58 protein-coding genes and 1 pseudogene (2 of these 59 running past the window's edge) are annotated in these 57,671 nt (G+C 35.2%); 17 read left to right on the forward strand and 42 right to left on the reverse strand.

The genetic code is table 11. The features are described 5' to 3' along the window. The 7 genes from C1N55_RS20950 to C1N55_RS11085 all read right to left on the reverse strand — a co-directional run. Positions 1-965 carry the 5' end (the start) of an ABC transporter ATP-binding protein gene (locus tag C1N55_RS20950; RefSeq protein WP_137728879.1) on the reverse strand. It extends 1,075 nt beyond the left edge of the window, so 965 of the gene's 2,040 nt are visible here — the first part of the coding sequence; its start codon is at positions 963-965; its stop codon lies beyond the left edge, outside the window. A 34-nt stretch (positions 966-999) separates the two neighbouring features. After that, positions 1,000-2,547 carry a class I adenylate-forming enzyme family protein gene (locus tag C1N55_RS11060; protein ID WP_137728880.1) on the reverse strand — a complete coding sequence of 516 codons (1,548 nt, stop codon included), beginning with the start codon at positions 2,545-2,547 and terminating at the stop codon, positions 1,000-1,002. Positions 2,548-2,789: 242 nt separating this feature from the next. Then, a complete protein-coding gene (locus C1N55_RS11065) occupies positions 2,790-4,010 on the reverse strand; it encodes an MFS transporter (protein ID WP_137728881.1) in 1,221 nt (406 codons plus the stop codon). A gap of 289 nt (positions 4,011-4,299) precedes the next feature. Continuing rightward, a complete protein-coding gene (locus C1N55_RS11070) occupies positions 4,300-4,704 on the reverse strand; it encodes a Zn-ribbon domain-containing OB-fold protein (RefSeq protein WP_137728882.1) in 405 nt (134 codons plus the stop codon). Between the two features lies 1 nt (position 4,705). After that, positions 4,706-5,845 carry an acetyl-CoA acetyltransferase gene (locus C1N55_RS11075; protein ID WP_137728883.1) on the reverse strand — a complete coding sequence of 380 codons (1,140 nt, stop codon included), beginning with the start codon at positions 5,843-5,845 and terminating at the stop codon, positions 4,706-4,708. A gap of 146 nt (positions 5,846-5,991) precedes the next feature. Continuing rightward, positions 5,992-7,158: an acyl-CoA dehydrogenase family protein gene (locus C1N55_RS11080; protein WP_137728884.1), complete on the reverse strand. Its 1,167-nt coding sequence runs from the start codon at positions 7,156-7,158 to the stop codon at positions 5,992-5,994. A gap of 253 nt (positions 7,159-7,411) precedes the next feature. Further along, on the reverse strand, positions 7,412-8,149 hold the full coding sequence (locus tag C1N55_RS11085) for an alpha/beta fold hydrolase (protein WP_137728885.1): 738 nt from the start codon (positions 8,147-8,149) through the stop codon (positions 7,412-7,414). A gap of 203 nt (positions 8,150-8,352) precedes the next feature. Between C1N55_RS11085 and C1N55_RS11090 the strand changes: the two genes are divergently transcribed. Further along, entirely contained in the window at positions 8,353-9,813 is a 1,461-nt protein-coding gene (locus C1N55_RS11090; RefSeq protein WP_137728886.1) for a M20 family peptidase, read from the forward strand. A gap of 251 nt (positions 9,814-10,064) precedes the next feature. Here the strand turns inward: C1N55_RS11090 and C1N55_RS11095 are convergent, their stop codons facing one another. Next, positions 10,065-10,583, reverse strand: coding sequence for a hypothetical protein (locus C1N55_RS11095; protein ID WP_137728887.1), 519 nt, complete (start codon positions 10,581-10,583; stop codon positions 10,065-10,067). Positions 10,584-11,251: 668 nt separating this feature from the next. On the opposite strand from C1N55_RS11095, the gene qoxA reads away from it, so the two are divergent. From qoxA to qoxD, 4 genes are read left to right on the forward strand one after another with little or no spacing between them, the layout of a single operon-like run. Next, the gene (gene qoxA / locus C1N55_RS11100; protein ID WP_137728888.1) at positions 11,252-12,172 is read left to right on the forward strand and encodes a cytochrome aa3 quinol oxidase subunit II; all 921 of its coding nucleotides are present in this window, start codon (positions 11,252-11,254) and stop codon (positions 12,170-12,172) included. A gap of 59 nt (positions 12,173-12,231) precedes the next feature. Beyond that, positions 12,232-14,178 (forward strand): cytochrome aa3 quinol oxidase subunit I, encoded by a 1,947-nt coding sequence (gene qoxB / locus C1N55_RS11105; protein ID WP_137728889.1) that lies wholly within the window; start codon positions 12,232-12,234, stop codon positions 14,176-14,178. Beyond that, the gene (qoxC, locus tag C1N55_RS11110; RefSeq protein WP_137728890.1) at positions 14,178-14,774 is read left to right on the forward strand and encodes a cytochrome aa3 quinol oxidase subunit III; all 597 of its coding nucleotides are present in this window, start codon (positions 14,178-14,180) and stop codon (positions 14,772-14,774) included. Before qoxB ends, qoxC begins: the two co-directional genes overlap by 1 nt. 1 nt (position 14,775) lies before the next feature. After that, positions 14,776-15,057, forward strand: coding sequence for a cytochrome aa3 quinol oxidase subunit IV (gene qoxD, locus C1N55_RS11115; RefSeq protein WP_137728891.1), 282 nt, complete (start codon positions 14,776-14,778; stop codon positions 15,055-15,057). A gap of 237 nt (positions 15,058-15,294) precedes the next feature. Here qoxD and C1N55_RS11120 read toward each other — a convergent pair whose 3' ends face one another. Beyond that, positions 15,295-15,498, reverse strand: coding sequence for a hypothetical protein (locus C1N55_RS11120; RefSeq protein WP_137728892.1), 204 nt, complete (start codon positions 15,496-15,498; stop codon positions 15,295-15,297). A 308-nt stretch (positions 15,499-15,806) separates the two neighbouring features. Here C1N55_RS11120 and C1N55_RS11125 point away from each other — a divergent pair, with 308 nt between their 5' ends. After that, entirely contained in the window at positions 15,807-16,712 is a 906-nt protein-coding gene (locus C1N55_RS11125; RefSeq protein WP_137728893.1) for an HD-GYP domain-containing protein, read from the forward strand. Positions 16,713-16,792: 80 nt separating this feature from the next. On the opposite strand, the gene C1N55_RS11130 is transcribed toward C1N55_RS11125, so the two are convergent. The 3 genes from C1N55_RS11130 to C1N55_RS11140 all read right to left on the reverse strand — a co-directional run bounded on the left by C1N55_RS11130 (position 16,793) and on the right by C1N55_RS11140 (position 19,068). Then, a complete protein-coding gene (locus C1N55_RS11130) occupies positions 16,793-17,722 on the reverse strand; it encodes a nucleoside hydrolase (RefSeq protein ID WP_137730625.1) in 930 nt (309 codons plus the stop codon). 261 nt (positions 17,723-17,983) lie between these two features. Beyond that, on the reverse strand, positions 17,984-18,610 hold the full coding sequence (locus C1N55_RS11135) for a nitroreductase family protein (RefSeq protein ID WP_137728894.1): 627 nt from the start codon (positions 18,608-18,610) through the stop codon (positions 17,984-17,986). A gap of 23 nt (positions 18,611-18,633) precedes the next feature. Then, a complete protein-coding gene (locus C1N55_RS11140) occupies positions 18,634-19,068 on the reverse strand; it encodes a MarR family winged helix-turn-helix transcriptional regulator (protein ID WP_137728895.1) in 435 nt (144 codons plus the stop codon). A gap of 207 nt (positions 19,069-19,275) precedes the next feature. On the opposite strand from C1N55_RS11140, the gene C1N55_RS11145 reads away from it, so the two are divergent. Continuing rightward, positions 19,276-21,018: a B12-binding domain-containing radical SAM protein gene (locus tag C1N55_RS11145; protein ID WP_137728896.1), complete on the forward strand. Its 1,743-nt coding sequence runs from the start codon at positions 19,276-19,278 to the stop codon at positions 21,016-21,018. 33 nt (positions 21,019-21,051) lie between these two features. Here C1N55_RS11145 and C1N55_RS11150 read toward each other — a convergent pair whose 3' ends face one another. The 7 genes from C1N55_RS11150 to nirB form a co-directional block, all read right to left on the reverse strand. Next, a complete protein-coding gene (locus C1N55_RS11150) occupies positions 21,052-21,459 on the reverse strand; it encodes a hypothetical protein (protein ID WP_137728897.1) in 408 nt (135 codons plus the stop codon). Between the two features lie 219 nt (positions 21,460-21,678). Beyond that, complete coding sequence (locus tag C1N55_RS11155; protein ID WP_137728898.1) at positions 21,679-23,244, reverse strand: alkaline phosphatase family protein; 1,566 nt, start codon at positions 23,242-23,244, stop codon at positions 21,679-21,681. A gap of 104 nt (positions 23,245-23,348) precedes the next feature. Then, entirely contained in the window at positions 23,349-24,164 is an 816-nt protein-coding gene (locus tag C1N55_RS11160; protein WP_137728899.1) for an N-acetylmuramoyl-L-alanine amidase, read from the reverse strand. Between the two features lie 266 nt (positions 24,165-24,430). Next, entirely contained in the window at positions 24,431-25,201 is a 771-nt protein-coding gene (gene cobA / locus C1N55_RS11165; RefSeq protein WP_137728900.1) for a uroporphyrinogen-III C-methyltransferase, read from the reverse strand. Position 25,202: 1 nt separating this feature from the next. Continuing rightward, positions 25,203-26,054 carry a formate/nitrite transporter family protein gene (locus tag C1N55_RS11170; RefSeq protein WP_137728901.1) on the reverse strand — a complete coding sequence of 284 codons (852 nt, stop codon included), beginning with the start codon at positions 26,052-26,054 and terminating at the stop codon, positions 25,203-25,205. A 48-nt stretch (positions 26,055-26,102) separates the two neighbouring features. Beyond that, a complete protein-coding gene (gene nirD / locus C1N55_RS11175) occupies positions 26,103-26,423 on the reverse strand; it encodes a nitrite reductase small subunit NirD (protein ID WP_137728902.1) in 321 nt (106 codons plus the stop codon). Positions 26,424-26,441: 18 nt separating this feature from the next. Continuing rightward, on the reverse strand, positions 26,442-28,859 hold the full coding sequence (nirB, locus tag C1N55_RS11180; RefSeq protein WP_137728903.1) for a nitrite reductase large subunit NirB: 2,418 nt from the start codon (positions 28,857-28,859) through the stop codon (positions 26,442-26,444). A 258-nt stretch (positions 28,860-29,117) separates the two neighbouring features. Here nirB and C1N55_RS11185 point away from each other — a divergent pair, with 258 nt between their 5' ends. Then, positions 29,118-29,933 (forward strand): uroporphyrinogen-III synthase, encoded by an 816-nt coding sequence (locus tag C1N55_RS11185; protein ID WP_137728904.1) that lies wholly within the window; start codon positions 29,118-29,120, stop codon positions 29,931-29,933. A 185-nt stretch (positions 29,934-30,118) separates the two neighbouring features. Beyond that, positions 30,119-30,337 (forward strand): hypothetical protein, encoded by a 219-nt coding sequence (locus C1N55_RS11190; RefSeq protein WP_137728905.1) that lies wholly within the window; start codon positions 30,119-30,121, stop codon positions 30,335-30,337. A gap of 48 nt (positions 30,338-30,385) precedes the next feature. Here the strand turns inward: C1N55_RS11190 and C1N55_RS11195 are convergent, their stop codons facing one another. After that, positions 30,386-30,919, reverse strand: coding sequence for a D-glycero-alpha-D-manno-heptose-1,7-bisphosphate 7-phosphatase (locus C1N55_RS11195; protein WP_137728906.1), 534 nt, complete (start codon positions 30,917-30,919; stop codon positions 30,386-30,388). A gap of 6 nt (positions 30,920-30,925) precedes the next feature. Then, positions 30,926-31,411 carry a hypothetical protein gene (locus C1N55_RS11200; RefSeq protein ID WP_137728907.1) on the reverse strand — a complete coding sequence of 162 codons (486 nt, stop codon included), beginning with the start codon at positions 31,409-31,411 and terminating at the stop codon, positions 30,926-30,928. A 280-nt stretch (positions 31,412-31,691) separates the two neighbouring features. On the opposite strand from C1N55_RS11200, the gene C1N55_RS11205 reads away from it, so the two are divergent. Beyond that, entirely contained in the window at positions 31,692-32,333 is a 642-nt protein-coding gene (locus tag C1N55_RS11205) for a hypothetical protein (protein WP_137728908.1), read from the forward strand. A 135-nt stretch (positions 32,334-32,468) separates the two neighbouring features. On the opposite strand, the gene C1N55_RS11210 is transcribed toward C1N55_RS11205, so the two are convergent. Next, positions 32,469-32,879, reverse strand: a complete 411-nt coding sequence (locus C1N55_RS11210) for a DUF378 domain-containing protein (protein ID WP_137728909.1) — start codon at positions 32,877-32,879, stop codon at positions 32,469-32,471. Between the two features lie 211 nt (positions 32,880-33,090). Between C1N55_RS11210 and cbpA the strand changes: the two genes are divergently transcribed. Next, positions 33,091-33,741 carry a cyclic di-AMP binding protein CbpA gene (gene cbpA / locus C1N55_RS11215; RefSeq protein WP_137728910.1) on the forward strand — a complete coding sequence of 217 codons (651 nt, stop codon included), beginning with the start codon at positions 33,091-33,093 and terminating at the stop codon, positions 33,739-33,741. A 68-nt stretch (positions 33,742-33,809) separates the two neighbouring features. Here cbpA and C1N55_RS11220 read toward each other — a convergent pair whose 3' ends face one another. The 3 genes from C1N55_RS11220 to C1N55_RS11230 all read right to left on the reverse strand — a co-directional run bounded on the left by C1N55_RS11220 (position 33,810) and on the right by C1N55_RS11230 (position 37,159). Continuing rightward, on the reverse strand, positions 33,810-34,646 hold the full coding sequence (locus C1N55_RS11220; protein WP_137728911.1) for a carbonic anhydrase: 837 nt from the start codon (positions 34,644-34,646) through the stop codon (positions 33,810-33,812). Between the two features lie 139 nt (positions 34,647-34,785). Beyond that, positions 34,786-35,565, reverse strand: a complete 780-nt coding sequence (locus C1N55_RS11225) for a YqhG family protein (RefSeq protein WP_137728912.1) — start codon at positions 35,563-35,565, stop codon at positions 34,786-34,788. A gap of 70 nt (positions 35,566-35,635) precedes the next feature. Beyond that, on the reverse strand, positions 35,636-37,159 hold the full coding sequence (locus tag C1N55_RS11230) for a DEAD/DEAH box helicase (RefSeq protein WP_137728913.1): 1,524 nt from the start codon (positions 37,157-37,159) through the stop codon (positions 35,636-35,638). A gap of 208 nt (positions 37,160-37,367) precedes the next feature. On the opposite strand from C1N55_RS11230, the gene C1N55_RS11235 reads away from it, so the two are divergent. Beyond that, on the forward strand, positions 37,368-37,895 hold the full coding sequence (locus C1N55_RS11235; protein ID WP_137728914.1) for a hypothetical protein: 528 nt from the start codon (positions 37,368-37,370) through the stop codon (positions 37,893-37,895). On the opposite strand, the gene C1N55_RS11240 is transcribed toward C1N55_RS11235, so the two are convergent. Next, positions 37,892-38,362 carry an SRPBCC family protein gene (locus tag C1N55_RS11240; protein ID WP_137728915.1) on the reverse strand — a complete coding sequence of 157 codons (471 nt, stop codon included), beginning with the start codon at positions 38,360-38,362 and terminating at the stop codon, positions 37,892-37,894. The two genes, C1N55_RS11235 and C1N55_RS11240, sit on opposite strands and share 4 nt — an antisense overlap. A 772-nt stretch (positions 38,363-39,134) precedes the next feature. On the opposite strand from C1N55_RS11240, the gene C1N55_RS11245 reads away from it, so the two are divergent. Continuing rightward, the gene (locus C1N55_RS11245) at positions 39,135-39,299 is read left to right on the forward strand and encodes an aspartyl-phosphate phosphatase Spo0E family protein (protein WP_107933236.1); all 165 of its coding nucleotides are present in this window, start codon (positions 39,135-39,137) and stop codon (positions 39,297-39,299) included. 142 nt (positions 39,300-39,441) lie between these two features. After that, the gene (locus C1N55_RS11250) at positions 39,442-40,611 is read left to right on the forward strand and encodes an MFS transporter (protein ID WP_137728916.1); all 1,170 of its coding nucleotides are present in this window, start codon (positions 39,442-39,444) and stop codon (positions 40,609-40,611) included. 70 nt (positions 40,612-40,681) lie between these two features. Here C1N55_RS11250 and C1N55_RS11255 read toward each other — a convergent pair whose 3' ends face one another. Continuing rightward, complete coding sequence (locus C1N55_RS11255; RefSeq protein WP_137728917.1) at positions 40,682-40,939, reverse strand: DUF2164 family protein; 258 nt, start codon at positions 40,937-40,939, stop codon at positions 40,682-40,684. 208 nt (positions 40,940-41,147) lie between these two features. Here C1N55_RS11255 and C1N55_RS11260 point away from each other — a divergent pair, with 208 nt between their 5' ends. Continuing rightward, entirely contained in the window at positions 41,148-41,540 is a 393-nt protein-coding gene (locus tag C1N55_RS11260; protein WP_137728918.1) for an RDD family protein, read from the forward strand. A 49-nt stretch (positions 41,541-41,589) separates the two neighbouring features. Here the strand turns inward: C1N55_RS11260 and C1N55_RS11265 are convergent, their stop codons facing one another. After that, on the reverse strand, positions 41,590-42,375 hold the full coding sequence (locus C1N55_RS11265; RefSeq protein WP_137728919.1) for a bis(5'-nucleosyl)-tetraphosphatase PrpE: 786 nt from the start codon (positions 42,373-42,375) through the stop codon (positions 41,590-41,592). Positions 42,376-42,500: 125 nt separating this feature from the next. Between C1N55_RS11265 and C1N55_RS11270 the strand changes: the two genes are divergently transcribed. Beyond that, positions 42,501-43,001 carry a GNAT family N-acetyltransferase gene (locus C1N55_RS11270; RefSeq protein WP_137728920.1) on the forward strand — a complete coding sequence of 167 codons (501 nt, stop codon included), beginning with the start codon at positions 42,501-42,503 and terminating at the stop codon, positions 42,999-43,001. 75 nt (positions 43,002-43,076) lie between these two features. On the opposite strand, the gene C1N55_RS11275 is transcribed toward C1N55_RS11270, so the two are convergent. The 12 genes and pseudogenes from C1N55_RS11275 to C1N55_RS11330 all read right to left on the reverse strand — a co-directional run bounded on the left by C1N55_RS11275 (position 43,077) and on the right by C1N55_RS11330 (position 53,278). Further along, positions 43,077-43,532: a helix-turn-helix transcriptional regulator gene (locus C1N55_RS11275; protein WP_137728921.1), complete on the reverse strand. Its 456-nt coding sequence runs from the start codon at positions 43,530-43,532 to the stop codon at positions 43,077-43,079. Between the two features lie 201 nt (positions 43,533-43,733). Beyond that, on the reverse strand, positions 43,734-44,399 hold the full coding sequence (locus tag C1N55_RS11280) for an MOSC domain-containing protein (protein ID WP_137728922.1): 666 nt from the start codon (positions 44,397-44,399) through the stop codon (positions 43,734-43,736). Between the two features lie 146 nt (positions 44,400-44,545). Continuing rightward, complete coding sequence (locus C1N55_RS11285; RefSeq protein ID WP_137728923.1) at positions 44,546-45,697, reverse strand: thiolase family protein; 1,152 nt, start codon at positions 45,695-45,697, stop codon at positions 44,546-44,548. A 91-nt stretch (positions 45,698-45,788) separates the two neighbouring features. Beyond that, positions 45,789-46,559, reverse strand: a complete 771-nt coding sequence (locus C1N55_RS11290; protein ID WP_137728924.1) for a 3-hydroxyacyl-CoA dehydrogenase — start codon at positions 46,557-46,559, stop codon at positions 45,789-45,791. A 240-nt stretch (positions 46,560-46,799) separates the two neighbouring features. Further along, the gene (locus C1N55_RS11295; protein ID WP_137728925.1) at positions 46,800-46,949 is read right to left on the reverse strand and encodes a YfhE family protein; all 150 of its coding nucleotides are present in this window, start codon (positions 46,947-46,949) and stop codon (positions 46,800-46,802) included. A 156-nt stretch (positions 46,950-47,105) separates the two neighbouring features. Then, on the reverse strand, positions 47,106-48,170 hold the full coding sequence (locus C1N55_RS11300; protein ID WP_205758465.1) for a branched-chain amino acid aminotransferase: 1,065 nt from the start codon (positions 48,168-48,170) through the stop codon (positions 47,106-47,108). Between the two features lie 339 nt (positions 48,171-48,509). Beyond that, positions 48,510-49,184: a GNAT family N-acetyltransferase gene (locus tag C1N55_RS11305; protein WP_137728927.1), complete on the reverse strand. Its 675-nt coding sequence runs from the start codon at positions 49,182-49,184 to the stop codon at positions 48,510-48,512. A gap of 109 nt (positions 49,185-49,293) precedes the next feature. Further along, positions 49,294-50,159, reverse strand: a pseudogene (locus tag C1N55_RS11310) (alpha/beta fold hydrolase). A gap of 42 nt (positions 50,160-50,201) precedes the next feature. Beyond that, the gene (locus C1N55_RS11315) at positions 50,202-50,588 is read right to left on the reverse strand and encodes a retropepsin-like aspartic protease (RefSeq protein WP_137728928.1); all 387 of its coding nucleotides are present in this window, start codon (positions 50,586-50,588) and stop codon (positions 50,202-50,204) included. 408 nt (positions 50,589-50,996) lie between these two features. Beyond that, on the reverse strand, positions 50,997-51,413 hold the full coding sequence (locus C1N55_RS11320; protein ID WP_137728929.1) for a hypothetical protein: 417 nt from the start codon (positions 51,411-51,413) through the stop codon (positions 50,997-50,999). 126 nt (positions 51,414-51,539) lie between these two features. Then, positions 51,540-52,850 (reverse strand): hemolysin family protein, encoded by a 1,311-nt coding sequence (locus C1N55_RS11325; protein WP_137728930.1) that lies wholly within the window; start codon positions 52,848-52,850, stop codon positions 51,540-51,542. Between the two features lie 35 nt (positions 52,851-52,885). Beyond that, positions 52,886-53,278, reverse strand: coding sequence for a MerR family transcriptional regulator (locus C1N55_RS11330; RefSeq protein WP_168193845.1), 393 nt, complete (start codon positions 53,276-53,278; stop codon positions 52,886-52,888). Between the two features lie 1,178 nt (positions 53,279-54,456). Here C1N55_RS11330 and hpaB point away from each other — a divergent pair. Beyond that, a complete protein-coding gene (gene hpaB, locus C1N55_RS11335; RefSeq protein ID WP_137728932.1) occupies positions 54,457-55,905 on the forward strand; it encodes a 4-hydroxyphenylacetate 3-monooxygenase, oxygenase component in 1,449 nt (482 codons plus the stop codon). A gap of 71 nt (positions 55,906-55,976) precedes the next feature. Here the strand turns inward: hpaB and C1N55_RS11340 are convergent, their stop codons facing one another. Both C1N55_RS11340 and hslO read right to left on the reverse strand, forming a co-directional pair. Continuing rightward, positions 55,977-57,056 carry a PQQ-dependent sugar dehydrogenase gene (locus C1N55_RS11340; protein ID WP_370452517.1) on the reverse strand — a complete coding sequence of 360 codons (1,080 nt, stop codon included), beginning with the start codon at positions 57,054-57,056 and terminating at the stop codon, positions 55,977-55,979. 113 nt (positions 57,057-57,169) lie between these two features. Continuing rightward, a protein-coding gene (gene hslO / locus C1N55_RS11345; protein ID WP_137728933.1) for an Hsp33 family molecular chaperone HslO crosses the window boundary here: on the reverse strand, positions 57,170-57,671 show its 3' portion. Its footprint extends 392 nt past the window's final position; 502 of the gene's 894 nt are visible here — the last part of the coding sequence; its start codon lies beyond the right edge, outside the window; it ends in the stop codon at positions 57,170-57,172.

The raw sequence follows: 57,671 nt of genomic DNA on the forward strand, positions 1-57,671 counted from the left end.
CAGCACTTACTCACTCGATTTTCCCCTAGTTCAAATAGTGGAGGCTCATCAATTTTACATTTCTCTGAAGCTAGGGGACATCTTGGGTGAAAACGGCAGCCTGATGGTATTTCTCTTAAGCTTGGTACATTCCCTTTAATTGTGAGTAGTCTACGATTTTTGTCCGTATCTATTTTGGGAATACTCCTCATGAGTGCCTCAGTATACGGATGTTGTGGTTTTTGGAATAACTCCTTCACATCAGATTGTTCAACAACCTGCCCAGCATAGACTACAACCACTTTGTCAGCCATTTCGGCTACAACTCCTAAATCGTGAGTTACTAAAATGATCGCCGTTCCAAATTGTGATTGTAAATCTTTTAATAACTCCATTATCTGGGCTTGAACGGTTACATCAAGAGCCGTAGTTGGTTCATCAGCGATAATTAAATTAGGTCTGCAGGCAAGCGCAATGGCAATCATTACCCTCTGTCTTTGCCCCCCGGAAAGCTGATGGGGATAAGCGTCGATTCTACTTTCTGGATCAGGCAAACCAACTAGTTTTAATAATTCAAGTGCTCGATCTCGCAGTTCTTGTTTGCTTAAGTCTTCATGAATCTTAATCGTCTCGATAATCTGATCGCCAATGGTGTAAACAGGGTCCAGACATGTCATTGGATCCTGAAAAATCATCGCAATCTCGTTTCCTCGAATCTTTCGAATCTCTTCTGTACTTAAATCCTTCAAATTCAAATCGTTAAATAAGATTTTTCCTGAAGTTACTTCGCCATTACTATCTAATAATCTTAGTATGGATAGCGCAGAAACACTTTTTCCAGATCCTGATTCTCCTACTATCGCAACTGTTTCTCCTTTTGATATACTAAAGGATACACCATCAACGGCCTCTAAATTGCCAGCCCTCGTTTTGAAAACAGTTTTCATCTCTTCCACTTTTAAAAGTGTATTAGAGTTTTCGGCCAATCAAATTCCCCCTTTCAAGTGTATTTCATCCCTCTTAGTCTAGAGTAAGGCTTGCAAATCTCTCTCTTAGCTTAGTTTTCAATATCTTTCCTACACCATTTCTAGGAAGTTCATCGATAAACTCGACATGTCGAGGTGTTTTATATTTGGCTAGATTCTTTTGACAATATTGAATTAGTTCTTGCTCGATTACATTTGCTTCAGGTTTCTTTACAATACAAGCAAGAATTTCTTCACCCATTCTTTCAGAAGGAATACCGATTACCGCTGCCTCAAGAACTGCCTCATGTTTGACTAATAATTCTTCTAAATCACGTGGATATACATTAAACCCACCTCGAATAATTAAATCCTTTTTACGATCCACTATATATAAATAACCATCTTCATCAACCTTTGCCATATCACCTGTATGAAGCCAACCATTAACTAAAGCCTTTTTTGTCGCTTCTTCATTTTTATAGTAACCAGGTGTGACATTATCACCTTGAACTAATAATTCACCAACCTCACCAACAGGTACTTCGTGCCCTTGTTCATTGACAATTTTAATAGCTACACCTGGCATTGGAATTCCTACAGAGCCTTCTTTGATTGGCATATTATTTCGTTGGGAAGCTACACCTGGGGATGCTTCAGAAAGTCCATAAGCATCTCGTACTTCAGCTCCAAATTTCTCTTTAAATTTTTGTCGTAAACTAATCGCAAGAGCTGCAGAACCAGAACCAACTGTTTCCAAGCTCGATAGATCATAGTTCTCAGCGCTTGTGTCGTATAGCATTGCGTGGACCATTGCTGGTACAGCTGCAAAAGATTTTACTTTATACTTCTCAATTACTTTAAATATTTCCTCTGCTTCAAATTTAGAGAAAATAACGACAGAATTTCCAAGTAGGAGCATCCCGTTCATAATTCCAAATCCATAGATATGTGCTAATGGAAGAACGCCGATTGTTGTGGCACTTGTCTCATCTTCTTCTCTTAGCGCTACTCCTGACATGGAATTTGCATATAGATTTTTATGAGTTAGCATAACACCCTTTGGTGCACCAGTTGTTCCAGACGTATATAATATAACTGCAACATCCGATTCTTCCATTTTCAATGATGAATTATCAAAGAGCGGCATATTAGAGAGAGCCTCATCCCACACAATCACCTCGAGTCCATCTGGAAGTACTGTTTCATTTGGTTGGTCAATAGAAATTACCTTTGGTTTAACATCTAACCCTTTTGTTGCTCCGTTAATTTTTTCTAAAAGAACGGAAGATGTAATAACCACTTTTGCTTCAGAATTTTTTAATATAAAGTTAATTTCATTTTCGTGTAGCAGGTACATTACTGGAACAATGATTCCACCAACTCCTAATACTCCTTGATAGGAGAAAATTACTTCTGGAGAATTCGGCATGCAAATAAGAACTCGATCCCCTTTCCCTACTCCAAGGGAATGGACTAAACTTGAAACTTTTTTACAAATAATTTCCGTTTCCTTATTTGTATAAGTTTTCTCGTTGTAGTAAAGAAGGTTATACTCACCAAACTTTTCAATATTTTCACCCAATAATTCAGTTAATAGCATGTTATCCTCCTAATTTCATTTACTATTTTCATAGTAAGGATTTTTAATCGATGTACCTTAGCGTATTTGTGCGACCAGGTTTCAAATCTCTTTGCATACGCCAAAGGCTTTAACCTCATTGGAGTCATGGTGATTACCTACTAGTTTTGAGTTACATTACAATCAACTCGCCACTTTCGAAGTGAGACTACTTCTGAACTGAGGTTAAACGTTTTCATTTTAAGGAGCCAACTTTTAGCTAATTATGAGTTACTAGTGTCTTTTCGATCTGGTAGAGGAATTTGTACTTTGTGTTGATAAGCAGTTAAATATGCTACGCCAACCAGCAGTGCAGTAATTATTGCGGAAGTTATAAATGGAGCTGACGCCAGGAATACGAACACCCATCCACCCCAAAGTGGTCCTAGTATTCTTCCCAGACTATCCATAGAGTTTTGTAATCCCATTGTGATGCCTTGCCCCATTTCGTTACGCTTTGATAGCATGGCGATTGTTGTTGGACGTACTAACGACTGACCTAAGCCTGTTAATACACAACCAAATATAGCGAACCAGATAAATGGTGCAAAACTGATAAAGCAATATCCAATTGCTGTAATGATTAAGCCTATTTTCGTAATGGTATCTTCATCCCATATCTCATTGCACTTCTTAAGTAAAAAGAATTGCACGACAACTGAAGTACCCGCCTGCGCACTAAAGGCTAAACTAACAAATACTGGGGTAGCCTCAAATCTTTCAATCATAAAGTAACCGAGTAATCCAAAGAAACTTGAGGCAGCAATGGATAATCCAAGAATAATTGTATAATGGTTCCAATAACCAGGCCTTGTAACCATTAATAGTGATTGCCAAAACGAAATGGTTTCTTTATTTTGAAGAGAGTCTTTCGTTTCTTCTGTGTCGTCTTCAATTTTCTTATCATGAATGTAAAAATGAGCAAATGGTAGAGTAATCAAAGCTAGCGATCCTGCGATGATGAAAGGAACAACTACACCTAGTGGTGAAAACAAACCACCTATAGCTGGACCACACAAAAAGCCAAGACCATTGACCGCTCCCATTTTTGCAATGGCTTCATTTCTATTCTCTTTTGTCGTTTGATCTGCTACCATGGAAAAAGCAGCAGGGTGAGCACCAGATGAGATGGCTGCCCCAATTAACCTTACTAATAATAATTGCCAATAGTTTTGAGCAAAAATTAACAGAAGGAAGGCTATACCAAAACCTAGAACTCCCATCATTAACACTGGTTTTCTTCCTATTTTATCAGCCAAACGACCCCATAATGGTGAAGTAATCATCTGTGCAATGGCCCAAGCAATGATTAATGATGACATTTGGACTGATGTTAAGTTTAAGTCGTCTGCTAAAAATGGCAATGTAGGAAGTACTATTCCATAACCTGTCATCGTTAAAAACATTATGAATCCTAGTAAAAAGAACGCCTTCCTATCCATCATAACTATTCATCTTCTTTCACTTTTTTTAGAAAAGCGAAAGGTGCTAGCTAGCTCCAAAAAACTGGCTCCCCTATTACCGGATTATTTTTCGCATTTACATTTCCTGAATAAATGAAAGAAGTATTGAAAAAACTTCCATGGATTTTGCAAAGGAATCCAGCAACCTTTTAGAGCTAGCACTTGCAGCTAGACACTTTTCTAATTCTAGAATTTTTTTAAATTCCATCTCTTTATTAAAGAAACGGAAGAAGATATTTCTTCCGTTTTGTGAATTTTGTTATTCTCGATGTCAGAGTTCTTTTACTTGAAAATATGGAAGAACTAAATCATTTTCTACCTCTTGAAATACAACAGAGACCTCCTGATCAATAGCAATCTGATCCTTGTCACCAAGTATTCTTGACATCATTCTTACACCCTCATCAAGTTCTATAATGCCTACAACAAAAGGTGCTTCACTTTTAAAGGGACCAAATGCTTGGTGCACAACAGTGTAACTATAGATCTTCCCATTTCCACAAGACTCCTGCCATCTAATTTTCTCTGAAAAACAGTGAGGGCAAATTGTTCGTGGATAAAAGATATATTGCTGACAATCATCACAATATTGAATGAATAGTTTTTCATTTTTTAATCCATCCCAATATGGTTTTGATTCTTCATCAATTGCAGATTGAACCAAATCTTTTATCATTTCAGTCCCCCCCTAAAATCACAGTTGATGTAGAGGAGAGAACTCCCCCTGTCCCGTGAACCAATGCAAGTTTGGCATTCTCTACTTGACGCGAGCTACACTCACCGCGCAACTGACGTACAGCTTCTATTAATAAGAAAATTCCATACATACCAGGGTGGCAATAGGATAAGCCTCCCCCATTGGTATTCATTGGGAAATCTCCACCCGGGGCTGTTCTTTGGCCGCTTACAAATGCTCCACCTTCACCAGGCTTACAGAAACCAAGTGCTTCAAGTGTCAGTAACACTGTGATGGTGAACGAATCATAAATTTCCGCCACATCAATCTCATCGTGAGAAATTCCAGCCATTTCAAATGCTCTTTTACCTGATTCTACGGCACTTGTAACCGTTAAATCTGGCATATTAGCAATTGTATTGTGAGAATGGGATTCTCCATGACCTAAAATCCACACTGGTTTTTTGTTTAGTTTGCTAGCAACATTACTGGAAGCTACAATTACTGCTCCACCCCCGTCTGTTACTAAACAACAATCCAATAAATGTAAAGGATCGGCTATTTTTCGCGAGTTTAACACATCTTCTATCGCAATGGGTTCTCTCATGTAAGCTTTTTCATTTAAAGCCGCCCATTTTCGAGTTGCCACTGCAATTTCTGCCAACTGCTCTGATGTTGTACCAAATTGATGCATATGACGCATGGCAGCTAATGCATAAGCGCCAACAGGTGTTGGCAATCCATAAGGCAATTCATACTGAGCTGTCAGTGGTGACTTAAACATTGAGTTGGAAGGATTGGTTTTGTTTGTACTTCCGTAAGTGATGAGAGCAACTTCAAATAAGCCTGCTTTAATGCCTGCAACAGCATGCCCAACGTGCGCTTCGAAAGATGAACCACCAATATTCGTAGAGTCTGTATATTTAGGTTGAATGCCTAGATATTCGGCCAACATAAGGTTTGGTGCCCACGCCCAATTTCCTGCTGTAAATACAGCATCAATATCATTTTTTGTTAACCCGGCATCCTCTAATGCTAATTTTGCAGCTTGAGCTTGGAGCTGTAAAACATTTTTGCCGGGGGTTTTACCAAGATCAGATTCCGCAACACCGACAATGGCCGCTATTCTATCTGATTTCATATTTGCCCCCCTTTTTTGTAGATTAACCAGCACTCCGGCTATCAGTAGGTTCATTCAAGAAAAGATTGTATAACTAAACGGTTAGTATTGTTACTTTAAAAAAACTGACCAGGTAGTATGTTTTAAAAAAATGAGTTAGTTACGTTTTATAACAATTCTCCAACCTTAGCATGGCCTTTTAATAGATTACGTGCAATTGTACGGCGTTGAATTTCATCTGTTCCCTCAAAGATTCGGACCAGTCTTAACTCTCTATACCAACGCTCGATTGGTAATTCTTTTGTATAGCCCATTCCTCCATGAATTTGAAGAACACGATCGACAACTTCATTTGCCATAATTCCACCATTCAACTTGGCCATAGATGACTGATGACGTGCATCCATTCCATTTTCAGTCATCCAAGCTGCTCTAAATACAATCCATTTAGCCGCTTCGATTTCAACCGCCGAATCGGCAATCATCCATTGAATAGCTTGACGTTCAGCAATAGGTTTTCCAAATGTATGACGCGTTTTTGAATAATCAATGGCCATTTGTAATAAACGTTCTGCCGTACCGATTGCTCCGGCTGGAATCATATAGCGACCTTGACCAATCCATTGCATTCCTAAGTTAAAGCCTTGCCCCAGTTCACCTAGAATGTTTTCCTCTGGAACACGGACATTATCGAATATGAGTGTAGCTGGTCCCCATTCGCCCATCGTATGAATAGGCTCAGATTCCCAACCCATATCTCTGTCCACAAGGAAGCATGTTACACCGCCGTTAGCACCTTTTTCTTTATCTGTAACCGCAAAAACCATTGCGAAGTCTGCTTCATTACCATTTGTAATAAATACCTTTTCACCATTTAAAACCCAATGGTCGCCATCTTTTACAGCCTGCATTGTAATACTTCTTGCATCTGACCCAGCACCTGGTTCAGTTAAAGCAAAGCACGAACGTCTATCCCCATTGATAGTTGGAATTAAATATTTCTCCTTCTGTTCCTCGTTGCATAAATAAAGAATATTGTCAGCTGAACCTCCAAAGTTAAAGGGAACAAAAGTTCGACCTAGCTCCATTGCGATTAATACTGACATAATCGGACCTAAATTAGCCCCTCCATATTCTTCCGGCGTATTAATACCCCAGAAACCAATTTCTTTTGCTTTTTCCCTTAATTCCTTTACTTTTTCACGGGAGATACCAGGTCTGCCTTCTCTTTCATTTTTTAATACCTCTTGCTCTAAAGGTTTCAGTTCTTTATTTACAAAGTCTCTAACTGTTTTTTGAATCATTTTTTGCTCATCTGTTAATGTAAAATCCATTTAAAACAACTCCCTAAAATCAAATTTTTTTGAGTACAAAATTGTTAAACATTGTTCACAATTTTTCGGAATACTCAGATATTACACGGTATGTAATTTACAGATTACTTATTCTAAAAAATAAAAGCGTTTTCATATTATTTTTTTCAAAGATATTTCTTCCTTAAAAAGCAACGTTTTGGATATTGATTTCTTTTGAGCAGAAAAAAGCCTCGTTCGTGTAAGTGAACAAGGCTTTCCATTATTTCTCTATTCAGTTTTCGGACATGAACTCTTGAATTCCTTTCAGGAAGCTATTTGGATCTTCTAACATTCCAAGGTGAGCTGTGTTTGTTTCTAATCTCTGGATGTTAGAATTCATCGTTTTAATTGGTTTAACAATTTTGTCCTGAGAGCCTTCAACAACTAATATAGGAATCGAAATGTTTTCAATTAAATTTTGTTGATTTGGCCGGTTTTTCATCGACTCTAAAGCTAGAATTAGTCCTTCTTCTGAAGCTCGATAAGCTATTTTTCGAGCGAAGTTAATTGTCTCTTTATTCGCTTGATCACTAAAAAACGCTTCAATTAACTGATCGACAAATTTTTCAACACCAATTTCAGGAATCTCAAGTTGTTGATTCGTCCGTTTTTCCTTTTGTTCCTCTGTATCAGATCCATCTGTTGTATACGCTAAGATTGCGTTAGAAATAGGTGCTATCTTTTTTTCTAGTGCAGCTAAAACAATATACCCTCCTAATGAATGGCCAAGCCAGGTCGCATTTGTGATATTTTCATGACGGAGAACTTCGGATACTTCCCTTGCATAATCGTAAACTGAATAGCTTTCTCTTTCTACTTTGCTTTGTCCATGACCAGGTAAATCCACTGCAACTACATCATAAGATTTTGTCAGTTCTTCCAAAATAGGACTGAAAATCTCTGCATCACCTAAAAAACCATGCACTAACACAAGCTTTTCACCTGTACCTTTTCTAGTGTAATGTAACATTTTTATTCCCCTCTCCAATTTCTCTACATTACTATTACCCAAAACTAAATAGAAATAACAAATACGTGTCTATTTAGAATTGTTTTCACTTATTTACTCTTATTAGACATGAAATGTGGTTTTAATTCTACGAGGTTAATCATATATGAAAATATTTAGCGTAAAATTAATAGTATAATGATCCAATAATTGGGGGAATTGTGATGAAAAAAAAGAAATTTCTATTAATCGTGTTATCGCTTTTAGTTTTATTTGCCGGCTTTACTCTTACTAAGTCTTTTCTAGTATCATCTAAGCAACCAGCCCCGGTTCCAACCTCTGTTGTAATTAATGAAGAGAAAGCTATACAAAATTTTTCGAAAGCGCTTACGTATAAAACGATTTCATTTCAAGAAAGAGAGAAATTCGATTTAAAGGAATTTGACAAATTTATTGCTTTCTTAAAGGATAGCTACCCAAATGTACACGAAAAACTAGATTTAGAAATGGTAAATGATTATGGGCTTGTTTTTAAATGGATAGGATCACAATCAAATAAAAAACCGATTGGCTTAACAAGTCATTATGATGTAGTTCCTGTACTTAGTGGAACTGAATCAAATTGGGAAAATGACCCATTTAGTGGTGCGATTAAAGATGGATTCATTTGGGGACGTGGAACATTAGACGATAAAATTGGTGTCATAGGCATATTGGAAGCTGCTGAATACTTGCTAACAGAGGGATTTACTCCCTCAAGAGATATCTATTTTATGTTTGGATTTGATGAAGAAATCGGTGGAGATTTAGGCGCAAAAGCAATTGCAGAAAAATTAAAGCAACGTGGCATCCAGTTCGATTTTGTTCTTGATGAAGGTGGGGCCATTGTTGAGAACATGGTACCCGGTGTAGAGCAACCCGTTGGAGTTGTTGGGATTTCAGAAAAAGGCTCTGCAACAGCAACGCTTTCTATTATAGGCAGCGGAGGACATTCCTCCCAGCCTAAAGATCGAACAAATATTGGACGCATTGCAAGCGCAATTTCTAAATTAGAAGAAACTCAATTTGATGGTAAACTACGAGGTCCTGGCAATGATTTATTTGAATTTGTTGCTCCTGAAATGAATTTTGGTATGAAGTATGTATTTGCTAATAAACTTCTATTTAAACCTATTATTGAACAAATTTTACTTAAAGAACCTGCTACAGCTGCACTCATACGCACAACTATTGCCCCTACGATTTTTCAAGCTGGTGAACAATACAATGCATTGCCAGAGGAAGCGTCTGCAATTATTAATTTACGACTAATGCCAGGAGACTCGCTTGAAGATGTTAAAGAATTTATTGTCAATACAATAGATGATGGAGAAATCACAGTTACTGTAACAGGTACCGAAGCTTCTAGTATTTCTTCAACAGAAGGTCCACAATTTGAGGCAATACAGCAAGCAGCACGAAATGTTTATAATGATAGCATTATTGCACCGTATTTGATGTTTGCAGGTTCAGATGCCAAACATTACGACAGTATTTCCGATAATACTTACCGCTTCCTACCAGTTCAAATTAGCTCCGATGATTTAAACCGGATGCACGGAACAAATGAACACATAAGTATTAAAAACTACATTAATGCCATTAAATTTTATATAGAAATTATGAAAGTAACAAATCAACAATAATCCAAATCATGGGCATTCGTTAAGTTAACGTTTGCCTTTTTTTTATTTAATAACATAAGAAATAAAAGGTTAGATTTTTCTCCAACCTTTTGCTATCTAAATTATCATATACAATTTATTCATAAGGATTATTGAGAATTTTTATTCAATGACCTTCTAAAGGTATGTAGAAGATAATTTTACGGCTTTAGATATAAACCCTGAATATATTGAGAACTAATTATTTGAGTACGAAGATCCACTATTTCTAACTAATACGGATTAGTTGGATGATATACGCTTATAAAAAACTGTACCTGACTTGTGGCAAGAGCGAGTGCTCTTATAAACAAAGCATTTTGAGCAGTTAATGCTAATTCTGAATTTGCTGGAACAATTTCTTCAACTAGCACTTCGTCATCATCTTCAATACTTATTAGCACATCATTATCAGACATATTACGTGCAATGACGGTTAAAAGAAGTGGTGCTCGCATGGGTGATGCTGGGGCTGCATATATGAGTGTGTAATCTTGATTCTTTGGTGCTTCTTCAACCATCTCAGTTTCAAGGAGAAAAGTGGAGGAATCATCAAAATTGATATCCTCTTCAGTAGTATTAGCTATCGTATTTTCTTCTATTATTAGCTTCTGTTCTCCACCTATTGACGCATTCACACAAAAATTTTGAGCGATGATGAGCGAATTCCTCTCAAAAATCACTTCACTTTCAATTCGATTACTTCCACGATTATCATTTGTATCTTTATTGGAATTCCAGTCTAAACTCACTCTCAGCCCTCCTTCTATTTACTAATTAATGCTGTACCTAGTTAATTGTTAGGGCTAATGAATTAATAAAAAGAAAAAATGTAATAAATTTAACTACTCCCAAAAAAACTATGAAGGGATTGCAAATAAAAATAAGCACAAAATATATAGTGGAGGTGAAAAAGATATGGCGAAAAAGTCGAGAACTACTTTTAGAAAGATGAGAAAACCGCACAAACAAAACAGCAGTGAGGAAATCTCGCAGGAACAAAATTTCGAAAAAGCATTAAAAAAAATTGAATTTCAGAATAATAAGATTAACGATTAGACTTTAAGTTTTTCCGCTATAACAATAAATAATCTTTCTAACCCTCACTAAAAGGTCTCTTTTATCAAGAGACCTTTTTATCTCGAAATAATATCTCCTTAAAGACATCATTCACCAAAACCCAATTTTTATACAGAATAAGGAAAATGAACGCGCTTTCATACCATTTCATTCCATTTTTAAATAGATATTGATAATTCGTGAACTTTATGTGAATAACTTTTGAATAGACAGTGAACCTTTTGTGAATTCGATTTTAAATCGAAGTTTTTACTATTCCAAAGCTTAAAATAGAGTTATAGTGTTGGAGGAAGTCAATGGGTGATTTTCTTTTGACTAATAAGGGAAGGTGAATATTTTTATGATAAAAAAATGGACATTATTAACGTCCATGATGGCACTTGTCTTTGTACTAGCTGGGTGTGAACCTCTTTTAGTATTAGATCCAAAGGGTCCACAGGCCGAAAGACAAGCGAATGATATTATATTATCAATCGGCATCATGTCTATTATTGTAGTCGTTGTCATGGCTATCTTAGTATTTATTCTATTTAAATACAGAGCTTCAAATCTACCGGACGATTACGAGCCACCACACATCCATGGGAATAAATGGGTCGAAATAGTTTGTGTTGGTGTTCCAATATTAATAGTAGCTTATCTATCATTTGTCTCTGTAAAAAGTAACTATATTGTTGAATCAACACCAGAAGGTTATGAAAATCAAGAACCCTTAGTTATATATGCTTCCTCTTCTGATTGGAAATGGCACTTTAGTTATCCAGAAGAAGGTATAGAAACAGTGAACTACCTTTATATTCCGACAGATCGTCCAATAGAATTTAAACTGTATTCTTATGGTCCAATTACAAGCTTCTGGATTCCACAACTTGGTGGTCAGAAATATGCAATGTCTGATATGGTGACAACTCTACACTTAGCAGCAGATGAAGCTGGGGAGTATATGGGTCGAAATGCAAACTTCAGTGGTAAAGGATTTGCTGAAAATACGTTTAATGTAACAGCAATGCCACAAGCCGATTTTAATGATTGGATTGAAGAAGTTTACCAAACTGCGGAACCAATTACTGAAAGTCAATTTGAAGAATTACTTGAACCTGGTCATCTTGGACAAATGACATTCACAGGAACACATTTAGAATTTAGTCCTGCTCCAGAACATGCTCATAATGAAGTTTCTGATGAAGACAATAACGAAAGTCACGAACATTCAAATCATGAAAATCATACTGAAGATGAAACAGACCACAGTGGTCATTAATTTGAAAAGATAGAGACTAGTTTTATAGACTCGTTTTTATCTTGAAAGGAGAAACAAGGATGGAATTCTTTGAACGATTTGCCATACCTCATCCAAGTCCAGCAATTTATGCCTCAATGGTTGCCATTGTTTTAGTTAGTATTGGAATTGTTGCAGGCTTAACATACTTCAAAAAATGGGGTTATTTATGGCGCGAATGGCTAACAACTGTCGACCATAAAAAAATTGGGATTATGTACTTAGTCTCTGCCCTTCTAATGTTATTCCGCGGTGGTGCTGATGCAATTATGATGCGTGCTCAGCTCTCTGCGCCAGATATGAAATTATTAGATGCTCAACACTATAACGAGATCTTTACTACTCATGGTGTTGTTATGATTATCTTTATGGCCATGCCATTTATCTTTGCCTTTATGAACTTAATCGTGCCCCTGCAAATTGGTGCACGTGACGTGGCATTCCCACGCTTAAATGCTTTAAGCTTCTGGCTATTCTTTGCCGGAGCAATGTTATTTAACATTTCATTTGTAATTGGTGGTTCACCAGATGCAGGATGGACTTCTTACTTCCCTCTTGCAGGAAATGATTTCAGTGAATCCGTTGGTACAAACTATTATATGTTAGCAATTCAAATCTCAGGTATTGGTTCCTTAATGACAGGTATTAACATGTGTACGACAATTTTAAAAATGCGTGCACCTGGCATGACTCTCATGAAAATGCCTATGTTTACATGGTCTGCTTTTATTGCTAACGTTATTATTGTTTTCGCATTCCCTGTTTTAACAGTTGCATTAATTATGGGTACAACAGACCGTTTATTTGCAACAAACTTCTTTACTACTAGTAACGGTGGTATGGATATGCTTTGGGCCAACTTCTTCTGGATCTGGGGACACCCTGAAGTATATATCTTGATCTTACCAGCATTTGGTCTTTACAGTGAGATTATTTCAACATTCTCAAGACGTAACCTTTATGGCTATTCTTCTATGGTATGGTCTATGGTACTGATCTCCCTTCTATCGTTCTTAGTTTGGACTCACCACTTCTTTACGATGGGGCAAGGAGCACTAACAAACAGTATCTTCTCCATTACAACAATGGCGATTGCTGTACCAACAGGGGTTAAGATCTTTAACTGGTTATTTACGATGTGGAAAGGGAAAATCCGCTTTACAGTGCCAATGCTTTATTCCATCGGTTTCATTCCATTATTTACAATCGGTGGGGTTACAGGAGTAATGCTTGCAATGTCAGCGGCAGACTATCAATATCATAATACAATGTTCTTAGTTGCCCATTTCCATAACACGATTATTCCTGGTGTTGTATTCGCTATGCTAGCTGGTTTAACTTTCTACTGGCCAAAATTCTTTGGTTTCATGTTAAACGAAAAAATTGGGAAAGTAACTTTCTGGTTATTAACAGTTGGTTTTGTACTTGCCTTCTTCCCTATGTATATTACTGGTTTAGACGGTCAAGCACGTCGTATGTACACTTATTCTGAAGCTACTGGCTTTGGTGCATTAAATATGTTGTCATTTGTCGGTGCTGCTCTTATGGCTATCGGATTTGTGACAATTGTTTATAACGTTTACTATAGCTTTAAAAACTCATCAAGAGATATCGGAAGTGACCCATGGGATGCTCGCTCATTAGAATGGGCTACTCACACGCCAGTACCAGAATACAATTTTGCTAGAACACCACAGATCAGTTCAAGCGAAACATTCTGGGATTCAAAGAAAAATGGTCATGTATTGTTCAAAGGCGAAATCGAAGAAATTCATATGCCAAACAATAGTGGTGTACCATTTGTGATGGGGATTATCTTCTTCATCGCAGGATTCTCATTTATCTTTGCACTTTGGGTTCCAGCTGTGATTGGACTAATCGGTATCTTCATTTGTATGGCGATGCGTTCATTTGAAAAGGATCATGGACGACATATTTCTGTGAAAGAAATTAAAGAAACTGAAGAAAAGCTTGGAGGTGCAAAATAATGCATATCGATAATTCGCAGCCTCTTGAGTATAGTACTCAACAAAATCAGCTAAACATTTTAGGATTTTGGATTTTCTTAGGTGCTGAAATTATGCTGTTTGCTACCCTATTTACTGCCTACTTCACACTTGAAGGCCGTACAGGTTCAGGTCCAGCTCCTGCAGAGATTTTTGAAATCACGCCAGTTCTTATTGAAACGCTTGTATTATTAACAAGTAGTTTCACAATTGGACTCGGTATTCATGCAATGAGACTTGGTCGCAAAAATGCAATGCTTACATTCTTTGCCATTACCCTATTACTTGGACTTTGTTTCTTAGGAGTAGAGATTTATGAATTTATGCATTACTACCATGTTGGGGCAACATATCAAACAAGTGCCTTTACTGCAGCACTATTAACAACATTAGGAACACACGGTGGCCACGTAACATTAGGGTTATTCTGGGGAACGTTTATTATCCTTCAGGTTAAAAAACGTGGTTTAACACCTGAAACAGCAAATAAATCATTTATCTTCTCTCTTTACTGGCATTTCTTAGATGTAGTTTGGATTTTCATCTTCAGCTTCATCTATCTGAAAGGAATGATGTAATATGAAAGAATTATTCCCTGCTAAACAGGTTGCAGGTTTTGTTGCATCATTAGTCCTGACTGCTGTCGCGTTATTGGTTTACTTCACCGATATGACCTATACAGTAGGCATGACGATTTTATTAGCAACAGCCTTTATCCAAGCGTTCCTACAAATCGTAGTGTTTATGCACGCTGGTGAATCGAAAGATGGTAAAGCGATCTATACAAATATTGTCTATGCTGTAACCATTGCACTCGTTTCGGTATTTGGTACACTCCTTATTCTGTTATGGGATATGTAAAACAATAACCAATAAAGCAAGGGCTTCCATGTGAGAGGCCCTTGCTTTTATTTTTTGAATTTAATTTGAAGAAATAATCTAAAGTTTATGGAATTGGTTCGAACTTTACTTGCCAATCCTGTCTTCATTAATCACCAGAAATAAAAGGCATGATACATTCTTTTTTGAATGATCATGCCTTTAATTGGTCTGCTCATGAATAGACTAATCGATTCTTTCGTTATTAAGTCCGTTCGATTATTTTGCTATACTTCGATTGGATTTTTCAGAACTCTGCTCTGATAATAATTGCAAAAATAAAAACATAATAAATAATGCGCCGCCACATTTAGCAATTTCAATGCCGTACCAAATTGAGAAGTTTATATAAAAACTAGCAATGACAAGAATTATACCTAGAATCACAAGCATCCCAGAAAGTTTTGTGTATAGATTAAACATTTAAGTCACTCCTTCTTGGACTATTTATATTTAGTATACACCCTATTTCACAATTTAGCCACATTTTATTAACAATTTCGTCACATTTAATTCACTAATTATCCATTTTTGTTAATTGACCTTGATTTTCATCTATATATTACACTCAATTATTCCCTATAAGACAACATCTCAAGTTAATGCGACCATTTGTATCAATTGTCATTAAAAATGCTACGAAAAGGTTGACGTGTATGCAGAAATAAAGTTGGGACATAATTAACTAAGAAACTCATTTAACTTGAAGTTACGATTATTATGGAGGGTATATGAATAATAAAATTTTATATAGACCGTTATATAATCCAATTTACTTTCGTTATAGTTTCTGCTTCGTATTTGCCCTAGCTGTGATCATAAACTGTATGAATTTAAATGGAGAAAGTAGTTTATATATATTATTCATTTTTTCCGTAATTTTCTTGGGTATCGGTTTTTATAGTAAGCCCATTTGGTTTTTACTATTAGCTACCCTAATCATTGTAACTTGTAGGTATTTTCTAATATCTGACTCTGCCTCTAACATTGGAGTATTTTTAATTCATTTTCTAACCTACCTTCTAATAACCCTCATCTCGTCTGGATTAATGAAATATGTTCAAAAAGTACAGGAGGATAATTTAGAATTAACTATAGCACTTGCCAATGCTTTAAATTCAAGAGATCAATATACTTCACATCATTCTGAAAACGTAGCAAGATACTCTGTTCAAATTGCCGAAAAAATGAACTTATCTAAAGAAAGTTGCGAAATTATTCGCAAAGGAGCATTGCTGCACGATATTGGGAAAATCGGAATCCCAGAGGATATACTAGGGAAAAAAGGAAAACTGACGGATGAAGAATATGAAATAATTAAAAGTCATCCAACACTTGGACATAACATGATTAAACATATTGGAGACTTCCATAAAAATGGCCTATTAGATATTGTATTGTACCATCATGAAAGATACGATGGCAAAGGTTATCCTATTGGTCTAAAAGGAAATCAAATTCCTTTATTTGCACGTATTGTGGCCATTGCCGACACTTTTGATGCAATCACTACAAAACGTGTATATAGAGAGGAATATGATATCGAGTATGCTCTGGATGAGATTCAAAAAAATAAAGGAAAACAATTTGATTCAGAAATCGTCGATATATTTTTAAGTTTATTCGATCAAAGTTAAAGGGAGAACGCATCGGTAATCTTGAACTATGCTTTCTCCTTTTAACTTTTATTTAAACGCTACACTTAACAGTCCTTTTATTATTCCTGTGACATCACCCCGCTCAATTCTTCTATAAATGCATCATAATGTAGTTTGACTGCTATACGTGTTTTTCCTTTTTTACTTGTCGGACGATAATCAATATAGGACATTCCCTTTGCTTCTGTACTCTCAATTACTGAGGCATCATAGAATATGTAATCGACGATACTGGGATTTTTTACAACCATAATTGTAAGAAGATCATGAATAGGAGCCCCTTGAATACCTGGTACAGATTTCTTATAAAATTCATAGTAATATTTGAAAATTGGTTCCAACATAAAGGAATAAAAATTTTTCTCATTTTTTGAGATAGCTTCTACCATTTCCTCAGTAAGTACAGCATATTGCGTAACATTTAATGGGGTTATTGTAAGGTTGTGTGCGTACTTTAGAACAAAATTAGACGAATTCGGATCCCCATAGAAATTTGCTTCCGCCAAAGCTGTTGCATTTCCTGGAACAAAAAATGCACCACCCATCACATAGAAGGACTGGACCATTTTTATATATTCAGGAAATAGAATAAATACATTTGCCAGTGTAGTAGAACGGCCAGTATCAACTATAATAAGTTCATTTTTATATTTTTCAATAATAAAACGAATGGTATCAAAAGGATATATTTGATATTGAAAATTACTTGGTGGTTGAATCGGACCGATGCCATTCCCACCATGAATTTCAGGATAAAATCTCATAGCTTCCTCTGTAACTGGCATTGAAGCACCAGGAATCACTGGAATGTCGCTTCTACCCGCTAATTCTAGCAAATAGGCAGCATTTGCGGTTGCTTGTTCTTTTGTTACGTTCCCATAACTCGCAACAATTCCAATCAATTCAATTTCAGGGTCTAGTATGGCATACATAATAGCAAGGGAATCATCAATGCCAGGGTCACAGAATAAAAGAATTTTCTTAGTGATTGTAAGCACCCCTTTCTATCTCATATATATTCCTCTTTTTAAGAACCATACCAAAAAACGGTATTAAAACCACATCTTAAGCAAGTTGGTGTAATACTTATATATTCTCAACTAGTAAACATGCTGATTAATCCGGCAAATGTTACTCTCAATAGGTAAGCTGCTAAATGACAATAAAAGCCACAAATCCTTTAGTTAAAGGTCTGTGGCTTTGTCATACATATTAAAATTAAGATTGGATTATTTATATTGCTGTGATTCCTATATATATCTTACTATTTGTTCAAGAGGTAATCGTGATGATCCATAGGCAGGAGCATCTGCCTCCCCAATAGCGATTAATAAAATCGGCATTTCATTTTTTGGTAAACTAAACTTTTCTGCAAATTTTACCTTATCAAAACCACCCATTGGCACTGTATCATATCCCATATCTTTAGCCAACAACATAATTTGCATAGAGATCAGGCCAGCATCAAAATGAATAAGGCTTGTTAGTTTATCTTCTGGTAAGTTTCCATACAACGCTAGTGAATTTTTAATCATTAAATCAGCAATTTCTCTTGACATAAAACCTTGCTCATAATTGGCATCATAGATTTGTTCTGCTTTTTTGTACATATCAAGATCACCCAGCACTGCGATAATTGCTGAAGAAGTTTCAACTTGTTCCTGATTATTTGCAATCGGACGTAATTCTTTTTTTACCTTTTGATCCTCAATAACTATAAATCGCCAGGGTTGCATGTTGCTTGATGAAGGTGCTGTTATTGCATTTTGTAAAATAGCTTGTATTTTTTCCTGTGCAATTACAACACCTTCTTTATATTTACGGACAGATTTTCTTTCATGCATTAATTGTTCAATTGCTTTTACTGTAGTTGTCATTCTTAAAACCTCTTTCAATTATTTTATATAAAGTGTTTTTCAGTGTTATCCAACAATCTCCTTACGAATAGTTGAAATTGCTGTATGTCTTGATCGGTAAATTTATTAAACAATTCATCGAAAAATTGTTTTCTATCCAAATCGCAATGCTCCAGTTCGCCTTTACCATTATCTGTAATTTGTACAATCACTTCCCGATTATTTTGCTTATTTCGTGTACGAATTACAAAACTCTTCTCTTCAAGTATTTTTAAGTGCCTTGTAATTGCAGCTTGATCAATTTTTAACGACTGCTGCAGCTCTATTTGGGAAAGCTGCCCTTTCGTTAATAGCGTGTGCAGCATTTCATATCTAGTTAAACTTATCCCAGTTCGCTTTTCGAAGTTTTGAGTGACTTGACGATCTATCGTTTTAAGCATTAGAAAGATGTGTTTAATTTCTTCACACGATTGTTGCATTGCTTTCCTCCTCACCAATGACTAATCAATAGTTGACTAGTCAATCATACTATAATTATAGAAATAATCAAGCATCTAGCTCAGAATGACGTATTTTTTTTTTGAAAGGACTCCTCCATCCCTTCTGATAACACATAAACCCTAGACGTTACTCTTTAAAAATCGTATAGTTATATCTTGATAAGTGTCGATAAAGGAGATTCATTCATGAATATAGTTTTAACAACCTTAAACGCCAAATATATCCATACAAACTTGGCGTTGCGTTATTTAAAGGGTGCCGCACAGCCTGAATTTAACCCGAAAATAATTGAATATACAATCAAAGACCCTGCCTTTAATATTGTTTCTGACCTCTATCAACATAAACCAGATGTTGTTGGATTCAGTTGTTATATTTGGAATATAGAAGAGACAATCGGTGTTATTCGAATGCTCAAAACTGTGTCGTCAAACACGAAGATTGTTTTAGGTGGACCAGAGGTTTCTTATGATGTGCATGATTGGTTACGTCGATTACCAGAAGTAGACTTTATTGTTATGGGCGAGGGGGAACATTCCTTTAAAGGATTACTTCACCATTTTAATGGAGAGATACCATTAGAGGATGTTCCCGGCATTTGTTATTTACAAGACGGCAAAATGAAAATCCATGCTCAGCCTAAGAAAATCGATTTACGTGAGCTTCCAAGTCCCTATCGTTTTGAAGAGGACCGTGATTCCTTAGGTAAACGAATCCAATATATCGAAACGAGTCGCGGTTGCCCATTCTCTTGCCAATTCTGTCTTTCCTCTATCGAAGTCGGCGTACGTTATTTTAACCGTGACAAAATAAAAGAAGAAATTCGCTATTTAATGGACAATGGGGCTAAGACGATTAAATTTGTCGATCGTACCTTTAATATTAGCCGTAGCTATGCTATGGAGATGTTCCAATTTTTAATCGATGAACACAAGCCAGGCGTTGTGTTCCAATTTGAAATTACTGCCGACATTATGCGACCTGAAGTAATTCAGTTCCTAAATGACAACGCTCCAGCAGGATTATTCCGCTTCGAGATAGGGGTTCAGTCAACAAATGACTTAACGAATGAACTTGTTATGCGTCGTCAAAATTTTGAAAAGCTGAAACGTACTGTTACGATGGTAAAAGAAGGTGGCAAAATCGATCAGCATCTTGATTTGATTGCCGGCCTACCTGAAGAGGATTATGATAGTTTCCGTCAAACTTTTAATGATGTTTTTGCTATGCGACCTGAAGAACTGCAACTAGGGTTCTTAAAACTTTTACGTGGTACCGGCCTTCGTGTCCAAGCTGAGCAATATGGTTATACTTATGTAGATTTAGCTCCTTATGAGATTTTTTCAAATAACGTGCTAACATTTGATGAGATTATTCGCATTAAGCATGCGGAAGATGTTTTAGAAAAATATTGGAATGATCATCGTATGGACAATACCATTGAGTATCTGGTGACAGATGTGTTTGAAACACCTTTTGATTTCTTCCAAAGCTTTGGTACTTATTGGGAACTTAAAGGTTGGTCACGAATCGGTCATCAGCTTGAGGATTTATTTAAACGGCTAGAAGAGTTCTTGGCTACTCAACCGAACGTTAACATTGAAATCGTTCGTAGTCTAATGCAGCTAGATTATCTATCGAAGCAGCAATTCCAACCACGCAAGCTTTGGTGGGAAGAACGAGTTACTCGCGAAGATCAAAAAGTGATCTATAACCAATTAAAAGTTGACCCTACTTTAGCTGGTGAAGAATTCGCCAATTTTGACATAAGCGAAAAGGAATTCTTTAAGCATTCTCTTATCATTCCATTCTCTATTGATTATAATGCTTTGCAAAATGGACGAGTGTTAGCAAAGAGCGGCTATTTACTCACTTATTTCCGTATTGGTGATACGCCTTATTTTGCAACATTATCAAAAGATATGTAATACAAAAGGAGCCTTTCTCAATGGAGAAAGGCTCTAATTGTCTTTTCTTTCAGTCAAGATATCCTGTATGATTTCAATATGAGAAGCTGCCCATGCCTTCTCACGAAAATGCAAAAATAAACTGAAGGTAATCCCACCGATATAAATCACTATAAAAATTAACCAATATTTACTCCCCTGTGCAAATAAATGTTTTTGTAAACTATTGGAGAAAATTAGAAATAAAAAAGGGATTGATGATACATATACAGGGATCATTCCCGACCCATTTTTCTCTTTAATCAATCTGTAGAAAATCAACTTTAATAGATCGCTGTCAATGGATAAATAAAAATCTCTTACTTCTTTCATTTCCTTCAAATACTTTGAGTTAGGTATGTTAGCAGGATTCTTTTTCAAATGACAATAAATCTTGTGCGCATCGCCCCGAAACAAATTCAAAAAATAACTTCCTTTCGAAATGCAGGTGAGCTCCAATACATTTTTCTCTTGCTTATACTGTGAGATAACAAGAGAATTATACAATGATTTAATAATTGTTCAAAAAAAACTCCTGCAAATAAATTTCCAGAAGCATAATAAAACCATTTATATCTTACTCAGGAATAGACGGTGCAATACTCAAGAAAAATAACATAACCTACTCAAAATAATGTGCGCTTATTGGACGATTTCTACCAACCAATCTTTAAAGTCTACAAGACGATTGTATTTCGGTTTTACATCTGTTCCAACTATTATAAGCGGAACAACCGAATCAATTTTATGAAGAGATCCATGTGCCCCTCCCCCGGCGTGATCATGACTATGCTCTTCAATAAATTCATAGGAAGGTTTAGCATCCACGATAATAAATCTTCCTCCATGTGAATGGAGGGCACCATTTAGTCTCGCGAGTCCATCAGGATAATCACCGTATTGAATAGTTTCATTATCCGAGATTGAAATATCTAAAAGTGATAGATCCCCAACTAAATTCCAGCTCTGATTATATACGTCTCTATATTCCCCTATACTCGAAAACGAAAGAATCGTTTCCTTTTCCGGACTTACTATATAATTGAGATTCTCGTCCTTCCAGGCAATAAAACCTATTCGATTGTCCTCTTTTAATGTATTTATTATTGAATTTATTTCGATCTCGTTGTCATTCAAATTGATATAGGCCATACGTTCATTTATCGCGATAGCTAATTGCCCATCTTGATTATCACCACTCCAAAATGTAAAGCCCTTTAGTAATTGGTTTAGATCAATTAATCCTTTTTCTTTATCCTTTTTAACGAGGGATTGGGCACTATCTCCCATAACTATCCAGGTTACTTCTTCAATAGCCTCTTCCCACGACGGAAAAAGATTTAGTAGTTTTTGAATGGATTGATCAACTTCAATTATCGCTTTTACCTCCTCTTCTGGTCCTTTACGATGTACCTTAGCATCAAGATTCGGTAAATAGGCAAGTGTAAATGGAGGCAATTTATTTTGTTCTATTAAATACTTTAATTCACTAACAGTAAAATCATCATTAACGCCCATTCGATTCCATAAAAATTTATGCTTATCATTATCAGGATTATATTGAGAAAGGGCACCGAGAGAAAGTAGAGTTGGTCCCTTAATTTCAATTTCCTTGGGGAGCAGATGCATGAACGAGAGCATTTTTGGGACATTCAATTTGTGAGAAATATCTCCTTTAAAAATTAATCCATTGATGGAAGCGGACTGTATTTTAGTATCTGCAAGCTCTTCATAAATAGTTCTGACTTCAGAGTTCAAATGTTCATTATTTAAACGGATAATACTATCCTTTGCAACATTCTTGACACCATTATTCCAAATCTCCCTTATTCCACTACCATAGCTGATTATTCGATTATCCTTTTCGTCAAACCATATTAATCCGGGAATTTGGTGCTGATCTGCATAGGCTCCTGTTACAGTTGTGCTATCAATCGTAACTGACATGGTTGGATAAGAACTAACAACATCAGGTATATAAGTCCCTTTATTCATTAAAAATGAAAATGCTGGTGCATTGCCCTCCAGCACTGCTTTTTGGAGCGACTCACTCATCAGGGAATCTATTGTAAGTAAAATAACTGGCTTTTTTGATATTTGAATATCCATTTCACTCAAACTTTTTGTAGGTGTCATAGAAATCGTGACTCCAACAATTGATAGTAATAGTACTATAACGAATAAAAAACTGATAATTTTTCTTTTCATAAATCCACCTAATATAAAATAATATATTTATTATGTATTTTTATTGGAAATACATGCACAAATAATAAGACCGTACACAAAATGTGACGGTCATCTTTTTTATATTAGTTATTTCCTTGAGTTGCTTTTCTGTATTCAATTGAAGCAAACTGTTCTCGTGTTAATGGTCTGTTTGGAAATGCTCCATTTACTAAACCTTGCGACGTTGCCCATTCCCACGCTTCTCTATGATCAGCTAATACCTCGCGCTCTTTAACTCCTGCTAAACTCTCCAAAACGTTTATTCGATTAGCCTGAGCGTTGATTAATCGCTTTAATTCCTCATATTGCGCCATAGTCAACTCCTCCTCTGGACTTGTAACCCTTGATAAACCTGCAAATTCAGCAAAGCTTTGAGCCACAGCCTTTCCCACATTTGAAAGAACGGTATCGTTACGAAGTTTACTAACATCAATTAAACTGTCCATAAAGCCGCCTTCAATCAATATCGCTGGCATCGCTGTTTCACGAACTATGTGAAGATTTCCACGTTTTATACCACGATCACTTAGTCCATAAGCTTTCACAATTGCAGGATGGATCGCATTTGCTAACTCAACACTTCGAGGCTGTGGATTTGTATTTACAAATGTTTCAACACCAGTATGATTCCCCCATCTACCACCAAGAGCATTGTGGTGAAATGAAATATAATAATTGGCAGCCCAATTATTAGCCCCATCCGTACGTTCCCTTAAAGGGACATCTCTCTGACCAGTTGGATCATCGTATCTTCTCGTCATTACGCCTTTATAAAGGGCTAATTCATTTGCAAAAGCACGGGCTACTTTGTCGTTAAATGACCACTCTCTTTCTCCATCTGGTGTTCGTTTACCCGCTGTATGATAACCGTGACCAGCATCATATCCAACTTTAATCATTTTCCATCACCCTTGAAAATAGTATATGCTAAATATTTGAAACGGTTAGAAGTCTTAAATTAGGGTTGAGAATCCTTATCTTATTAGATAAATATGATCAGATTGGAAAAAGAGAGACAAATTTTCATCTAAAACAAAATGACAAATAAGTGCTTATTTTAAGGCAATTAAATTACTATTTATACGGTCCCATCAAACAGTTCACAATAGAAAATAGGAAATAAACTCTTCACTGCTTCATTACTAAACAAATAGCTCCGTTTCCTTCACAAAGCACCCACTTTAAAACATTCTTTGTTTTCTTCAAACCAATTTAACTTCTCTCTCAAATTAACTACCTCTCCAACAATGATCATACTTGGGTTTTTCACTTGTCCTTGAACCGCTTTTTCAAATATCGTTCCAAGAGTTCCAATGACCGTAAGCTGTTGATTAGTTGTTCCTTGATGAATTAAGGCTACCGGCGTTTCTTTGCTTTTTCCATGAGCAATCAATTGTTTTGAGATATAGTTTAAATTTTTCATCCCCATATAAATGGCTAACGTATCAACGCTTTTGGATAAGGAATCCCATTGAATATTGTCAGGTTCACCTTCTTTTTTATGCCCTGTGATAACTGCAAATGAAGAACTATAATCACGATGCGTTACCGGGATTCCAGCATAAGCTGCAGCAGCAATTCCAGAGGTGATACCTGGTACAATTTCGAACTTTATACCCCCTTCCTGACAAGCAGCCGCTTCTTCAGCTCCACGTCCAAATATAAATGGGTCTCCTCCTTTGAGGCGTGTTACAATTTTACCTTCCTTTGCATACTTTACTAATTCATAATTAATCGTGTGTTGTTGCATTGTATGACAATTTGGTAGCTTCCCACACGAGATGAGCCTAGCCTCCCTTTTTGCATAGTTCAACAAATCTATATTAATTAATCGATCATATAGAATGACATCTGCTTTCTCGATGCATTTTAAACCCTTTACAGTAATTAATTCTTCATCTCCTGGCCCAGCTCCAACAATATAGACCATTCCCATTTTAGACACCCTCCGCTTCACTAAACGGATTCTGTTTATTGACTTGAGAAAGTTCCAGCTGATTTTTTGGTAACGTTTGATAGGTTACATAAAGTGCTAACCCTGTAAAAACAAAACCACCTATAGCATTTCCGAATAATACAGGAATTTGATTCCAAATCCACCAATCAGAAAACGTTATATTTGCTCCTAATAACATACCTGCCGGAATGACAAACATATTGACAACTGCATGTTCGAATCCTTGAGCAAAGAAAATAAGGATTGGTAACCACATGGCCATAATTTTTCCCCCCGTGGATTTTGATGTCATGGCCATAACCGCACCAAGTGAAACCATCCAGTTACAAAGAATTGCTTTAACAACGACAACGATTATCCCAGTTACTCCTAAAGCCTGATAAGCAAGGGTTTTACTTTCTGCAACATTTATAATCTTTTGAATTACAAGATTGTCTGTAGCTGTACCAAAATTCGTAATTGCAATAACAATGAATATAGCGTAAACAAAACCGCCAATTAGATGTCCAACAATAACCCAAAACCAATTGTTAAGCATTTCTTTTACAGAAGCTTTTTTATCCATGACTGCTAACGGAATTAATGCAAAATTCCCAGTTACTAATTCGAGCCCTAATAAAATTATGATTACAAATGCAGCTGGAAATAGAACTGCTCCTACAATTCCTAATTTCGTTTGCATTTCAGCCGTAAATGCCAAAGTTGTTCCAAACCCGAGTAGTGCTCCTGATAAAATGCCGCGAATAATCATATCTTTAATAGGCATTTTCGCTTTATCTAAACCTGCTTGAATCATATTTTCAACAACGAGCTTTGGTTTAATATAAGACATTTGCTTCCTCCTCATCTAGATAACTCATTTTGGAATAATTTCGTTTTCTTATAGAAAAAGAATATAGACATCCTCTCCTATAACCTCGACTTCGAAGGTTCTAACACACCCGCGGTCTGGCTCTTGTACTTTGCCTGTTGTAATATCAATTTTCCAATCGTGCATAGGACAGAATACGTGTTGCCCACTTACTATTCCTTCAACTAATACGCCACCTCTATGTGGACAGCGGTTTTCAATCGCATGAAAGTGATCATTGTTTAAACGGAATAGCGCAATTTCTAGTTCTCCAATACGAATTGTTTTCCCAAAACCCTTTGCAACTTCTTCAACCTTTACCACCTTTACACGTTCTGCAATTTTTTTCATTGCTTTCCCTCCAGTTTGTTATTGTTCTACTGTTACTTTTTCGAATAATTCATTTTTTAGCTTTTCACTTCCAATAATTTTCTTCCAAGGATCTTCTAGTACTGTAGCAGCAATATTAAGGCGTTCATTTAGCTCTTGACGCTGCTTAGGATCTTCCATAACCACCTTGATATTTTCCAAGCCCATTCTTTCTACCCATTTAGAAGTACGCTCTAAGTAAATACCTGTTTCCCGGTAATACTGGAAGTATGCTGATGCATATTCAATGACTTCTTCAGCCGTTTTTACCTTACCTAGAAGATCGGCTGAGCGAAGATGTGTTCCACCATTTCCTCCGACATACATCTCAAATCCACCTTCAACTCCAACAACTCCAAAATCCTTAATACCCGACTCCGCACAATTGCGCGGACACGCTGATACGGCCATTTTAAATTTATGTGGTGAACCGATACGTTCTAACCGTTTCTCTAAAGCAATTCCCAGACTCATAGAATCTTGGGTACCAAACCGGCAGAATGTTTCGCCTACACATGTTTTAACGGTACGAAGGGTTTTCCCATATGCATATCCTGAAGGCATATCAAGCTCCTCCCACACCTTAGGTAAATCTTCTTTCTCTATCCCGAAGATATCGATTCGTTGACCACCTGTAACTTTTAATAACTTCGCTTTATATTTATCTGCAACATCTGCGATTTTTCTTAATTGATCAGAGTTTGTTACCCCTCCATACATTCTAGGCACAACACCGAAAGAACCATCTTTTTGAATGTTGGCATGTAAACGTTCGTTAACAAAGCGCGATTCATTCTCATCTTCATACTCAACCGGATGAATCATACCTAAATAATAATTCAAGGATGGTCTACATTTTGAACAACCTTCTAAAGTAGTCCAGCCTAAAACGTTCATTACTTCACGTGTATGCATCAATTTTTTGTTACGAATTTCCTCTATTACCTCGTCTCGAGAAAGACTAGTGCAACCGCATAATGTCTCCTTCTGAAATTCAGGTTTGAAGCTTTCTCCTAATGTGATTTCGAGCAGCTCGGATATCATTGATTTACACCCACCACATGATCTTGATGCACTTGTACATGCTTTTATACCATCAACTGAGATGCAGCCTTGTTCGTGGATAGCCTGTACGATAGATCCTTTAGAAACTCCATTACATCCACAGATTATTTCTTCAGCATCCATTGTAGCAACAACACTTTCTTCTGCTTCACCACCTATTGGTTGCAGCAAACTTACTTTAACAGTATCTGAAATATCCGCCTGTTTTTTTATCATCGAAAAAAGGCGTGTACCTTCTCTACTATCACCAAACAACACCGCACCAACTATTTTTTTGCCATTAAATACTAACTTCTTATAAAGTGCATCCTGTTCATCAAAAATCCGTAATGCTTTTTTCTCGCCACCTTCGATAAACTCACCAGCCGAGAATACCTCTACGCCAGAAACTTTTAGTTGAGTTGATACTATTGAACCTTGATAGGGAGTAACATCTAACTCACAAATTGCTTGAGCAAGTACTTTTGATTGTTCGAAAAGTGGTGCAACTAGGCCATATGCAATTCCATTATGTTCTGCACACTCACCAACGGCATAGATATGTGGGATGCTGGTTTGTAAATAATCATTAACAATAATTCCACGGTTCGTTGTCAGGCCAGCTTGTTGAGCTAGCTCGATATTCGGCTTAATTCCGGCTGCCATAACAACTAAATCACAATCGATCTCCTCCCCATCAGAGAACTTTAATCGTTCGACTCTTTTTCCACCAGTGATTGCTGTAGTGTTTTTTTCTAACAAAAACCGCATTCCTTGCCCCTCTAAGTCTGCTTTTAACAGAGAAGCCGCGGTGGCGTCCAATTGTCTATCCATTAAATTGTTGCCAAGATGTACAACAGTAACATCCATACCTAAATTCAATAAACCCCTTGCTGCCTCTAAACCTAATAATCCCCCACCGATTACCGCTGCCCTGTGATATTTTTTTGAAGCGTTCACCATTTCAACTGTATCTCTAATATCTCTAAATGTCGTAACCCCTTCTTTATCGTTCCCTGGAATTGGCAAAATAAAGGGTTTTGAGCCTGTTGCTATGATTAGTTCATCATAAGGAATTGTTGTCCCGTTATTGGTAATTACATTTTTTTCTACTGTTTCAATGTGAATAGCTTTTTCACTTGTAAATAATTGAATATCATTTTGTGCGTACCAAGACCAATCATTTAATGTAATATCTTCTACCGTCGTATCACCTTGTAACACTTTGGATAAAAGAATTCGGTTGTAATTTGGATATGGTTCTTCACCAATTATCGCAATCTCGAATCTTTCTTTCGAAATTTTAAGTATTTCCTCAACAGTCTTTACACCCGCCATACCATTTCCTATAAGAACTAATCGTTTTTTGTTCATAAATAATCCTCCTTGAAAACGAATTTGATTTGACAGAAAATTCTAAAACCTATATGTCAGATAATATCACATAAGATGTATTTGTAAAGCATCTTTTGGATATTTTTTTTAGTATACGCTTACATAAATTCACATCCCTCACTAAAATATAAAATAATAACGAGGTTTCTGTAATTTTGTGTTAGTTTTTTTAACACAAGTTCTTTTCTTTGCAATTTCTGTTAATATAGAATTATTAAATAGTGAGGAGAATGTAAGATGGGTGGATTAGATCACAAGTGCATAGCTTTATTAGGAACAAGAAAAATAGATGAACAAACGAATATTATTAATCAGCTTGGCGGAACTGCCGTACACCGCCCAGCTCAAGGAACGGTATTTTTTGATTCTAGTTTTATAGGAACAGAAATTAAAGAGATTGTAAGTGGTAAATTCGAATGGATAATTTTCACAACAGGAATTGGAATTGAGAAATTATTTGAGGTCGCTAAAGAAATGGACTATGAAGAGGATCTTCAAGCAGCCCTTGAAAAGATGAAGATTGCTATTCGAGGATATAAGTCAGCTAATTCATTGAAAAAAAGAGGCTTAGTACCCATTGTCAGGGATGATGATGGAAGTATTTCAGGGTTAATCCGTCAAATGCAGACTTATCATTTAAAAGATAAGACTGTTGCAGTGCAACTTTACGGCGATCCCGCTGTCGAACTCATGAACTGGTTAAAAGAACAACAGGCAAATTATCAAGAAATAATTCCTTATCAACATATTCCCCCTAAAAAGGAAATATTGGAGCAATTAATGCATGAAATACTAACAAATGAAGTCCATGCGGTTAGTTTCACAAGCATTCAACAGGTCCGCTTTCTTTTCAAACTTGCAGTTGAACGCAATCAAAAATTTGAACTTCTGAACGCTTTCGAAAATCATGTATTAGCCCTTCCTGTTGGAAAAGTTACTGGAAAGGCATTACAAGACCGAGGGGTAAAAAGAATGATTATTCCTCAAGATGAAAGAATTGGTAGTGCCCTAATGACATTAAATAAATATTATAAGGATTCTGTTATAGATTAGAAAAACAAGTTTTAAAGTTCCAGGCTATTTCGTATAGGTATTACGAAATAGCCTTCTCTTATTTTGATACTAAAAATATAAGGTTTTGGTATATTTATTTTATTTATCTATTTACAATTTTCTGTCTTCTACAATTAAATTAGCTTCATAGAATGTAAGTATATTTAGTTGAAGGGAGATAAGTTATGTTCGCAGTTCATTTCTATGAAAGAAACTCACTATTTATCAGCAAATTATTAAATGAGGTTCCTGTAATTGGTTCTGAAATCAAATTAAAGGGTCGTAAAGGAATCATTACAGGTGTATCTGAAATCGAGGAGAACAAATACCACGTTCAAATTGAACTAGAAGCTATTAAGAAAATTCCTTTAGTTAGTGCTGTTGACAAAAAGAAAAGAAAATAATGCAATGCCATTACAGCCACTTTTGCATAATTCAAAAGTGGTTATTTTTTATTTATTATTACTCGCATCTTCAATGATCCAATCAGCAGCTGAAGAAAGATCCGGAAAGATAGCATCTGCAAGCGGATCACTTTCCCCTAGAAATACCGTTTTGGTTCCAGCTTTTTTCCCAGCTTGGATGTCTGTATCCGTATCCCCAACCATATATGAGTTTGATAAATTTATCTCATACTTTCCCCCTAAATCTTCAATCATTTTACTACCAGGCTTTCGACATGCACACCCAGCTTTTGGCTTGTGTGGACAAAAAGCAACGTCATGAATTGTTGCACCTGTTTTCTTCAATTCATTGATCATATGTTCATGGATTTTGATAAGTTGAGCTTCTCTCATAAAACCAAGACCTACTCCACCTTGATTGGTTACAACAAATACATAGTCAAAATAACCGTTTAACTTATTTATGGCTTCAGGTACTCCTGGCAAAAAATAAAAGTCATTTGGCTTATTAACAAATTTTACACGATTTGTTAAAACCTCATTAATTACACCATCACGATCTAAAAACACAGCCTTCTTCAAAAGTAGTCACACCCTTTTATTTAGTTCTCTATTTTTACTAAGTTCGCCAACTAATTTTTGAACTTTAACGGTAAGCTTATTTTTCAACAAATATGATTTCGCTTTATTGGAAGTACTATTTATTCTTCTTGCGATTTGGGATGGAATTGATTTAATTTCTATCGTTTTTATCTTTTTCGCTAAATATATAATATTCCCTTTTATTTCACGGCCATTTTCCATTATTTCTACTGTCAATGTCTCTACAAGAGTAACAAGCCAAACTGTTATAAGGAGCATCACGATAACTAGATCAAGTAGTTGTTCGATTAGCCCGGTATGATCGATTGTAAAAATAATTTTAAATAAGAAGAAAACCACCCCAGACCCAATACTGACAGAAGCATTATAAAGAATGTAGTTGTAAGAGATTTTTGTCCCCAAATAATACATAACAAGGGCGATTGATATCATCATCAACAAGCATATTAGCAATAAATATGGATAACTCATTACTTCACCTCATTTTTCCATTTACTTAAACTATTGACTAAAAAATGGATTTTAATTCAAAAGATGGTAAAGGCATAAAGCAATTCTGGTAAAAAATTTTCAATTTAGTTACATTATTCTTGCTGTTCTTACACAAAATACGAATTGTGATGAGTGAATCCTTATGTCACTTTTTCTATTGGGAAATGTAACAGATAGAAAAGATAATAAGGTGGTGAATTTTTTATTCTTTTCACTTCCCTATCCACTACAAAAAATCAAATACTTAGGAGTGTGTACATTGAAAAAACAAAATAAACTATGGCTTTATTTCCTTGCAGGTGTTCTTTCTTTAGGTGTATTCGGTACAAGCCTTTCTCCAGCCTCTGCACATGGAGATATGCACAAATTTCACGAAGAGTACGATCAATTAGATGACGAGACAAAAGCAAAAGTAGATGAAGTTTTAACTTCGCTAAAAGGCGATTTAAAAGGAATGGGGATAGAAATCCCACAAAATAAATTCCATGAACAAATGGAAAACTTAGATGAAGAGACAAAAGCAAAAGTAAAAGAAATCTTTAACCAATTAAAAGAAAACAAAATCTCAAAAGAAGACGCTGATAAAAAGCTGGCAGAACTTGGGGTAGACCCCCCAGAGCATAAGGAATGCAAAATTTTCGAAAACCTAGATGATGCAACAAAGGAAAAAGCTAAAGCAATTTATAAAGATAAAAAAGAAGGTAAAATTACCAAAGAAGAAGCACATAAAAAACTTGCTAAACTCGGAATTGAAATACCAAAACATCCAATGCATGAAAGCTTTGATAAGTTGGACAATGCAACTAAAATAAAAGTAAAAGAACGTGTAGAACAGGCGAAGGCCGACCTTGAACAACTAGGTGTAAGTCTCCCTAAAAAATTCGAATTCTCAACTGAGTAGTTAATCCGCGGTATTCTCTTTATGAGGATACCGTCTTATTTTACTTATGAAACACAAATTCACCAGGGTAGTTCGAACGGGTGTCTATTGACCACAAAAAAAGCGGGTATTTAATACCCACTCAGATTAAAAGCTTTACACTAGGTTATTCTTATCGCCTTTTCCATCATTATCATATAATTCTGTAGCTCGATTGTTTTGAACTTCTGGATAACTGCCTGTTTGCTCGATGTCTGTAGTACGAGTTTTCTGTACTTCATCGAAATCAGCTTCTTCACCAAATTCAGTTTGATAATTCATATTTGTATAGGCATTGCTATGGTTGTTATTAGCAATTTCTACATCATCTTCGTCATATGCCTTAAAAAGTAATGGGATGCTGAGTAATCCAGCTAGCCCAACTAAACTATATACAATTCTTGATAAAGCTGAGTCCTGGCCTCCGAATAGGACTGCAACAAGATCAAATTGGAAGAGTCCGATTAACCCCCAATTAATAGCACCTACTATGACAAGAACTAATGCAATTCGATATACTATTCCCATATTACCCTCCTACAGTGTTTTATTTTGGGTACACAACCTTCTTACTATTGTGTTTCATTATCTTTTGCATTTTATTTGAATTTATACATTGAGCATGTATATTTCCAAATTCACGTTCATATCATAAAATATAATGAAACTCATTTGCCCAAAATCTTGTCTCTAGCTTGTAAGTATGTAAAGGGTTTTGTATTAGAAGGGACGATAAATAATGATTATCAAACAAAGGTTATTAAAGAAAAATGATGTAGTATGGTGTAAAGCATCCGATAGTACGACACAGGTACTATCAAAGCTGAAGGAATCTGGATATCGTTGTATCCCCATTTTAGATAATAACGGTCAAAAGTTTGTCGGAAATGCATATAAAGTTTCGATTCTCGAGCATATGTTAGATCATGAAAAAGAAGAAGTATCTATTCAAGAATTGGCACGAGATCAAGACGGAACAATTTACGAAGAAAGTTCATTTTTTGAAAGCTTTTTTTCTATCAAACGCTTGCCCTATCTCGCTGTTCTTGATGAAGAGCAAAATTTTGTAGGAATACTGACTCATTCCAAGGTATTTGAATTACTTGAAGAAGCTTGGGGATACAAAACTGGAAGCTGTGCATTAACGATTGCTTTACCTGATACAGAAGGAATATTGGCAAAAGTCTTAACATTAGTAAAGAAAAAAACTTCTGTGCATAGCGTTTTTACAATCGATGATGATAACTGGTATTTAAGAAGAGTCATCCTTACTTTAGGAAAAGATGCACACCAAACGACAATCAAAGAAATTGAAGAATTACTTCATAAAGTCGGTGCTCGGTTAATCGATGTTGAGGTTTTTAACAAAGATAGATTTTCAAAAGAATAAACAATTCCATTTAACCCAGAATAAAAAAACGCGATTTGGACCATCTAGCTCCAATCGCGTTTTTAAACTTAATTTAAACTAAATTTATATACATCTCGACCATTTAGTTCTTGAATTGGACGATTATTTTGTAAGAAAATCGAACTGAATCGGTTAATTTGTTCATTTGACATTTCAATAGGCTGCTCTAAAATAAACCAGTTCACACCTTCTGTGCATGGTGGTGCTGTTAAAGAGCCCATATATTGATAAACACTTTTTTGCTCGGGTAACAGTAATTGCAAGTCAACCGGATTTTTCAATACTTTTGCTGCTTCAGTACCATTAGTAGGAATCTCATCCCACATTTCTGCAAGGACTTGATTTTCTTCTCCACTTTCGATGAACAATCCAATTATAGCTAATTCTCCCTCTTCCGATTTGTGATATATGTGAGCTTCCATATCAAAATATTGCCCATTTAACTGATGCTCACTTGGAGAATGGAAATGGATTCCTGTTAAATTATACTTTTTGTCATTTATCAATAAAGAATTTTCAGGTGTTGTTGAATTTGCTTCAATTGTATGCCCTTTATTTTCAACTGTAAAAATGGCCTGATCATAGTTAAGTGATATCTGTTCAGCTAGTTTTACTGCTTCCTGTTGATCTGCAGTATCTTTAATTTCTATGTTAATTGGCGATTGTAGTTCACCTTTCCCACACGCTTCATAATCTGAATTCACATTCATCCATTGTTCAGGTCCGGTTTCACCTGTATACGACCAATAGACACCCGTTGCTGTTAATTGTTCTTTGTCTTCCACAGGTGCTTGTTCTGTCGTATCAATTGCAAAGTATCCGATAATACCTACTCCTGCTACAACAGCAATTGATAAAATGGCATAGATGTAATTTTTACGCATGATAATTTATCTCCTTTTATAATCTCTTTTCTATAAAGTTAGCCAATTATCACATATTTCTATTCACTTTCAAGGAATTAATCCATTTGTTTTTGACAAATAAAACGCCCAACTTTGTATTGAGCGTTAAAGATTAGATTTATTTCAAATAAAACAATCCACCGTTAATTATTTCTACTTTTATACGTGGGTTAAACCGTTCTTTCAAACCCTTTTTCTCTATTTCATAGCTTCCTGGCTTATCTTCCACACCTTCATAGAAAAAGTTGAGTACTTCCAATTCCTTTTCCCATCTTTTTTTTGCTTCTTCCGCCCACGAATGATCATCATTTTGTATAATATTTTGAATCATAGAGTCCAGGCGTTCGAGTGCTCTTGTTGGCTTAATAATATATTGCAAACAGAATGTATTCTCAGGAAGACTTGACTTAAGATCAAGCTGATTAATATAATCGTGGAAATTATCTTCGATCTCGCCATTAATTAAATTTATTCCTAAAGAATAAAGAACTTCCTTCGTTCGATCGCAATAATAAGATACCTTGTAATTCACACTAAAATAAGGTGTAAGCATTCCATTTTGTTTATTTCCATTATCTTGCTGATACATCTTCACAAATGAGCCAAGTTCTTTCGTTGTTTTAAAAATTTGATGTAATCTGCCTGACCCAAAATGAATAGTTTCACCCATAAATTGATTTTGGATTTTTGTACGATCGGTTATTAAATTTAAACGAGCTGGATTCGCAGGACTATTCGTCGCTTCGATATATTGCCAATAAAACGGCCGATTCATAATCCTTTTATCCATATCAGTAGTTAATTGTACTGACAACATATGTCCTTCATCAAGAAGAACTTCACAATTAGTTTCTTTAAAAAATGTCTTTAAATAGTCATGAACTTGTTCTGCATACATTTTTATGCTTCCTCCTTTTGTTCATTACACTATCATTCATTCCTTTTTAGATTTAACTATAAATTTTTAACTATGCTTTCCTAGTTAAAATATCATCTAAATCCCCTACCACTTTTTCAAAGACATCAATTTTACTGCCAAGTAAATCTAATATCTTTTGCTCAATGGTATTCTCAATAGCTAAATTATAGATATGCACATCTTCTTCTTGGCCCAGTCGATGTACACGTCCAATTCGCTGTTCGAGTTTCATGGGATTCCACGGTAAATCATAATTGATTACGTGATGACAAAATTGAAGGTTAATCCCCTCGCCACCTGATTCTGTAGCAATTAATACCTGATCTCTTTCACGGAATAATTGCTTGACCCAGTCACGTTTACTTTTACTAAATTTCCCGTTAAACAATACACTTGTGATACCTTTTGTATAGAGGTACCACTGCAGATATGCTTGTGTAGCACGGTACTCTGTAAAAATAATAACCTTATTGTTTGCTTTTTCAATAATTTCAAGTACTTTTTCAGCTTTTGAGTTAATTTCGAGCTTCATAAGCTTTTCAATAATGGCTTCAATATAATCACTTTCTTCTTTTGTAATGCATTTTTGAATCATTTTATTAAGCGTTAAAAAGGTTGCTTCTTTACTACTACACATTTCCTTGAGTAAAGTGACCATCGTAAAGGAACTAGAAAAGACAGATGACACAGTTTTTAATTCACTAATCATGTCATAGACTTCTCTTTCTTTTGCAGTGTACTGGATTGGTATTGTTTCAACCTTACGACTTGTCCATTCAATACCAGTATCTTGCCTTCTATTCCTTACCATTACCTGATTAACCAGTTCTTTTAAATACTTTTCCCCTTCTATTGAATTTTTTGTAGCAGAAAAGGAGGCTTGAAAAGATTCATAATTACCGAGATGACCAGGCTTCAATAAAGAAACCAGATAAAAAATTTCAAAAACATCATTTTGTATAGGTGTAGCTGTTAATAATAAACAAAACTTCTTTTTCAAGCTTTGTACAAACTCATAGATTTGAGTCTTATGATTTTTTAGTTTATGCGCCTCATCAATAATAATCATGTCATAGTCTTGTTCATAAATTTTCTCCCGATGTGGGCTCTTTTTAGCTGTATCCATACTCATTACAACTACATCATAGCTCTCAATAGGCGTATTTTTACGATAGGCAATTGCAGGTATGAAAAATCGGATATTTAATTCTGTTACCCATTGATTTTGTAAGGACGCAGGCACTAAAATCAATACCTTTTTTACAATTCCCCGAATCATATATTCCTTCATAATAAGTCCTGCTTCAATCGTTTTACCTAAACCAACTTCATCAGCTAAAATCGCTTTTCCATTCATTTTTTCAATAACAGTTTGAGCAGCTTCAATCTGATGTGGCAGGGGCTGTATATTCGTTAAAAATTTCGGCGCCTGTAACCCTGAAAATTCAGGTATTAAATTCATTTTTTCGATTTCATAGCTCATGTTATAAAGCGTCCAACTATCCCATGGACCATCCTTGTCAAAGCGTTCGATAAAGTCCTCTCGCCAATTTGAAGACCTTTCAATTATCATAACAACACCTCGCTTGTTGTACCTTTTAGGTTGTCCAAAATTATGGAACATATGAATTTTTAATTATTAATTATTACTTATTACTTATTACTTATTACTTATTACTTATTACTTATAAGGATATCTATTTTTTAAGAATCTATTTGTATGTTTGCCAAAAAAGTACGCATCTTTTATATAAGTGTCCTATTTTAAAGGAGAATCAATAATGAAAGGGTTTATATCTATTGGCTTTGTATTAGTAATTGGAGTATTCGGGATTTTCTATCTAACGGATTATTATAAAATTAATAAAGAGGCATATGAGGTTAGAGCATTTCAAAATTTATTAAATGAAGAATTTTTTCCAGTACTAAATGATGCCTTTGCACATATGGATCAGGCTGCAGATGAATTGGAAGAAAAGACCTTTATAGACTGGTACCTACAAGCAGGAGGCAGGGACGAAAATGCAGAGCTACAAGAAAAGATAGAAGAAACGAGAAATACAGTATTAGAGGAGGAAGTAAAAGGAACCACTTCCGTTCCATTAAAGAAAAATATACTTGAACAAATTGCTGCGTTAGAGGAAACTTTAATGTTATTATCTACAGCTGCAGAAACCGATGAAGATCCGTATTCTCTGATACATGAGCAATTTACTTATAAAATAGATGAACTCTATTCTTTGTCGGAACAAATGGATCTGCTACTGGATGAAAATAATTCAATAAAAGAAAAAACGGGCAGTATTTAAAGCTGCCCGCTTGATTGTAATTTTTGTCCTTCTGCTACTTTCTTAACTCTCTCAACAAATTGTATAACAACCTTATCTGACCCTAATTTTACTAGTGGTTTCAAAAACCATTTTAGAGGTGTATTTGTCGTTGTGTATTTAAAATATGTTCGATCAGAATCGATACCTTTCAACTCATATTGTGCTGTAATTTCAAACATGTTAGCTAGAGTAAAACCAACTTTTAATTTCTTATTATTTTCGTCATCAATATATTCTAGCGTCTCTACTTCATATTCTTGTACGCGACTCCCTTCGCGATACTTCTGAAGATAGATACTCCCAACCTTTTCTGAAGTAATTTTGATTGGTTCTTGTGCTACTACTTGAGGCATAATTTTTTGTATTTCTTCTAAATCACCATTTAATAATTGCCATACTTCTTCAATTTGAACATTTATCTCGATATCCTTTGACCAAGATTTCATGAAATTCCTCCAATTAAAACATTTTCTTCATCATATAATTTTCCAACGAATATTTCCATTTCATTGTTTGAAAACGGAGGATCTATCCCCTTATATAACAATAAGTCTTAATGTATTTTGATGGGAACTAAATCTACATTTCTTATCAGAATCTCCCATAAGTATATAAAAAAAGAAAAATATTGTAAATTAATTATCTATCTATTAAAATTATTTAGTAAAGCCTTTGTATACTATTTTATACATTTTCTCTAATCATTTGGTATTTGTTTCCGATTTAGAAACTACCTTCAACTAACAATAGGAAAATTTAATAATAAAGCTTAATTTTGCGTACAAAATAAGTTTATTAATATAGTAAATTTGTGAAAAAATTTTAAATTTTCAAACTATTTAAATCGTCTTATTCTTTCAAATTTCAACTCATTTTTTTCTAAAAAAATCGTCAATTTTCGAGCTTTTGTCGACTTGATAAAACAACTTTTTGACAAAAAAAATGACTTTTAATTCAAACTGAAAACAAGTCTTGAATATTTCTTTTATAGACTCTATCAAGGTTTTCCTTGCGTTACGCAGTTATAAATTATTATTACTCCTCTGTTAGAAATAATGATTAAAGAATATTAATGCTAAATGTGACAAAATTGTGAATTTCTAATTATCAACCACGAACCGACATAATTTTCAAAAGAAGTAATATACAATTACTAAGGTATTAACAAATTATATTAAGCAATTAATATAATAAAAAAACCATGGGGGATTACTTGAAATGAGAAGTAAATTTTACAGACAAATTTTGAAGCTACTAATTGAAATGAAAAGGAAAGATATGTATAAAAAAGCAAATAATCTCGGCTTCACACATCCAGAAACTGTTACTTGCAGTCAGGAACTTGATGCATTGCTTAATATATACAGCCATAAAGTAGCTTAAGGGTTAAGGAGGAATTTTTATTAATACAAAAGCATATAAATCCGATTATGAACCCAGTTAGACAAGAGTTAATCTGTCTAACTGGGTTTAAATTATTTAGATTTGACATTTCGACTATATCGATTTAATAAGGAGTTATTTTATGGAAGAAAACAACCCGAAAATTGTGAACTCCCCTCTTATTACACTTATCTTAACCTTTGCTGGACTTACTATATTAATGTCTATGTATATAACTATCCCACTCACAGCTACCTGGATTTCTGAATTTTCCATTAATGAAACGGAAGCTATTTGGTTAAGTAGCGCCTTTTCACTTTGCTATGCCTTTTCAAGCTTAATCTATGGGCCTCTGTCAGATCGCTTAGGAAGAAAAGTATTTTTAGTATCTGGCATCACTTTTCTTACACTCATCACCATTCTATGCGCTTTTGTCAAAAATTATGAGCTACTTCTTATCCTTCGAATCTTGCAAGCTGCAGGTGCATCTGCATTTGTCCCTATTTCCTTAGTATATATTGCAGACGTTTTACCACCTGAAAATAGACTTAAGACTTTGGGATTCGTTTCTTCGTCATTTTTGATTGCTAGTGTAGTGGCACAAGTTTTTTCAGTACTTGTTGAAGACGCTTTAGGTTGGAACTATATATTTCTACTATTAGGAGCTTTTTATTTAATTACAACAATACTTACAATTTTTTGTTTGCCAAAAGAAAAAAGAGTTGTACAAGATATTTCTATCTTTGAAAGTTTTATTAATATTAAAAATTTGTTCTTAAATCGATCACTTTGTATTTCTTTTCTTATTTCTCTAATGCTGCTTTTCTCTTTAATTGGTATGTATACTATCTTGGGAACATACCTTGCAGAAGCACCGTTTCATTTTACAAATGATCAAATACTTACAGTTCGAGGCATTGGTTTAATTTCTGTAGTAACAAGTCTTTTCGCCAGTAATATTACAAAAAAATTTGGAGTCAATCGCTCCGTCCGGGGAAGCTTACTGATAGCTTCACTCTCATTATTTTTAATGGGGATTAGCCAGAGCCCACTTTTATCTATCCTGTTTAGTTTATTTTTCGTAGCCTGTATTGCATTACTTGTTCCTGTGAATATCTCTCTTATAAATAAAAATGGTGCTGCACAAAGGGGAACAGCCATTCTTTTTAATGCTTTTATTCTTTTTGTCGGTGCTAGTTTTGGACCAATGCTTGCCACACTATTAATGGAGCAAACTAATTCTTTTATTAGCCTAACGATATTTAGCATCATCCTGTTGATTGGCTTTGTTGGAGCGATTTTCTTAGACTAATACTAAAAGATCAATGTAAACTAGAAAAAATGTCCCACCATTTGGACTACAAACCGGCGGGACATTTCTCTTAGTTTAACGATTTACTTAAAGCTGAAAATTGTAGTTTGAGTAACTCTTCCTCTAAATTTTGACACTGTTTTTCTATAGTGTTAAACACATCATTAATAAGTGTATTAAAAATAATAGGTGAAATTGTTTCATTAAAAAACTTTAAGATCCTTTCAATTTCTAATTCAGTCAATTCTTCTTTTCTCTCGTTTAAAAAAAATGTATGTAGCTCTTGAATTATAAATTGATATTGTTCCTTAGATAGATTTTTTAACATTTTTTTAATCCCCTATTCTATGTGTAATTATTAAAATATTCGAAATAATCAGTTTTATATTCGGATGAAAAGTTACAATTATTTTATAAAATTTTACAATTATTTTCTACAATTTATTAAAATTTCTTATATTCTAATTTTTGCTTGAAACCCTTAATAATTTGTAAACGTATAAAAGAAGATTCCGAATTAATAGGAGGAGACTCATATGAAAACTATAACTAAAAAACGAAGAAATGCCTTTTTAATTGATTTAGCTATATCAGGTGTTGTGAATCTCGGTGTAGAATATTTCTTAAGAAAGAAAATAAAAAATGAGGCTTTTCATGCACTAGTAACACCTACCGCTGTTTTATGGACACTGGAGTATTTACAATTACGTAAAAATGGACAAACTCTTGGATACAAAGCAACAGGACTAATAGTAGAAAATACAAATGGGACAGACCTGACAACTGACCAACTATTAAAACGTATGGCCTATCGAGATTTCATCTGCACTGCTGATTATTTTTTTAAAAGAAAATCCTTCGAGGGTCAAGATGGAGAAGTTCTTCCCCATGACCGAATTGCTGGAACAGTTGTGAAAGAGGTTCAATAATCGATGAAAGGGTCACACTCCAATCGGGGTCGACCCTTTAGCATTAATTTTAGTTTTCTATCGGACTATCCACCCCAACTTTACCGGAATAGTTCTTCAATGCATCAACAAATACAAATTCTCTTTCTGGGTATCGAAAACAAGTTAGCTTTCCTCCAAATACTGCCCCTTGATCAATATTAAGCGTGTTATTAGTCAACATTGGTTCACGTTTTGGATCATGTCCCCACACAATGAGCAACTCTCCTTTATGCTCCATGAACCAATCTCTTCTTATAGGCTTTCCCTTCTCGTCCATTCCGGCTACATCACCATATCGACAAAAATCTTTAATCCTTGAATTTTCTTTCCCTATAAATTCGTCTTTAATACCTGCATGTGCACAAACTACTTTATCTTTACCTTCATCTGAGATGATATAGTGAGAAGGAGCGTTCATTAATAAAAATTTCAACTTTTCTTTTAAAGCTTTTGTTTCTTTTTCACCATGTTTATTCTGATAGTGTTTAAATTCTTCTTCGACATTTTCGTCACCATGTCTAAGTTGAACTTTCCGACCGTCTAACCAGCGTGCAATTTTCCATCCATGATTGCTATCAATCATATATGCCAAGCCTGCTTCGACATGCCTTAAAAAGAACAACATAGATTCAATTGACTGAGGTCCCCTACTCATCACGTCACCTAATGATAGAATTTTCCGCCCCTCTGGATGTATATAAAGCTCTTTTTCATTCTTTTGATAACCTAATTTATCAAGTAATGTAAGAAATTCTTCATAACAAGCATGGATATCACCAAAAATATCCAATCCATAGCCCAATTCTATTCGCATTATAAACCTCTCCCTTTCATCGATTACTAGTAGTATGACTATCTTAGTTGGGAATTCTACATCAAAATTTAGGAATAAGTGTTTAGCTAAATATGGTAAACTATCAAAGTAAGGGGGTTATTTTTATGCAAATTCGGACGATTGAATTAAGAGATACACGAAATTATCTAGATCTCAATAAAAAAATTGATGAGTCAGGTTTTATGCTCTATGAACCAGGTGAAAAACAAATTACTTTCGAACAACAAGAAAAATTTATAGAAAGAGTTCTGGCAGATCACCGTTCAACAATGTTAGTAGCTGAAGTGGATGCTCAACTAGCCGGATTTATTGCAGCCATTGGGAATAATCTTGAGCGAACAAAACATCGAGCATCGATTGTTATCGGCTTACTTGAAGAATTCAGAGGGCAAGGAATTGGTAAATCCCTATTTGAGCAAATATTTATGTGGGCAAAGGAAGCAAACATTACACGGTTAGAGTTAACAGTGATTAAAGAAAACCAGAGAGCATTCAACTTATATCGTAAAATGGGCTTTGTCTTAGAAGGTGAAAAGGTGCACTCTTTGATGATAAATGGTAAGCCGATGAATGAATATTATCTATATAAATTATTGGAACACTAATATCTATTTAATAGATTTTCTAAGAAGTTTTGTAAAATAAATGCAAAACTTCTTAACTATTTACTTGAAAGTATATTAAATCGTTTTTTGGATATCATTCCACATTTCATGCGCTACTTCTTCATCAAATGTACTAATTAATCGATAATTTTCTTCGTCTAAAATACGGAAATGTTTACTTATTAAATTTCTTTGTAGCTTAAAACCTTTATATTCAGTTATATTCTTCCACATAATATATCCGCCCATGGTTTTTTCCTGTGGTCGGATATTCACATCTTGAACTGTTATTTCAATTACCTCTAAAGGATCTCCACCAAAGAGTTTATGTAATATGGCACTCTCACGAAATATGGCGCAAATTGCAATTGTAGTTGTCCAATCTGACAGTGCTCTACCTTTTTCAATTTGAATAATTGTTTTCTTTGAAATCCCTATTATCTCAGCCATCTTATCTTGTGTATAATGATTTTCTTTCCTTAGATTCTTAATATTTTCTGAAACAATTTGGATTATGAAATCCCTATCCATTGAATCACCTCAGTACTTATTAGCTAATTTTTCTTTTGTAATATTTTCTTGTAAACTCAGCTCATTATATAGACTGAAAAAAAGACAAGAAAGTTACAGTTTTTCTGATTTTTTTAAAGTTTTTTGTAAAAATATTACTTTTTTACTAAACGAGCACAAGATAATACTCAGTTCATGTGTTGAACTGAGTACCCATTTTCTTTAGATTGTAGTTAGTTTAGCTAATCTTTTTGTCATATATCCCTTCCACTCTTCCGCAAGTTCTTCAACTGAAAGAAGTGATTGCATAGCTTCATTATCTTTTGGTCTTTTGAAATAAACCTCATTGCCGAAAAGTATGGAGATAGCTTTTGGATGTTTTTCAATTAATCTAATTTGAGAGTCTGAGCGTACAATTCCTTCTTGAAGAACACGACAAAAGTACCCGGTAAATCCAGTTTCTACCATCCGCTTCATTATTAGAGGAATCCCAACTCTTTTATTAATTGTGCTGCACGGAACACGGCCTTGTGTTATTTGAATCACCGCATCACCTAGCTCGTATATATCTCCTATATATACATCTTCCTCTAGCATATTGGTAACTGTTATATTTTCTCCAAAAGTTGATTTTGGCAACGAAGCACCAAATTCTTTTTCCCAGAGTGCATAATGTTCATAAGGATAGACACAGACAGCTCGATCTGGGCCACCATGATGCTTCAAATCTGCAACACCATCTCCTACAAAACCATCCTTAGTTAAGAAGGCTTCGGTTACTGATTCTTTACAAATAGCCGTTTCGATTTGTTTATTATTTTCATAGGTCATTTCTTTCGGTAACCCAATGGAAAAGGTTTTTAATATTGGTACGTGGTGATTTCTCATTTCAACATACTCTCTTTCATTTTTACTGTAATTCAATTATAGAATATTGATATAGTTATTGGTAGTTATTGGTACGCTATGCATTTTTTAATATAACTTTAATCCCTAAAAATAGTTTTAAGCACAGATGTACTATCCACTACAAGTTACGTCAACTTTTCTATTATCGTTGCATTTGCCATACCCATACCCTCACAAATAGCTAATAAACCGTAGTGTGCGTTTGTTCGCTCTAAGCGATTTAATAATGTTACTAAAAGTTTTGTTCCAGTTGCACCAAGTGGATGCCCTAATGCAATAGCTCCACCATCTGGATTCAATTTTTCAGGATTTGCTTCCATTTCTCTCAACCAGGCCAGTGGTACTTGTGCAAATGCTTCATTTACTTCATAGGTATCAATTTCATCAATTGATAATCTCGCGTTAGCAAGTACTTTTTTTGTCGCTTCTATCGGACCAGTCAACATTAGGGTTGGATCTGAACCAACTACACTTCGAGCTACAATACGAGCTTTTGGCGTTAATCCTAATTGTTCAGCCTTTTCTTGTGACATTAAAAGAACCGCAGATGCTCCATCACTAATCTGACTTGCATTTCCTGCTGTGATCACCCCATTCTCATAGAATACAGTTTTTAACCGGCTAAGCACTTCGACAGTAGATCCTTCCCGTGGTCCTTCATCTATTTTAAAATCTTTCGTTGTTCCATCTTCTAGTTGCACTTCAACAGGTACAATCTCCTTATCAAACCGGCCATCCTTGATAGCTGATAATGCTTTTTGATGACTTCTCGCCGAATATTCGTCAAGTTGTTCTCTTGTAAAACCATATTCCTTTACCATTAATTCGGAAGAAATTCCTTGATTGACTATTAAATACTTATCGGTTAGCTTCGGACTTGGTTCTATACCCAGACTATTTGAGAACATTGGTACACGTGACATACTTTCAACACCACCTGCAATTACAATGTCCATATCGCCTGAAGCGATTGCTTGTGCTGCAAAGTGAACTGCTTGTTGGCTAGAGCCACATTGTCTATCAATTGTTACACCTGGGACATGAGTCGGAAAACCTGCAATTAATAAAGACGCTCTTGCGATATTTAATCCTTGCTCTCCTATTTGTGTTACACACCCCATAATCACATCTTCTACATCCCCTTTGTTTACACCAGCACGTTCTACAACTTCATCCAGAACAACAGCCGCCAACTCATCCGCTCGATAGCCTGATAATGCCCCTTTTCTACGACCAACAGCTGTCCGTACTCCTTCTATGATAACTACTTCTCTCATACCCCAATATTCCCCTTTCAGTTGAAAACAATCATAAATTGCAATCAAATTCTATAAAACCCCTTCTACGATTCGTTTTACCAACTATAAATTATCGAGGAGCCATTCGAATTCCACCGTCTAGACGAATAACTTCCCCATTAATGTAGTTATTTTCGATTAAAAATTGGACTAATGTGGCATATTCTTCCGGCTTTCCGAGACGTTTTGGAAACTCTACCATACTACCTAACTTATCTACTATTTTTTCCGGTAAACCTGCAGCCATCGGTGTGTGGAAAAGACCGGGAGCGACTGTGTTAATACGTATTCCAAATTCCGATAAATCTCGGGCAATAGGTAGAGTCATCCCTGCTACACCCGCTTTACTCGCTCCATATGCCGCTTGTCCCATCTGCCCATCAAAAGCAGCAACCGAAGCTGTATTTACAATGCAACCTTTTTCACCATCTTCCGTCAGAGATTCATTTTTTGAAATTAGCTCAGCAGCTAAACGAATTACGTTAAATGTTCCGATTAAATTAATATCGATTACTCTCTTAAAATTCTCTAATGGATGGACACCTTTTTTTCCAATTGTCTTTTGAGGAGGAGCAATACCCGCACAGTTCACGCAAATATGGAGTGCTCCAAATTGTTGTTCAGTCTGTTCAATACCAGCCTTCACTGAATTTTCATCGGCTACATTTACATATGAGAAATGCACATTTTCCCCTAACTCCTCTACAACTTCTTTCGCCTTATCTTCGTTTATATCAAAAATGACTATTTTCACACCTTTTTGATGAAGATTTCGGACGGTTGCAAGACCCAACCCCGATGCTCCCCCTGTTACAATGGCTACTTTATCTCGTAAATCCATATCTCCCGTTCCCCCTTGATACAATTAATTTTTGTAATCCCCTATTTATTTCCGGATTTCTGCACTATTATCCTGCTAGCCTATACTATTACTAATATATGGATTACTAGTAGCCTTTATTCCGTCAACTCTATTAAGCTCTGCTTTGAAAATTGAATAAATCAACAATAAATAAGTATGTAAAATTTTATTACTACACAAAATAAACCCCAAAGTAGCGTACTACCTCGGGGTGATTTGTTATACATTCTTTTTATGCTTTTTTTGATTGTCCTTTTTCGTTGCATTGTCTGCACGTTTAAATTCATCATGGTACAGAACTTCTTGTGTTTGGGTTAATTGGTTGTCTTGTACTGTTAATTGCTCATGCGGCTCCTTATGCTCTTTCACGGATTACACTCCTCTCATGATTTAATCATTGTTAGTTTGACCTTTGTTGGAATTCATATGCTTCGATTGTTTAAATCGAGAACAAAAACTATTTCAACACCAATTTAAATAATAAAAAAACGCGAACAGCAATAAAGCTGATCGCGATATTATAACCTATAATCGAATTGTCCATCCAAAAGTGTCTTCGATGGAACCATACTGAATACCTGTTAACGTGTCGTAAAGCATTTGTGAAATTTCTCCGATTTCACCTTTGTTAATAATCAATTTATCTTCTAAATACTTTAGTTCGCCAACCGGGGAAATTACAGCAGCTGTACCCGTTCCGAATACTTCTTCTAGTGTACCGTTCTGGTAAGCTTCAACCACTTCATCAATTGTAATACGTCGTTCTTCAACTGGGATACCTCTAAATTTCAGTACCTCAATCATGGAATCACGCGTAATCCCTGGTAAAATACTACCATTCAAAGCAGGTGTTACTACTGTCCCGTTAATTTTAAAGAAGATGTTCATACTACCAACTTCTTCAATAAATTTATTCTCTTTTCCGTCTAACCAAAGCGTTTGGGCATAGCCTTCACGACTTGCAATTTGTTGTCCTTTTAAGGCACTTGCATAGTTTCCACCAGTTTTTGCTTCCCCAGTTCCACCTTTAACTGCCCGTACAAATTGTTCTTCTACCATAATCTTCACTGGATTAATGCCTTCTTTATAATAAGAACCTGATGGAGACATAATAATAATAAATTGATATTTTTTTGAAGGATGTACCCCTAAATTTGGTTCTGTCGCAATGATGAATGGGCGAATATAAAGTGAAGTTCCTGGAGCGTTTGGAATCCATTCACGATCAACTGTTACTAATTGCTTTAAGCCTTCTAAAGCTAGCTCTTCATCAATTGCCGGTATACAGAGACGTTCATTGGATCTATTTAAGCGTTTAAAATTTTGGTCTGGGCGGAATAATAAAGCATCTTTATCTCTTGTAACATAGGCTTTTAATCCTTCAAAGACGGATTGACCATAATGAAAAATCATTGCAGAAGGATCAAGTGAAATTGGTTGATAAGGAACGATACGTGCATCATGCCAGCCTACACCTTCTGTATAATCAAGGACAAACATATGGTCCGAGAAGTAATGACCAAAACCAAGTTCTTCCGGTAATGGTTTACCTTTTGGATTTGTTGTAAATTCTGTTTTGATGTCAAACATTGTAATAGCCTCCGATATTCATGAAAATTCGAAAATTTTAAGTATTAAACTTCCCATAGATTAATATTACACTTTTTTTAGTAACATTCTAGTCTTAAATATCGATAAATTCTGACAAATTATTTCAAAATTTTGTTTATCGCTTGAAAATACTATTAATTTCTAACTAGAGCATTGATTTGTGGATTTTAGCAAATTGAGATAAAATATACTATTCAGTCTTAATTTTTATGTAGGTGGCAAATAAGTAGAACTTTAAAAAAGTCGGAGAAGTGTTAATAAAGAAAGCTTTTCCAATCTATTATTTTGACCACTTTAAAAAAATCTATAGTAGTATTACTATAGAGAAAGCAAGGTTAAAGTTTCCTTTTTTTCTAATTTCGCAATCATTTCGTTCCATTGCTGAGGTTTATTTGGTAAAACTGAGTAGTAATTTTTCAAGAAATCTACTACTAAAGAAGCAGGGATATCACTTAAATTTTCATCTGTTGGCTTGAAACAAAAATCCAGTCCCGATACTGCCTCACCATCATTTTTCCATGATGGATGAACATATGGAAAATCAATACGTTTATAGCCCAAATGCGATAATACTTCACGGCGAACAAAAGGGTTCATTGGCATCACGCCTCCAAAATCAAAACCTTCTTTCATCATGTAAGGATTATAAATTTCTGCAAAGCCACCAATTAATACTTCGCCATTTTCTTCTGCTAACCTGTTTAAGTCCTTTTGTCGTTCCTGTGCTAAAAAACGACCAATCGAATGGCCAGGCTTCCCAATAATCGTAAAGTCTGTCATTGCGATTGCCCATCCCGGATAATATCGGTATTCAGTAGCCCCTACTACTTCCCCTTCATGAACAGCAACAAAAACTCGAATTCCTGGGTCTTCCAATGGTTCTTTCCAAAGTCCAAACTCTAGTACTTCTTCAGGAGGGAAAATCTCACCTAAAAGTGTATGTAATTTTACAAATAAGGGGTCATTTATGTCAGTAATGCGAATAAATTTCATAAGCAATGTCACTCCTTTGGTTAATTAATTTATAGGATAAGTCCACGTTTATACTTAATTCGACTTTTTGAAACAAAAAACCTTTTATGTAACCTAAAAAAGTCCATCTTTAGTTATATTTTTTCGTTTGTGGGGCTAGTTCTTTTATTGTATTATTTACAAATTCCTTGAACTTCTCCTCTTCTTCCGAGAAGGGAAAATGATTACTTTCATGAAAGATCGTAAAATGTGCATTTGGAATCAGGCCAGCAATTTCTTCCCCGTATTTCATTGGGCATTGTACGTCAAACTTCCCCGCATAGATAAAACAGTGTATTGATACCTGTTTTAATTGTTCTCTAACATCGTATGTCGGATATTCGACTTTTCTAAAAAATTCCAATCGAGGTCCTACCGTTTTTCCACTGTTTGGTTGCTTTAAAGATTCTTTCAATTTTTCTTCCTTCACAAAGGACATTAAGGCCCACTCATAGCTTAGTTTCCTACGATTTTCAACTGAGGTATTTGAATCATTTAAGCGATCCATAATTTCAAGATACGATTGAAATTGGGATTCTTTGAACAATAAATACAATCACGGTCTTCTCCGTACTCGTAACTTGCGGCAGCCCCGCCCGCTATAATTTTTGTCAAAGAGTCTGGATACATAATCGCATATTTTAAAGCAAGCATTCCTCCTGTGGAATGCCCTGCAAAAACCCACTCTTCATGTTTTAAAGCTTCTCTAATTGCCTCTAAATCTAGTGCACTTTCTTCCATACTGAATTGCTCCTCACTTGTTGCAATTGCAGAATTTCCAGCACCCCTAAGGTTTATTAAATAGACTTTATAATGCTTGGTAAAGTGGTTTGCGAATGAATTCCCTCTTTCATCGAATGCACTATATAAATGTGTAACTGCGAGAGGCTCGCCTTCACCTTTTTCAAAATATTGAAAAGTCCCTCTTTCAGTTTCAATCCATTTTTGACTCCACATTTTTTTATGCCCCCTCGGTTTTGAATTCGCTTATGGAGTTACTCAACTCTCACTCATTATTAATAGCTTTTCTAGATTAATCGATATTTTCATACGCTTTAATAAGTTCAACCCAATAATACCTTCTAGGTTAAACCCGTAATTCATTGATCCAATTTCTAGTTGAATTTTTTCTGCTTCCATTTGACCTATTTTGATAGAATCTATCATTTTAGAAAAAACAATTTCTGAACCTCCTATCCCACATACACGGTAAATAGGATCGGCTGCTTCTGGAAAAATCCCGATAGTTTCGGCTATATCTGTCGAAATAATTGAGTTGGATGAACCAGTATCAATTAACACACGAGTTAAGTGTAAATTTCTTCCTTTATAATAAATTTCCATATCGGTTAATAATAATCCTTCATCGATCATTAACTTTTTCATATGGCCACCTACCTAAAAAAGTTATAAAAGTATTAGAATCCTTAAGCATTTTTCAAAACAATGATTGTCCCAATATATGCTTGTCTTTCTCGTATGAGTACTTTATTAGGTGGACAAGAAGTATGCGGTATGGTTGGTTCTTGATTTTTACTTAATAATTTTTAGAACTATATGGCAATTCTTCCACGTCTAAAAAGAGGTGCTCAATAAGGGAACACCTCTTTTTTTGCGATTTATATAGTCTTTTACTCGAAGCATCTTTTATAGGATTGATCCTTCTATAAAATTGGCAAAGAATCACCGAGACTTTTAGAAGAATGTGTTTTTTGGCAATAATTTAGAGAACATCAAATTTGCTAACGATTCAAGGTTTTATAACTAAGAAACATCGTAAACGAAAGTCCCTTCTCATAAATATTCTTCAAATAGAATTTTCAATTTGTCAGCATACTCTTCATCTAATGTTCCATAACCCTCATCTTCATTGTTACTCACAATACTTAGGGAATCATCTGGATTAAACCACATTTTATATAAATAGAGCTGATCTGGCATATCCTCTTCTTGTGTATAGAACAATGTTGCAATCAAGTCTTCAGATCCTTCTAAATCAGGTTTGGATTTTGTTTCCCAATGAATTTCTTCCAGCAAGCTTTTAATTGAGTCTAATGTCACTAGATCAACAATCATTTTTTCTTCTTCAATAGACTCATCATTTCCTACTTGTTGAATATCTACTCTCGTTAGATACTGTTCCTTATTAGAACAAGCCACAAGTATAGTCACCATAAAACAAAGGAATAAAAGATTAAAGAAATTTTTCAAAGTATTCCCCCTTAGGCTAATATCCAACGATTTATCGTCATCCAAGAAATACGTCAAAATATAAGTGGCAAGAAAAGAGAAAACCTCTTCAGTCTTATGGAAAGACAAAAGAGGTCAATTTACCGATTAAACAGTTAAGTTTGAATTTTGTTTGATTTCAATATAGCGTATTTGTAGACCATCAATTTCGTGGATAGAGAACGTATAGCCCCCATGTTCGATTATATTCCCTTGTTTTAGTTCTACATCTTGGGAGTAGTACCAACCTCCGAGTGTATCGACATCTGGATTATTCATTTCAATGTTCAAGAATCGGGCTACATCTTCTAATAATAGTTTTGAATAGACAATAAAGTGTCCATCTTTTAGTTTACGAATTTCAGGAACCTCGTCATCATCAAATTCATCTCGAATTTCTCCAACCAGTTCTTCTAGTATATCTTCAACGGTTACCAAGCCAGAAGTACCACCATATTCATCCAGTAAAATTGCAATATGTGTACGTTCCTTTTGCATTCTTGTTAGTAAATCATGGATAGGCGTAACTTCAGTTGTGTAAATCAGCGGATTAATGAAATTGTCTAGACTGAAGTTTTCAGAGGTAATACGATTACTAATACCTTGTGTTAAAAAGTCTTTGATATTGATAAAACCGATAATATTGTCCCGATCTTCTTCATATACAGGATAACGAGTATAGCGCTCCTCTTGGATAGTCGTTAAGACTTCACCAAACGCTGCATTTTTTTCAAAAGCAACAATTTCTGTACGTGGTACCATGATTTCACGTGCAATACGATCATCAAATTCAAAGACATTATTAACGTATTTCAATTCATTTTGGTTAATTTCACCATTTTTATAGCTCTCTGTCATTAATAAACGTAATTCTTCTTCTGTATGTGAAAGTTCGTGCTCAGAGGCTGGCTTCATACCGAAAATCCCGACTAACAAACGAGCTGCACCATTTAAGAACCAAATAAAAGGGTATAACATTTTATAGAAAATCATAATTGGTTTTGCAAATAAAAGTGTGATTGTTTCCGATTTTTGAATGGCTGCCGTTTTAGGTGCTAATTCACCAACTACTACGTGTAAAAACGTAGCGATTACAAAAGCACCTGCAATTGTAAAGATATGAACGTATTTGCTTGAAATTCCGACTGCTTCAAACAACGGGTGTAAAATAAATTCAAATGTTGACTCACCAACCATACCAATCCCAAGGGCTGTCACCGTTATACCTAACTGGCATGCGGATAAGTATTCATCTAAGTGAGTTGTTACGTGTTTTGCACTAATAGCTCCTTTTTTTCCTTCAGCTACTAATTGGTCGATACGTGATTGTCTTACCTTTACAATAGCAAACTCCGTCGCAACGAAGAATGCAGTTAAAGCTATTAATAAAACAAAAATAGTTAAATTCAATGCGGTCAATCATCGTCTTACTTTAAAAAGTAAGACTTCACCTCCTAGGTTATAAGTAATAATAAAGTTTGCATTAAGGCAACACTTTCTGATGAAACATTTTGTTTAATCGAGTCTTTTTTCGATTTCTCTTGTTGATTCATTTTTTCTACAAGCGAAGATACCTCACTTTGTAGCATTCTCATTTGCAAGCGTATTTCTTGAAGATCTATTTCTTCGTATTGCATTTCCTCTTTTTCAATTGACTTTTTTATATCATTTAAACACATGCCTTGTGCTTTCCTATCTTCGATTACATGAATCCGTTCGATAGCTTCTGAAGTATAGTAACGATAATTTGAAGTAGAACGTTCAGCTTTTAATAATCCAAGATTTGTATAATAGTCAATTGTTCGTTTTGTAATTCCAGTAATATCAGCTAGTTCACCAATTTTCAATTTCTCGTTCCCAATTTACTCCCTCCAAACCATCACGTTATGGTTTTATTATACTAGTAATCTAGTATTAATTCTATACCTAGGTCCTTTTTTCACAATGTATTCAAATTTTCATGTTTTTTTAATCCTATTTCATATTAAAATTAAACCAATTTTTAGTTGTATCGTAAAACTTCATCCTTGGATCAAGTTGAAGTTTTCAATTTTGCTTAAAATAACCATTAGTAGATAAGTCTTTTCTCTACTTTGTTCATTACAATTTCACTTAGCATGAATTATCTTTGTAATGGAAATAAACTAATATTATTGAACTTTTTCTTATTATATTCAAAAAAGTTTACTACAGACCAAATTACTTGCATTTATCAATACAGAAGTTTCTTCATAAATTCAGGTTTTATCATATTTTCAGATACTCCCCTATTAATTGCGATGAGTTACAGGATATGCCCATTTTGTGTTGTTTCGGTCGAACTGTGGGTGGAAATAAAATTGATTCAGAGTATGATGGTATTAAATGAAACGAATCTCGGACGCCTATTGCTCGAATAACGCGTTTCATTCCCTTTATGAAACGCATCTGGAACTCCTTTCGCTCGCATCACGCGTTTCATCCCCTTTATGAAACGCATCTGGAACTCCTTTCGCTCGCATCACGCGTTTCATCCCCTTTATGAAACGCATCTGGAACTCCTTTCGCTCGCATCACGCGTTTCATCTCCTTTATGAAACGCATCTGGAACTCCTTTCGCTCGCATCACGCGTTTCATCCCCTTTATGAAACGCATCTGGAACTCCTTTCGCTTGCATCACGCGTTTCATCCCTCTTACTCGACCTTAATTTACTACTTGAACATCGTGTTTACTCTTCATCAGAATATGACTAACGTCTAGCTGAACCCCTGATTGAACTAAATATGATTGCTTTGTATATCCCTTGAATCAACAAAAAAAGATTACTGTATCTGTCTTAAAAACAATGCCTTTTGTGTACAACATCTCTGGATTAGTTTAAATTTTCTTATAAAATTCTAAAATCCTATTCCATATAGGCACAAATTTAATACGCAACAAATAATATAAATGGTACGCAATTTAAGAATGTACTACCTAACATGTATAACAACTTATGGATTTAACTTGACCTCGGCATTTAATTTTTTTAGGGAGTGTAAAACATGGGGGCTATAAGTGGGCAAGAATATATTAATAGGATCAATCAGTTGAACCCCGAAATTTGGGTTGATGGAAAAAGAATTAGCGGGTTACTTTCAGAACATCCCCATTTTAAAGGGATCCTTCAATCAAAAGCTTCACTTTATGATTTACAACATCATCCAAAAATAAAACATGAAATGACCTTTCAATCCCCACAATCAGGAAATGCTGTTGGTCTTTCCTTCCTAGCACCGAAAACGATAGAGGACTTAAAAAAAAGAGGAAAAATGATTGAGCATTGGGCTGCACACTCTCACGGTATTATGGGGCGTAGTCCAGATTATTTAAACTCTGTGTTAATGAGCTTTGCCTCTTCTTCGGGTTACTTGCAAGGAAAAGAAAATAGCTTTCCGGAAAATCTCATTAGACTATACGATACTGCAAGAGAAAATGATTTAACTTTTACCCATACATTTATTACACCACAAGTAAATCGTTCTCAACTCCATCTTGAAAATGGCGATGCACCAATTGCAGCGCGAGTAGTTGATGAAAATGAGGAAGGGATCGTTATTAATGGTGCTCGCCTTCTCGCCACTCAGGGAGGATTAACTGATGAAGTATTAGTTTTTAGTATCGGAAAATTCATATTCAATGAAGAAGAAGCTTTTGCATTCTCCATTCCTTCGAATACAAAAGGTTTAAAATTTATCTGTAGAGATACGTTTATTGGTGGAGAATCTGAATTTGATCATCCATTAAGTTCCAAGTATGAGGAAATGGACTCGATTGTTGTTTTTGATAATGTTTTAGTACCATGGGAGAGAGTATTTTTTTACAACAATGGCGATGTAGCAGAAGAGTTCTTGGAGAAATGCTCCTTCAATGCTTTTGCTAAACATCAAGTTTTAATTCGACAAATCGTAAAAACCGAATTTATTTTAGGAATTGCACAACTGCTTATAAAAACGATTAACGTTCGAGAATACCAACATATTCAAGAAAAAATGTCTGAAATTATTATCGGAATTGAAACTTTAAAGGCATTGCTAGAAAAATCAGAGAACCATGCTTCTCTAGATGAATGGGGTTATATGAGACCTGATGTGCTTCCATTAAAGGTTGCTGGCAATCTATTCCCTAAAATGTATCCACGCTTTATTGAAATTATTCAATTAATCGGAGCAAGTGGAATTATTACGTTACCTACAGAACAAGCATTTCACTCTCCGATTCGAAATGATTTAGATCAATATCTCCAGGCTGCAACAAAACCTGCATATGATCGGGTTAAAATTTTCCGATTAGCATGGGATTTATCAATGAGTGCATTTGGAACGAGACAAACACAATATGAAAGATATTTTTTTGGCGATCCAATTCGTTTATCTAGTGAGCTCTATAATAGCTATCCTGTCAACGATTACGTTAGTAAAGTTAACCAATTCCTAAAGATTAATAACGATTAAATGAATACAAACAAAAACTACTTACAATAATCAACCATCGTAAGTAGTTTTCCTTTTTACTTATATTTCCTCTAAAGTCGGATTCGATAAAGTTTATCATCATTTTCACTGGGATTCCCTCGTCCATCTGTATTATTGGTGATAAAATATAAATACTCTCCATCCACAAATACATCCCTTACCCGACCTAGTCCTGTAATAAATTCATTTTCATTTTTATTTGGTAAATCAAATTCTAAAACTGCTTCCCCTCTTAAGGCGGCAACATATAATTTATCGTCAATATAGCTTAATCCAGACGGTGCCCATGTCGAATCAGTTCCTGAAGTAAAGAGTGGTGTCACCATTCCTTCTTTCTCTTCATTCCCTTCAATAATAGGCCAACCATAGTTTTGACCAGGTTTGATTAAATTGATTTCATCATTTGCATCATTTCCATGTTCACTTGCATACATAGTACCATCAGGTGACCAAGTGATTCCTTGTGGATTGCGATGTCCGTAGCTGTACACAAATGAATTGGGGAAAGGATTATCAGATGGTATAGTGCCATCCAAATTCAATCGTAAAATTTTACCACCTAATGATTTTAATTCTTGTGGAGTTGATGTATCTCCAGCATCACCTGTTGTTGCATAGAGCTTTTCATCAGGTCCAATTTCTATACGACCACCGTGATGGCGAGTGCCACTTGGAATTTTATCTAGAAGAATTGATTCTTCTTTCCAAGTGTCACCTTCATAAAGCAGTGTTACAATGCGGTTGAACTGACCGGACTCATCGACATAAGTGTAGTAAGCATAGGCAATTTTAGATTGCTCAAAATCAGGTGAAAGAACAAACCCCAAAAATCCAGCTTCGGATGCAGTGGCCAATTCTTTTTCAAGCTTAACGCTCTGCTTTTCGGTTTTCCCATCTTCAATTTTAACAATACCACCAGTTCTTTCTGATAGATAAAATAGATCACCTGTCTTTTCGATTGACCACGGTATATTTAAACTTTCTGCAATCACTTCCAGCTTCTCATCTTCTACCTTAGTTACTTCTATCATTTCATTCTTCTGTTGTTCAGAAAAATTTGATGCGTTAAAGAATGAGCAACCAGTTAGAAGAAATAGCGTACTGCTTAGCATTAACGTTACATTTCTCAAATTGCTTCTCCTTTCTCCATTTACTTCTTCTACATTATTTACACAAAAATGGAATTCCATAATTGAAAATAAGCCTATTTGAAACTTTTTACGGTTTAAATAGGCTTTTAAGCTTAATTTAATTGGATATTAATTTCATTTACTAAGCTTTGTAACTCTTCTTCTGTAAAATCATATTTCTCTAAGCAAAAGTGACATTGTGTTTCAATGCTGCCCTCTTCTTCAATCATTTCTTCTAGTTCCTTTGCCCCTAATCCAATCAGCGCACGGCTATAACGTTCTTTTGAACAAGTACATTGGAATTGAACCGGCATTGTATTTAAAATTTGAACATCGCCATCTTTTCCGAGAACTGCTTCTAAAATCTCTTCGGGTGTCATCCCTTTTTCAATCATCTTTGAAACGGGTTCAATTGTAGCTAAATGTTTTTCTAATGCTGCAACTGTCTCTTCTTCACAGCCTGGCATTAATTGAATAATGAAGCCACCTGCAGCTAAAATTGTGTTATCAGGATTTACTAGAACTCCTAATCCTACTGATGATGGCACCTGTTCACTTGTAGCAAAGTAATATGTAAAATCTTCAGCTATTTCACCCGAGACAATCGGAACCTGA

The sequence above is a fragment of the Lysinibacillus sp. SGAir0095 genome, assembly GCF_005491425.1.
Classification (GTDB): Bacteria; Bacillota; Bacilli; order Bacillales_A; family Planococcaceae; genus Ureibacillus.

Coding starts and splice junctions, on each gene's coding strand:
- C1N55_RS11315 (WP_137728928.1), bottom strand. CDS start 50,588: ATGAAAAAGTTAATGATCGATGAAGGATTATTATTAACCGATATGGAA.
- C1N55_RS11185 (WP_137728904.1), top strand. CDS start 29,118: ATGGGTGGATTAGATCACAAGTGCATAGCTTTATTAGGAACAAGAAAA.
- C1N55_RS11120 (WP_137728892.1), bottom strand. CDS start 15,498: ATGTTTAATCTATACACAAAACTTTCTGGGATGCTTGTGATTCTAGGT.
- hpaB (WP_137728932.1), top strand. CDS start 54,457: ATGGGGGCTATAAGTGGGCAAGAATATATTAATAGGATCAATCAGTTG.
- cbpA (WP_137728910.1), top strand. CDS start 33,091: ATGATTATCAAACAAAGGTTATTAAAGAAAAATGATGTAGTATGGTGT.
- C1N55_RS11060 (WP_137728880.1), bottom strand. CDS start 2,547: ATGCTATTAACTGAATTATTGGGTGAAAATATTGAAAAGTTTGGTGAG.
- C1N55_RS11080 (WP_137728884.1), bottom strand. CDS start 7,158: ATGGATTTTACATTAACAGATGAGCAAAAAATGATTCAAAAAACAGTT.
- C1N55_RS11245 (WP_107933236.1), top strand. CDS start 39,135: ATGAGAAGTAAATTTTACAGACAAATTTTGAAGCTACTAATTGAAATG.
- nirD (WP_137728902.1), bottom strand. CDS start 26,423: ATGAAAAAAATTGCAGAACGTGTAAAGGTGGTAAAGGTTGAAGAAGTT.
- C1N55_RS11255 (WP_137728917.1), bottom strand. CDS start 40,939: ATGTTAAAAAATCTATCTAAGGAACAATATCAATTTATAATTCAAGAG.
- C1N55_RS11155 (WP_137728898.1), bottom strand. CDS start 23,244: ATGAAAAGAAAAATTATCAGTTTTTTATTCGTTATAGTACTATTACTA.
- C1N55_RS11305 (WP_137728927.1), bottom strand. CDS start 49,184: ATGAAATTTATTCGCATTACTGACATAAATGACCCCTTATTTGTAAAA.
- qoxA (WP_137728888.1), top strand. CDS start 11,252: ATGATAAAAAAATGGACATTATTAACGTCCATGATGGCACTTGTCTTT.
- C1N55_RS11220 (WP_137728911.1), bottom strand. CDS start 34,646: ATGCGTAAAAATTACATCTATGCCATTTTATCAATTGCTGTTGTAGCA.
- C1N55_RS11250 (WP_137728916.1), top strand. CDS start 39,442: ATGGAAGAAAACAACCCGAAAATTGTGAACTCCCCTCTTATTACACTT.
- C1N55_RS11065 (WP_137728881.1), bottom strand. CDS start 4,010: ATGATGGATAGGAAGGCGTTCTTTTTACTAGGATTCATAATGTTTTTA.
- C1N55_RS11280 (WP_137728922.1), bottom strand. CDS start 44,399: ATGAGAAATCACCACGTACCAATATTAAAAACCTTTTCCATTGGGTTA.
- qoxC (WP_137728890.1), top strand. CDS start 14,178: ATGCATATCGATAATTCGCAGCCTCTTGAGTATAGTACTCAACAAAAT.
- nirB (WP_137728903.1), bottom strand. CDS start 28,859: ATGAACAAAAAACGATTAGTTCTTATAGGAAATGGTATGGCGGGTGTA.
- C1N55_RS11275 (WP_137728921.1), bottom strand. CDS start 43,532: ATGGATAGGGATTTCATAATCCAAATTGTTTCAGAAAATATTAAGAAT.
- C1N55_RS11290 (WP_137728924.1), bottom strand. CDS start 46,559: ATGGATTTACGAGATAAAGTAGCCATTGTAACAGGGGGAGCATCGGGG.
- C1N55_RS11210 (WP_137728909.1), bottom strand. CDS start 32,879: ATGGGAATAGTATATCGAATTGCATTAGTTCTTGTCATAGTAGGTGCT.
- C1N55_RS11190 (WP_137728905.1), top strand. CDS start 30,119: ATGTTCGCAGTTCATTTCTATGAAAGAAACTCACTATTTATCAGCAAA.
- C1N55_RS11240 (WP_137728915.1), bottom strand. CDS start 38,362: ATGAAATCTTGGTCAAAGGATATCGAGATAAATGTTCAAATTGAAGAA.
- qoxB (WP_137728889.1), top strand. CDS start 12,232: ATGGAATTCTTTGAACGATTTGCCATACCTCATCCAAGTCCAGCAATT.
- C1N55_RS11070 (WP_137728882.1), bottom strand. CDS start 4,704: ATGATAAAAGATTTGGTTCAATCTGCAATTGATGAAGAATCAAAACCA.
- C1N55_RS11200 (WP_137728907.1), bottom strand. CDS start 31,411: ATGAGTTATCCATATTTATTGCTAATATGCTTGTTGATGATGATATCA.
- C1N55_RS11235 (WP_137728914.1), top strand. CDS start 37,368: ATGAAAGGGTTTATATCTATTGGCTTTGTATTAGTAATTGGAGTATTC.
- C1N55_RS11170 (WP_137728901.1), bottom strand. CDS start 26,054: ATGTCTTATATTAAACCAAAGCTCGTTGTTGAAAATATGATTCAAGCA.
- C1N55_RS11140 (WP_137728895.1), bottom strand. CDS start 19,068: ATGCAACAATCGTGTGAAGAAATTAAACACATCTTTCTAATGCTTAAA.
- C1N55_RS11225 (WP_137728912.1), bottom strand. CDS start 35,565: ATGTATGCAGAACAAGTTCATGACTATTTAAAGACATTTTTTAAAGAA.
- C1N55_RS11090 (WP_137728886.1), top strand. CDS start 8,353: ATGAAAAAAAAGAAATTTCTATTAATCGTGTTATCGCTTTTAGTTTTA.
- C1N55_RS11160 (WP_137728899.1), bottom strand. CDS start 24,164: ATGATTAAAGTTGGATATGATGCTGGTCACGGTTATCATACAGCGGGT.
- C1N55_RS11145 (WP_137728896.1), top strand. CDS start 19,276: ATGAATATAGTTTTAACAACCTTAAACGCCAAATATATCCATACAAAC.
- C1N55_RS11285 (WP_137728923.1), bottom strand. CDS start 45,697: ATGAGAGAAGTAGTTATCATAGAAGGAGTACGGACAGCTGTTGGTCGT.
- C1N55_RS11265 (WP_137728919.1), bottom strand. CDS start 42,375: ATGCGAATAGAATTGGGCTATGGATTGGATATTTTTGGTGATATCCAT.
- C1N55_RS11300 (WP_205758465.1), bottom strand. CDS start 48,170: ATGTTTGACATCAAAACAGAATTTACAACAAATCCAAAAGGTAAACCA.
- C1N55_RS11230 (WP_137728913.1), bottom strand. CDS start 37,159: ATGATAATTGAAAGGTCTTCAAATTGGCGAGAGGACTTTATCGAACGC.
- cobA (WP_137728900.1), bottom strand. CDS start 25,201: ATGGGAATGGTCTATATTGTTGGAGCTGGGCCAGGAGATGAAGAATTA.
- C1N55_RS11260 (WP_137728918.1), top strand. CDS start 41,148: ATGAAAACTATAACTAAAAAACGAAGAAATGCCTTTTTAATTGATTTA.
- qoxD (WP_137728891.1), top strand. CDS start 14,776: ATGAAAGAATTATTCCCTGCTAAACAGGTTGCAGGTTTTGTTGCATCA.
- C1N55_RS11125 (WP_137728893.1), top strand. CDS start 15,807: ATGAATAATAAAATTTTATATAGACCGTTATATAATCCAATTTACTTT.
- C1N55_RS11075 (WP_137728883.1), bottom strand. CDS start 5,845: ATGAAATCAGATAGAATAGCGGCCATTGTCGGTGTTGCGGAATCTGAT.
- C1N55_RS11270 (WP_137728920.1), top strand. CDS start 42,501: ATGCAAATTCGGACGATTGAATTAAGAGATACACGAAATTATCTAGAT.
- C1N55_RS11135 (WP_137728894.1), bottom strand. CDS start 18,610: ATGACAACTACAGTAAAAGCAATTGAACAATTAATGCATGAAAGAAAA.
- C1N55_RS11085 (WP_137728885.1), bottom strand. CDS start 8,149: ATGTTACATTACACTAGAAAAGGTACAGGTGAAAAGCTTGTGTTAGTG.